Source organism: Acinetobacter sp. 243_ASPC, assembly GCF_001054715.1.
Classification (GTDB): Bacteria; Pseudomonadota; Gammaproteobacteria; order Pseudomonadales; family Moraxellaceae; genus Acinetobacter; species Acinetobacter soli.
Genome location: NZ_JVOR01000105.1, coordinates 1 through 57,671 on the forward strand (window position 1 = coordinate 1; position 57,671 = coordinate 57,671).

The window sequence follows — 57,671 nt, forward strand, 5'->3', positions numbered from 1 at the left end:
GACATCAATCAATCCCGCATTCAATAAGACATAAAAAAAGGGCAGATGCCCTTTTTTTAATGCTTAAATTTTAAAAGCAAATTTAACCCACCAAATGTCCATATTGCACATAAAGAAAGATTAAAACAGCTAAAGCAACAAGTGGTGCTACGATTTTTGACCACGTTGGCACAACATCATGCACGACTTCGTTTACATCATGTTTGTCCGTGTCGTGGTGAGCAGTATGAACCATTTGATTGAATTCCTTCATTGTTTCGTCTAATGATACATCTTCTTCAATACTAGGTTTAGAGCCTATCAATTCTGTTAGTTGGTTTGTTGACCAAACCCAATCATCGGCTTGCCCAGAAAGATGGTCAATTTGTCCGATCATCAGCTCATTTAAGCCTATTTTACCTAAATGACCCGTTTGCTCTAACTGTTTAAGCTCTGAAAGCTGTAATGCTAGAATTTCGCTGAGACTACTCTCAAGCTGTTGTTTAGACAATGTCGATTGGTTTTTAGGAGATGTTGTAAGATGCCTTGCAATCTCTTGAATATAAAGCGGGTTTTGATCCTGTATTTCAGTATAGAGCTTGTCACTATCCTTGCGCCACAATTGAATTAGCTTACCCAGTACCAATGCGTTCAATTCAAAAATTTGTTGTTGACGCGTTTGAACTGTACTGCCATTAAGTAAATTTGGGGATTGAAGCAAACTTTGTTCAGCAAAATAATGCACTAAATCAAACGCCATCTTACACTCCGTGATGATCTAATCTAAAAGTCTTAAATTTGGTTTCTTCTTGCTTGTTTCTGGTTCAGTTTTTTCTTGCTCTTCCGATTCTAGAGCATTTTCTGGCATCTGGATATTTGAATATTCACTAGGATCAAAGAAAAGTCCTTGTCCATTTTCACGTGCATATATGCCAACGACCGCGTAGATCGGTACATAAATGTCACGTGAAACGCCACCAAAACGTGCCGAAAAGGTGATGGCATCATTGGTCATCTGAAACTGATGCACGGCATGTGGTGCAATATTTAATACGATTTGTCCATCTTGAATGAATTGTTCTGGAACAGAGGTGTAAGGCTGTGTCGTATCGACCAAGAGATAGGGTGTCAGCTGGTTATCGCAGATCCATTCATAAATTGCACGAGCCATATATGGGCGAGTTGGACTTAACGGTATTTCAGTTTCAGACATTGTGTACTCATCTATAGGTTAATTAAATTACTATAACGACTTTTTTCCTGCGCAGTCATCGATTTAACAAAAGCAGGACGACTAAAAACACGATTACAATACAACGTAATCGGGCGACTGCTGGTTTTAGGCAGCTCTACCCCCATGAGAGATAAGCGTATAAACATTGGCGCAAGCATGCAATCAAGAATGCTAAATGTTTCAGACATAAAGTAGGGGAAATGTTGAAAGAGTGGCACTAGCGATAGCAGCGTATTGCGTAATTCTTTTTGTGCCTTCTGCTGTTGTTCAGGCTGCAATGTATCTGAATGGCGTAGCATGATGTCTGCGAGCTTAAACCAGTCATTTTCAAAACGCCAGATATATTGTCTTTGTTCTGCCCGTGCTGCTGGAGAATCGGCATAGAGCTTGTTTTGACGATATCGATCGTCGATGTATTCTGCAATAATCGAAGCTGAAAACAACTTTAAGTTATTTTCTAGCAGCATTGGCAGTTGATTGTAAGGGTTTAGACTGGCCAGATCTTCATCTTCATAATCAACGAAAACCGGATGATATTTGATTTGTTTCTCGGCCAATAAGAAGCGGATCCAGTGTGACCTGAAATCATCTGCATGACTGTACAATGTGATTCCTTGGACAGATGGATTTTCAACTGGCATAGCTTAAGATACTAAAAATTCTAAAGGTTGTAGGATACTAAACTTGGGTCTAAAAAGATAATGGCACGCGTATTAGTTATTTATTTTATAGCATAAAGCCTTCATTATTTTAACCCAAACTCTAATGATAGATGCTGCAAATAATCATAAAAAAACCTCGGAAATCCGAGGTTTTTTGTCCAATTCGTAAACGAATTAACGTTTAGAGAATTGAGGACGTTTACGAGCTTTACGTAAACCAAGTTTCTTACGTTCAACTTCACGAGCATCACGAGTAACGAAACCAGCTTGACGTAGAACAGGTTTTAAAGTTTCGTCAGCAGCGATAAGCGCACGAGTAATACCGTGACGGATCGCGCCAGCTTGACCACCAATACCACCACCTTTAACAGTGATGTAAAGGTCAAACTTTTCAGTAACTTCTAAAAGTTCTAAAGGTTGACGAACAACCATACGAGCAGTTTCACGACCGAAATATTGCTCTAAAGTACGGTTGTTAATAACGAGTTTGCCTGTACCAGCTGACAAGAAAACACGTGCAGTTGCGGTCTTACGGCGACCTGTACCATAATTAGTAGCCATGTGCTGTATCCCTTAGATGTCCAAAACTTGTGGCTGTTGAGCAGCATGCGGATGCTCAGTACCAGCGTACACTTTCATTTTTTTGATCATTGCATAACCAAGAGGACCTTTTGGCAACATGCCTTTAACTGCTTTTTCAAGAACAGCTTCAGGCTTGTGAGCGATTAACTTTTCGAAGTTAGTCTCACGGATACCACCAGGGAAACCAGTATGGCGATAGTATTTCTTATCAAGTGATTTTTTACCAGTCACTTGAACTTGTTCAGCATTAATCACAACGATGTAATCGCCAGTGTCAACGTGAGGAGTATAAGAAGTTTTATGCTTACCGCGTAAACGACGAGCGATTTCAGTCGCAAGGCGACCTAAAGTTTTGCCAGAAGCATCAACAACATACCAGTCGTGTTGAACTTCAGCTGGCTTAGCGCTGAGAGTTTTCATTAAACCACTACCTATTATAGTTGGTTTGGACTATGGAATCTGTCCAAACAAAAGGAGTGCAAATTCTATATGAATTTGGGTGGAATCACAATCAAAAAGTTCGCCAAAACCGAGAATTTCAGACTGTTTGCATACAAAATTGATCAAATGGCAGTTTAAGAAAAGTGATGTAGATGTAATCTTTCGCTTTCATTTTTTTAATTACACAGCCATGCATTGATATTTAATACAAATCCACTCAAATGGCTGTGTTGTCTGAGGCATCCATAGGTATACTCAGAGCTTAGCGGAGGATAAATACCATGATGCCCTTATATGTAACCTCAGGAGAGCCGGCAGGCATTGGCCCAGATATTTGCTTGAGTTTGAGTCGCCATCGGTTTGAACGACCTGTTGTGGTCTTGGCAGATCGATCGCTATTACAATCTCGCGCAACACAGCTCGGATATGAGGTTGAGTTACTAGATTATACAGGTCAGCCTGATGCTGCGATGTCTGGACAGCTTTATGTGGAACATGTTCCGTTATTTAAACCTGTTCAAGCCGGACAGCTTGACTCTGCTAATGCAGCGTATGTGATTGAACAATTGACGCGCTCAGCCCGTTACGCAATCGAGCAAAAGAGTGTCGGCGTTGCAACAGCTCCCGTACAAAAATCGGTCATTAACGATGCCGGTATTGCATTTAGTGGTCATACTGAGTTTTATCAAGAAATGGCAGGGGTTCCACGCGTGGTCATGATGCTGGCAACGCATAGTTTGCGTGTTGCGCTGGCGACTACACATCTGGCTTTACGAGATGTTCCCGATGCCATTACTCAAACGCGCTTGATTCAGGTGATTGATATCTTGCTACACGATCTTCGTCGTAAATTTAAAATTGCCACACCACGAATTTTAGTCTGTGGTTTGAACCCTCATGCGGGTGAAGATGGTTATTTAGGCCGTGAAGAGATTGAAATTATCAATCCGGTTTTACAAGCCTACCGAGATCGAGGGATCGATTTAAGTTTGAGTCTGCCTGCCGATACTTTATTTACACCCGAACATTTAAAAGATGCAGATGCCGTGCTGGCGATGTATCACGATCAGGGATTGCCTGTGTTAAAATCACAAGGCTTTGGTGAAGCAGTGAACATTACACTCGGTTTGCCTTTTATTCGCACATCGGTTGATCATGGAACCGCGCTGTCTCTGGCCGGAACCGGATTGGCAAAAAGTACAAGTTTACATGTGGCGGTTGAGCTGGCTTTGGCGCTGGCACGTCAATAATCGAATTACGTTGGAAGTCTTTATGTATCAAATTAATGCCCTAAACCCCAAAGAAGAAGGGCATAAAGCTCGGAAACGTTTTGGTCAGAACTTCTTACACGACCAACGGGTTATTGCAAAAATCGTCCGTTCAGTCAATCCGCGCCCAGGTGATAATGTTGTCGAGATTGGGCCTGGTCTGGCAGCACTGACTTCACCTTTGATCGGTGAGTGTGACGCCCTCACAGTGGTCGAACTCGACCGCGACTTGGCGGCGGGCTTGCCTGAACGTGTTCCACATCCAGAACGCTTAACGATCGTTGAAGCCGACGCACTCAAATATGATTTTAGTCAGTTAGCGACGCAAGAACGTCCACTTCGTGTGGTGGGTAACTTGCCGTATAACATCTCGACGCCTTTGTTGTTTCATCTGTTGGAATTTGGCGACAAAGTCAAAGATATGCATTTTATGCTACAAAAAGAAGTCGTTGATCGTATCACTGCTGAGCCTAATACCAAAGAATATGGTCGTTTATCGGTCATGATTCAGTATTTCTGTCAGCCTACGTTTTTATTTGAAGTGCCTGCTGGCGCATTTAACCCACCTCCAAAAGTCACCAGTGCGGTATTTCGTTTAGTGCCGTATAAAGAAAAACCGATTGTGGCCAAAGATGAAAAAGCATTGTCTCGTTTGGTTTCTCATGTATTTACGCAACGTCGTAAAACCTTGCGAAATAGCCTGAAGGGTATGCTTGCAGACGACGCTTTTGATAAGGCGGGTATCGATCCGATGGCACGCCCAGAAACTTTAACGCTGGCACAATTTGTGGCATTGTCTGATCAAATGGTGCCGTAAGTATGACCACGCGCTATAACTATGTGATTGGTGATGTTCAGGGATGCTTTGAAGCGCTCAAAGCATTGCTCAAAGAAATTCAATTTGACCCAGATTTAGATAAACTTTGGTTTGCAGGCGACTTGGTAGCGCGTGGGGAAAACTCAGTCGGTGTACTGCGTTTTGTTAAGAAACTGGCCGAGCGTGGATGTGCCGAAACGGTTTTGGGAAATCATGATTTAACCTTGATTGCCTGCGCTCGTGGACACAAAAAAGTAAAAGCCAGAGACAATACCCAGCAAGTGCTTGATGCGATTGATGGCGATGAGCTCATAGATTGGTTGCGTCGCCAGCCACTGTGTCTGTTTCCCGATCGGCAGACAGTGATTACCCATGCTGGAATTCCGTGTATCTGGACGGCTGAACAGGCATTTGACCTTGCATGTGAAGTGGAAACCTATATCGGACATAATGATCTGACCCAACTCGATGCCTTTTTATCTGAAATGTATGGTGAAGCGCCTACATTATGGTCAGATCAATTGACAGGTATGGACAGACTGCGTGCGATTACCAACTACTTAACCCGTATGCGTTTGACCGATGTGCATGGGCGTCTGGAATTTAGTTTTAAAGATGAACTGACAGAACCTATGCCCAAAGGCTTTTTGCCGTGGTTTGATTTTGACTGTCCAGCGGCACATACACACCAGATCTTTTTTGGTCATTGGGCGGCCTTGCAAGGCATGACCATTAACGAACGTATTCAAAACGTAGATGGTGGCTGTGTATGGGGGCGTCGACTCATCGCATACCGATTGGAAGATCAACGGGCTTTTAGTGTTCAAAACCCGCTTGCAGAAGATTGGTAATCAAGTATTGAACCGCAGTGACAATCACTGCGGTCATTAATATAGTTAAGATGAATGTATTTAAGACTGTAGCGAGAGGACCAAGGTTGGTAGCCAAAGGGCAGTAAATACGCCATTGAGTGCCATGCCAAAAGCGGCATAGCGCCCAGCAACAGGGCCTCGCTGCCATGCTTGAGCGGTGCCAATGGCATGTGCTGCAAGACCAAGTGCCAGCCCAGAAGCACGTTCATCATGAATATGTTTTAAAATCCATGGCGAGAAAGCAGCTCCAATCACCCCCGATAAAATCACAATTAAGGTAACCAGTGTCAGTGGTGCATGTAGAAGCGTCGCAATGTTCAGTGCAATCGGTGTCGTTACGGCACGGGTCATAAAGGCCAAAATCGTCGGATGCGACATATGTAGTAAATAAGCCAGACTCACAGGCAGGGCCACAGCACTAAAGCTGGCAAAGCATAAAATACCGATCAGTGATTTGAGTGGCAGATCATCGTAGCGCATGGCCGCCAACGGGATGGCCAATGCAACGGTGACATAGCCAAGCAAATGACTAAATAGCCCGTTTACGCTGTTCATATATTGCTCATAGGGCAGTCCAACCAATGCCAATAATGCAACCACAATAAACATTCCAAATACCAAGACCGGAATTTGAGGTACGCGCTTATTTAAGGGCTTGGCACATACATAGGCAATCAGGGTAATGATAAAGCCGTAAAGAATGGTGAACATGTATTGACGATCTCCTTACAGCCAATGTTTAGCCATTTTGGCATAAACCCAGAGCGGTAATAATGTACTGACGACTAACACAGCTAAAAATAACGGAATTTCACTGCCCATGTGGACCAGCATCATGAGAGAGCCGGCACAGATGGGTAAAAAAGCGAATCCGCTTTCTTTCATAATTTTATTGTTGGTATCGACCAGCCGCGGAGGTACTTTTTTGAATTTACGCCAGATCAGTAAAACAGCAAGTAGCCCGATTAATCCCACTAAATTGCCCAGCTCGGGATGACCGAAATGTCCCATTCCCCATACCGAGCCTTCTCGAAACAAGATAATTAAGCCGAGCGTGCCGAACCATGCCAGCCAGTCAATCTGTTTTACCCAATCCATGTCACTGTTCTTTTTTGTCTTAATAACCCAAGTTTTAACCGATCTAGCGTTTGATTTCAAACTCTTCGAGTGGTCGTTTGAAGCGCGTTGCCTGTTCACCCAGCACATCGTCTAGTGAAATATGCGCTTGGCGAATCAACTGTTCGAGTTTTTGCGGAGCAATCATGACCTGCAAATGTAAATGTCCTTCGTCATCGAAGGCTTCCGATCGAATCACATTCAGATTGTACAGTTGCGTTCGTAACTTGCCATGCGTGGGTTTGAGTGTAAGCTCAAACATCTGATGTTGACCCATCAGGCATTCTTTGACTGCATTGTGTAGTAAATCGATGCCTTGACCAGAATGCGCAGAGACGTAAACCCGCTCTGGCTCATGCGGACGCGCATAAATCAGTTTAGGTTCCTCACCGCTGACATCAATTTTATTATAAACACGTAACACAGGAGCCTGTGCACCTATTTCTTTGAGTACACCTTCAACGGCCTCAATTTGTTCGAGCATGTCAGGGCTGCTACTATCGATCACATGCAGCAATAGCGTTGCCTCTAAAGTTTCTTCAAGTGTGGCTTTAAAAGATTCAATCAGATCGTGCTGCAAATTCCGCACAAAGCCAACGGTATCTGCCAACACCACGGTACCGATTCCATCCCAATCTAACCGTCGGAGCGTCGGATCGAGCGTGGCAAATAATTGATCGGCTGCATATACGTCGCTACTGGCCAAATGATTAAACAGAGTAGATTTGCCCGCATTGGTGTAGCCCACCAAAGAGACCGTCGGAATGGCTGCTTTTTGACGCGCGGCACGGCCTTGCAACCGGGTTTGCTGTACTTTTTCCAGTTTGTCTTTGAGTTGGGTAATTCGAATACGGATCAGGCGACGGTCTGTTTCGAGCTGCGTTTCGCCGGGACCACGTAAGCCGATACCACCTTTTTGTTGTTCAAAACCAGCAGACCAGCCACGTACTAAACGGGTCGAGAGATGTTTAAGCTGAGCCAATTCAACTTGCAGCTTACCTTCATGCGTACGTGCACGCTGTGCAAAAATATCTAGAATCAGCCCCGTGCGATCGATCACTCGGCATTTCATGATTTTTTCTAAATTTCGTTCTTGCGCAGGCGTGAGCGCGTGATCAAAAATCACCAGATTGGCCTCTAGCTCGTGTACTCGCTCGGCAATCTCTTCGGCTTTTCCGGAGCCAATAAACAGCTTCGGATCGGGTTTGACGCGCTGCGCAAAAACATGATCTAGTTGTTCTGCACCTGCAGACGATGCGAGTAACGCAAACTCATCGGCATCGAGATCGTCGAGGATATTGACGCTCACACTGACCAAGATGACGCGTTCTTTTTGATGCAGCTCCACAGATTCCACAGGCGCTTTAACTCATATAAATGGAAAAAGACTATTCTAGAATAATCCTTGAGATGTGGCGAATGAAATTGCATTTAGGCCTTTTAACCAGAGCATTTAAATCAGGCTATGAAATGCTTTTACCGCTAAAATAATCGCACCCGCATATAAAATGGTCCATCCAGCGATCATCTGTAAGATTGGGCCAGCATGAGTGTTGTGGTGATGCTGTTGCTGTTGAAGAGTATTCATATTGCTCTCCTTGTAATCTTAATTATCGATAAAAATATAATAGTTAATTGCTAAAAAGAATTGAAATTGAATTTATTTATGCTGACGTTCGGTTTTTATCATCAATACAAAATTTACCAGATCGGTATAGAATGTACCCAACCTGAATGCATCATGATCTTTATGACAGAACACACTGCTGACACACAATCATCATTAAACCCACTGACTCGCCTAGCGTTATATAGCAAAAAATTTGCGCTGGGTTTGGGCGTTGTTGGAGAAGGATTTTATCTGGTATATCGCCATGGTTTGTACAAGCATCCAAATGATCCCGCCAACACACGTTATGTGCAATATTTTTGTCGGCGCTTATGTAAGGTCTTTAATCTCGATGTGCGCGTGCATGGTGAAATCCCGCGTGAGCCGGCTTTATGGGTCAGTAATCATATCTCGTGGTTAGATATTGCAGTCTTGGGTTCTGGTGCGCGCGTCTTTTTTCTGTCTAAAGCAGAAGTGGAAAAGTGGCCGATACTCGGTCAACTCGCCAAAGGCGGTGGCACTTTGTTTATCAAACGTGGTTCGGGAGATTCGATTCGAATTCGCGAGCAAATTAGCGCATTTTTGAAAAAAGATATTCCGGTGCTGTTTTTTCCCGAGGCAACCACCACCGATGGTAAAACCATTAAACGCGTGCATGGCCGTATATTAGGTGCTGCACTTGAAGCACAAAAGCCAGTACAGATTTGTCTGATTTGCTATGTTAATCAGCACGGCGAGCTCGATACGGTGGCACCATTTATTGGTGATATGTCTTTTGTTGAACATGTGAAACGTGTATTGGAAATGCCAAAAGTCGTAGCACATTTGATGGCATTGCCTGCCATTTCGGTAGAAGGGCATACACTTAAAAGCCTGACCGATGAAGTTCAGCACAAAATGCACGAAGGCCTTGAAGAATTACATCGGCTAACATTGAAGCAGACGCCGCTGACTACATAAAGCCTTCGATCGGTAACCAAGAGACCAGCTTAACCCCCGCCTTTTGCCACCATTTCATACGAGGTTCCTTGGTATATACCTTGGTACCCGTCGGAGTTTGGCGATACCAATTGATTTTATGGTTGGCATCGAGCACCAATTTATAGGCATATTTGGTCAGTTGCTGATCCATGGTTTGATGTACTGCTTGTGCCAGTGGCGGGCTATTAAGTACAACACCAATTTCAGTGTTTAAGTACGATGAGCGTGGGTCGAAATTAAATGAGCCAATAAACACCTGTTTTTGATCGACTTCCATCAATTTGGCGTGCAGGCTTGAGCGGCTCAAACCTTTCATGCTGACTTTGGCCTTCTTCACCAATTCATCGGTGTATTTGTCCATGTCTTCTTTTTCAAGTGATGGCAAAAACTCGTATAATTGCACGCCGTTTTCTAATAGCTGCTGACGGTATTTGGCATAAAAAGCATGCACTACCGGCACATCATTGGCTTTAAATGAATTGGTCAGTACTCGAATTTTGATGCCTTCATTGGCCAGGTTAGTCAAACGCTTGGCGCCTTCTTTTTCAGGTACAAAGTATGCCGAAATCAAATCTAAATTTTCTTGCGGCTTTTCAATATTCTTGATCAGTTGAAAGTTCAGATGCTGTTCTTTCTTGGCCTTGGCCCGAATTTTATCTGGAGAGTCTTTCACAACAGTCGCTTTGACCCAGTCTAACTGAATATTGTTGTTGAGCCACTGGTCAAAAGCATGTGAACGAGTGGTGAGATCCAGATAGTTTTGTACACTGACCTTGCTAAAGTACTGATCGAGTTGCTGCTTTAAATCAGGATAGCGTAAACGGTGCTGATCTGAGTTGACAATATTTTGTACCGAGTAGGCGTATTTATCGTTCCAGTATTCGTCAAACGACGAGACAATATCATCCACGGCAGCGCCTACGAGCAATACGTCGACATCAGAAAACTGGTAATTGTCGCTCACGTTATAATATTGATTGGTCATGTTGCGCCCGCCAATCAGTGCCACCTGATTATCGGCGATAAAGCTCTTGTTATGCATGCGTCGATTGATACGCTTTAAATCTAGCACCATATCCATGGCGCGGTATTGACGAAAGCGGTAGGGATTAAACAGTTTTACGTTGATATTTTGGTGCTGCGACAGCGCCAGTAATACGCCTTCCATTTTTTTAGCATTGTTATCATCAATGAGTAAGCGTACTTTGACGCCACGATCGGCAGCACGAATTAAAGCATGTAACGCCAATGCACCAATTTTATCGTTATCCCAAATATAGTATTGTAGATCGAGAGACTTTTCAGCCTTGTCAATGAGTCTCAAGCGCGCAGCCAATGCCTCTAAGGGCTCGTACAGTACATGATAGCCTGTCAGATCTGGATTCTGCTGCTTAAGCGGCGTAATAATTTTTGAGAGTGTGGTGTCTGACGTATCTACTTGATTGGCATACTGAGCCACTTCTGGGCCTGGTTTGGGCAGTGTGCTACATCCACTCACTCCAAGCACACCAATGAAGGCGCAGGCAACCATAGCACGCGGTATTGCGTAACCGTGTGTCATGGATTTGAAACCTTGTACAGGAGTTTTAGATGATTTCGCCATAATACGTACAAACAAAAATCTGGGCTAGAGTATAATTATTCCATATCTAAAGATAAATAAATGAAATAAAGATGTCTGAGCACGATCTTATTTCCTTTGAGAGCAGGTATGTCGAATTCTAGTTCAATCATTTTTTACTTCTATATATGTTTTGTGCTGTTAGCAGTTTGGGCTATTGCACAGGCTTGGTTGAGTCAATCACGTACCGAGACTATTCATCCCTTTAAAGCATTCGTTCATTTATTGGTGTTTTATCTGTCTTATCTCTTATATCCCTTGGCGCTGTTTAGTGCTTACGCGGGATGGACCGGATACTACAGTTCTCAGCAGGCAATTTTTATATGTGTCTTGAGCCTTGTGTTGATTTACGCCCGTTTTATCGAGCCGCATTTTATTCATGTACATCACCATCAATATCGTCTTAATCCCGAGCAACCTTTTCATACACCGGTTAAGGTGGCACTGATTGCCGATTTGCATATTGGACTATTTTCTGGGCATGAGCGTCAGTTGCGTACACTGGTGAAAAAGCTCAATCAGTTACAGCCAGACTTAGTGGTGGTCGCTGGCGACTGGACTTACGAACCTGAAAACACATTGGTAGAGGAGCTGAAAATACTCAGTGAAATTCAGGCACCCGTTTATTCGGTACCGGGCAATCATGATGAACAGTATCCTGGTCCTCCGATTCAGCAATTGCTGAAAAATGCGCTTGAAAGTAATAATGTGATAGATATTGAAGGAAAAATTATCGATTTTGACGAGTTTCGTTTGATTGGCATCGGTGATTTATGGGCCGGCAAAACCGATATGCGTGCCATGCCAGATTTGCCACAGGATAAACCGTGGTTAATTCTTTCGCATAATCCGGATACCGTCGATATGGTGCCAGCCTTGCCTACACGTCCTTTAATGCTTTCTGGGCATACCCACGGTGGTCAAATTGAATTGCCTTGGGTTACCAGCTACATTATGAAAAAAGTTTCGATTTTAGGCCACAAAAAGGGCCTATATACACACGAACATGCCGATGTTTTTGTGACAGTTGGCACCGGGATGGTGGGGATTCCGTTTCGTTTTCGGGTACCTCCAACCATCGATATGATTGAGTTAATTTAATGACTAAACACTCCTCAATTAAGTGATCCAGAATAGAATGGCGATAATAATCAGTCCAATGCAAAACAGCAAAACAAGCTTAGACATGTCTTTTTTCTTGGTCTGATCTTCAATGCCATGCATCTGATTGGGCATGACAGGCCGAGATGCGAATGTATTGGGATGACGACTGGTATTGTTGCTTTCTAACAAAGAAGATGAACCTTCCACCTCATTTCGACGTTTGATCAAATCAATAAAACATGCATCTAAACTCGGGTAGGTGCGCCTATAAAATTGCTGCATGATTTGATTCCAATGAGGGTGCTGTTCATCAATCCGCTGTTTTTGACCATTTGAATCAATAACATGCATGGTGCGTTTAGCATAGTCGACCTGTATTCTTTCATAGCTTAACGGTGAAGATGATGGTGGAAAATCTGACTCTAGCCACGTATCTGTATGATCTGGATCTTGTTCGATCAGATCCATTGCTTGTTTGGCATCTTGCAAGGAGTAACCACCGTGATCAACCAGATATTTGATGGCTTTGATCTTGTCGCCGTTTTCAATGAGTCCGATCAGTTCATCTAACTGGGTTTCATTGAGCCTAGAGTCCAAGGCGATAATGGATGTTGTTGAGGGCGAAGAGGATAAAATTTCAGGCTGCTGTTCGATTTGATCTGCCAGCATTTTTGCTTGCTGCAAGGAGCAGTGTGTGTGATCCACTATGTATTTCACGGCAGCAACTTTCTGGCCGTGCTGGATCAACTTTGAAACATCTTGGCGTTGTTTTGGAGTGAGGATCTGCATATTATTCTGATCATTATTGATGCGTTGATCTTATTGTTTAAAAGAATCATTTGGGAAAACAGTGGCTTTTTGTAGCGGTATAAAAAAAACCAGCCTAAGCTGGTTTCTTAGAACGATAAACACTTAAATCTGATTATTGACATCTTGGTCTTTGGTTTCACGAATCAGTAAAAAGGCAAGCAGAGACAGCAAAGATGCGGCAGACATATACCAACCAACTGCCTGTAAGCCATAACCTTCTGCAAGTTTTGTTGCAATGAGTGGTGCAAACGATGCACCAAAAATACCTGCAAGGTTAAAGGTGAGGGCAGAACCGGTATAACGAACGGATGTTGGGAATAATTCTGACAATACTGTACCAATCGGCCCGTAGGTCAGCCCCATAATTGAAAGACCTATGCACAAAAACAGGAACACAAAAAAAGTACTGCCCGATTCAAGCAACGGCGCAAACAATAGACCAAACACTGCTGCTGCCAAACAAATGCCAACCGATGTTTTTTTACGGCCAAATTTTTCGGCCATAACAGCAGAAATTGGAATAAACGCAGCAAAGCAAAGTGTTGCAATCAGTTGAAGCTCTAAAAATTCGCCTCGTGCATAGCCAAGTTTATTGGTGCCCCAATTCAAAGCAAATACGGTGGTTAAGTAAAACACCACAAAGGTACAAATGGCTGCAATAGTACCTAAAACCAGCTTAGAGAAATGTTTGGTAATCACTTCTTTAAAAGGAATGTTGACTTCTTTTTGCTTGTCGAGCACTTTTTGGAATGCGGGTGTTTCGTGTAGTTTCAAACGAATATACAAACCCACAAGCACCAAGACTGCACTGGCAATAAAGGGAATACGCCAGCCCCACTGCATAAAGGCAGCGTCCGACATAAAGGCGCCCAAGGCCAAAAATGAGCCCGTGGCCAAAATAAAGCCGATTGGTGCGCCAAGCTGCGGGAACATGCCATACCATGCCCGTTTGCCTTCTGGTGCATTTTCGGTTGCCAGTAAGACTGCGCCACTCCACTCACCACCTAAACCCAGCCCTTGGCCTAAACGACACAGTGCCAGCAACAACGGTGCCACAATCCCAATTTGGGCATAGGTTGGCAGCAGGCCGATACAGACCGTAGAAATCCCCATCGTTAAGAGAGCAGCTACGAGCGTTGCCTTACGTCCAATTCGGTCGCCCAAATGACCGAACAAAGCCGCACCGATTGGGCGGGCAATAAAGGCAATTGCAAAGGTGGCCAGCGATTGCACGATGGCTGCACTGCCACTACTTGCTGGAAAGAACAAATGCGGAAAAATGATGACCGCGGCCGTAGCGTAGATATAAAAATCAAAAAATTCGATGGTGGTGCCCACAAGACTGGCGAATAAAACGCGAGTTTTAGAATTTGTGGCAATTTCAGGATTTGCTGTAGTAGTGGTTGACGACATAAATAACCTTACACTTCTTAAAATAAATTCGTTTTTTTGGAAGCGTAATTTTTTAAAAAAGCGATAATTTCTTAAAAAAGTAGCGACAGTTTGCTGCTGATAACGCAAGAAATCAGGGTCACTGAAATTTCAGGCTTTATCGGCTAAATCACGTACCAGTAGATCGCAAAGAAGTGTGATCCTGCACCTAACAGTACAAAAAGATGCCAGATGGCATGGGTATATCTTACCTTTTTTAAGGCATAAAACAATGCTCCAATCGTATAAGCCGCGCCACCAAAAATCAGTAAATTCAAGGCATCTGAACCAAGAAACTTGCGCATATCATCGACGACCAGTACAGCCAGCCAGCCCATCACCAAATAGGCTGCCAGCGAGATCTTTTGAAAACGATGAATAAACACCAGCTTAAACAAAGTACCGATCAAGGCAATGATCCAAAGTGCAATTAGAAGATAGGTGGCTTTGGCTGTTGGAATCGCAATACTCAAAAAGGGCGTGTAGGTGCCCGCGATCAGATAATAAATGGCTGTATGATCGAGCTTTTTGTACCAGTGACGTTTTTCTTGGGTTTTAGCAAAGTGATACAGCGTGGAGCTACTAAACAGCAACACCAAGCTTAAGGCATAGACCAGCAGCCCGATCCATTGCGCTAAGGGTAAGCTGCTACCTTTGATGAGTAAAAAAACTGCTCCGATCACCGCGAGGCCTGCACCGAGTGCATGACTCCATGCATTGAGCTGTTCTTCAAGCGGATCGTAATCTTGCACAGGAGATTGAGCCATTCATTATTCTTTCTATTAAAAATACACTTGTATAGTAATTCAATTTTGTTTTTAAAGTAAGTCGATTTAAACTATGTTGCTTAACATACAAGGTTTTTGATTATGTCCGTTCAGGCTTCCGAAATATCATCGCAACAACAGTTCCTTGAACTCATTCAAGAATCGATTGAAAATCAAGAATTTGATCGTTTGATCTTGAGTCAGTACAAAGGTGATGAGCCTGAGCTGGAAAAAATTACGTGTCGTGTTGTGGAATTGCAACAACAAGTTAAACTCAATGTGCTTTACCATTACACCACCAAAGATGTGACCAAAAACTACCCGCTAGATGAAGCACTTGATTGTATCGAATCTTATTTGGCAGCGTGTAAGCAGGCGAATCTGTTTAGCTCGCGCTTAGATGCACAACTGAAAAAAAATAAAAAGAAAGCCATGCTCACCGTACAACAGCGTCAGCCAAACCGTACTCAACCTGCCACGACACTACAGCATAATCGAGAAAAACAGCGTTATATCGATGCCAGTGCGCCGTTTTTACAGGGGCTCGGTATTAGTGACAGTCATGGCAAAATCATTCCGGCGATGGCCAGAAAATGGAAACAGATTAATAAATTTATTGAAATTTTTTCTCATGCCTATGAGCAAATTTCGCTGAAAGACAACACCATCAAGATTGTCGATTTTGGTTCAGGCAAGGGCTATCTAACGTTTGCTTTATATGATTATTTGCAACAGCAAACCCAGACTCAGCCACAGATTACAGGCGTTGAGTTACGTTCGGCTTTGGTCGAGTTTTGTGAACAGCTTGCACTAAAATCAGGATTTGATCATCTTGATTTTTTTGAAGGTGATGTACGAACCTATCAACCTGAACGCTTAGATGTCATGATCGCGCTGCATGCCTGTGATATTGCCACAGATTTTGCCATTCATACCGGTATTCGGCTCAATGCCTCGATGATCATGTGCGCACCTTGCTGTCATAAGGAAATCCGGCCGCAATTACAAAGCCCGAAAGTGCTTAAGCCGATGCTACAATTTGGTATCCATGCGGGTCAGCAGGCCGAAATGCTCACCGATACCTTACGTGCCTTGTTGCTCAAGGCGCATGGCTATGACGTTAAGGTCTTTGAATTTGTTTCACTTGAGCATACCAGTAAAAACAAAATGATTTTGGCCACCAAGCGTGAACAGAATGAGCAGCCAGATGCACACATCTTGGAACAGATTCAGGCATTAAAACAGATGTATGGTATAGAGAAACAAACCTTAGAGTTGCTATTAAACGATCAGATCGCGATTGAAAATGTAGGATGTAAATGTTAAATGACTGAAAACGTTACATCAAACTTGCAACTTGATCTTCAAATCGGAGATTGGCGCAGCCTCAAACAGGATGCCAAATATATTCGGACACTGGTATTTATTGAGGAGCAACACATTCCTGAACAAGAGGAATGGGATGATCAAGATCAGGTTTCGCAGCATTTTGTGATGTATCACGATGGTCAGCCAATTGCCACAGCGCGCTTGCTTCCAGATCGTAGTATTGGGCGCGTGGCGGTTTTAAAAACGTATCGCGGTATGAAGATTGGACACCAGCTTATGCAGGCCACGATTGATTATGCAAGGCAGCATAACTTGCCTGATTTAAAACTTTCTGCGCAGGTCTATGCAACAGGTTTTTACACACGTTTGGGCTTCGTTCAACGCGGTGAAACTTATGACGATTGCGGAATCGAACATATTGAGATGTTTTTATCTTTAATTACATAGACATTAAGTAGCGCTTGGGTGTGGTGGTTCCTTGGGGAAATCAGGAATTAAGTATCCATGATCTATTGTCCAATCGGTTAGTCGGTTAGTACTTTGGAAAGATCAGAACGAATTGATCTGATCTCAACCGAGTTAAGCCAACCCTTTATTTAAGCGATTGCCATGCTTCCATGGCGGCGTAGCCAGTTTCTTGACCCACCCGATAAGTATATTCGAGTTTTTTACGATCTTTACACAGTCGACTGGCCAAGCCTTTTTTGTTGGGAACACACACCTCCAAAATACGCTGCTCATTTGGCTGACGTAAAAAGCTCACTGAGTCGTTATAGCGTAAACAACGCGCTTGGAGACTTGAGGCAAAACCATGGTGGTGTTTGAGCATATACTTGGCCAAGAACTGATCGCCCTTACTGCTGGTTTTGGCATAATGTTGCGGCCGTGTACGAATCACCATGAGTGCATTGACATTGTGTTGTTGCGCGGCCCATTGAACTGGTAGGGCATCGGCCACACCGCCATCAAAATACGGTTCACCCATAATGTCGACAGGCTGTCGGGTGAGCACAGGAATGGTACTTGAAGCACGAAGGGCGCTGAGCAGATTGTCCTTTCCTGCACGTAGATATTCGGCACGACCACTTCGTGCATGCGTCAGCACCATATAAAAGTCGGGATTTTGGGCAAAGAGTGCCTGCTGATCGAGTGGGCGTTCTGCTTCACCCACCTGCCACATCCATTCAAGATCGATTAAATCGCCGCCCTTTAAAAAGCGTTTATAGCTGATAAATTCTGGACGCAAAGAATGATCGATATAAAACTGAAGCGTGCGACCGTGTTGACCAGCCAAATAGTTGGCCAGATTGGTCGAGCCTGATGACACACCGACATACAGATCAAAGGGATTAAACTGTTTTTCTAAAAAGGCATCGAGTACACCTGCGGTAAAGGCACCGCGCATACCGCCGCCTTCAACGATAAGTGCTTGACGTTGGGGAGTAGACACAATAAAAACTCAAAAATTAGGGTTGTTGCGAAGCGGGAGCATGGGTATTTTGGGGTGCAACAGGCGCAACTGACGCATGGGAAGTGTCGTGCTTTTGGCGTTGCTGACTAGGCATGTAATCGGGTTCGCTGCTCATGGCGAAATATAAAAAAGTGAAAAAAATGGTGGTAATTACCCCCACAATCATAACGAATTTCCAGCCTAATCCGGTAGATTCCGCATCATTAGAATGATTTGTTCGGTTCATACTTAGCCGTCCACATGCAGAGCATAATGAAAACAGCGTTATAGCATATTTTGCTGATGTGAACTGTGTTAAATCATCATACTTCAGCCATACAAGTACGCCTTATCTATACAGACAAGGCGTACTGCGTATAACCGATTATTACTGAATGGGCTGATTGGTAGCCGCTTTTTCTTTCAACAGCGCAGGTGGTGTGAAGCGTGCTCCATAACGCGCCTCTAATTGTTGCGCACGTTCTAAAGCCTGTGCGGTTCCGTGCTGATTTAAAAACTGAATAGCACCGCCTGTCCATGCAGCAAAGCCAATACCAAAAATTGACCCCACATTGGCATCGATTACCGATTCAAGGACGCCTTCTTCGTAGCAACGTAAGGTGTCGAGTGCCTGAACAAACAAGAAACGATCAATCATGTCTTGTTCAGAAAGGGAATGCGGTTTTTGCCAGCGGGAAAGTCCCGGCCACAAAAACTTTTTATCATTTTCAGGATATTCATAAAATCCTGCACCAGCCGCCTTACCTTTGCGGTCGAGCTCATGAATCATGCAATGAATCAGATCATCAACTGGAGATTCAGGTAAGGTTTTTCCTTCAGCTTGCAAGGCACGACGGGTTTCTTGGGTAATGTGTTCTGTCAGCGTAAGTGATACTTCGTCTTGTATGGCCAGCGGACCAACAGGCATACCTGCTTTGAGGGCTGCCATTTCAATCTGTGCTGGATGTACGCCCTCGGCCAGTAAACGCATTCCTTCATTGATAAATGTGCCAAAAACCCGACTGGTAAAAAAGCCACGACTGTCGTTGACTACAATTGGAATTTTACCAATCTGCTGGACAAAATCGTAGGCTTTGGCCAGCGTTTCAGCAGATGTGCGTTGGCCTTTGATAATTTCGACCAATTGCATTTTATCGACCGGGCTAAAAAAATGTAGGCCGATAAATTTTTCTGGATCTTGACTGGCTTGGGCCAAGCCACTGATTGGCAGTGTAGAGGTGTTCGATGCAAAGATACCCTCTTGAGCCAAATAAGGTTCTGCCTCTTGAGTCACCTGTGCCTTAAGTGTTTGGTTTTCAAAGACTGCTTCAATGATCAGATCACAGTCGTGTAAATCTGCCGCAGTTGCGGTTGGCACAATTAAAGCAAGAATCTGATCGCGTTTTTCTGTGGTCAGGCGTCCTTGTTGAACGCGCTTATCTAAAAGCTTGTGCGAGTAAGCTTTGCCTTTTTCAGCATTTTCAAGAGAGATGTCTTTAAGGACAACAGTAATGCCTTTTGTGGCTGTAGCGTATGCAATGCCGGCTCCCATCATGCCTGCACCTAAGACGCCTACTTTTTTGGCCTGCCACTTGGCGATGTCTGCGGGCCGACTTGCACCAGATTTGATGGCATTTAACCCATGCCAGAAAGTACCAATCATGTTTTTGGATATTTGCCCGGTGGCCAGTTGAGTGAAGTAGCGCGACTCAATGCGAAGGGCGGTATCGACATCGACCTGAGCACCTTCAACTGCTGCTGCCATAATCGCTTCCGGTGTTGGATAGCATCCCTTGGTTTTGTCGCGGAGCATGGCAGGGGCAATCGCTAAGATCTGAGCCACAGCAGGGGTTTTGGGATCTCCGCCGGGAATCTTGTAGCCTTTTACATCAAACGGTTGCTGACTTTTCGTGTTGGCTTTGACCCACGTCATGGCTTTTTCTAACAGCGCTGATTCATTTTCAGCAGTATCGTGTACGAGGCCAAGAGATTTTGCTTGCTCGACACCAAATTGTTTGCCTTCCATCAAGTAAGGAAATGCAGTTTGTAAGCCCAACAGCCTCACCATGCGAACAATCCCTCCACCACCGGGAAGTAAGCCCAAAGTCACTTCAGGCAAACCAAATTTGGTTTTTGGGTCGGTGAGCGCAATTCGGTAGTGACAGCCGAGTGCTATTTCCCAGCCGCCGCCGAGTGCGGTGCCATTTAACGCCGCTACAACAGGCACGCCTAGCGTTTCAATAGTGCGTAAATTTGATTTCAGTGCTTCAATCATTTGAAAAAAGTCGCTGGCCTGTTCGGGCTGAACCTGAATCAGTTCGTCTAGATCACCGCCAGCAAAAAAGGTTTTCTTGGCCGAGCGAAAGATAATGCCTTTCAGATCCGTTTCGGCTTTGAGCTTTTGAGTGATTTCATTGAGTGAATCACGAAATTCTGCATTCATGGTGTTGGCAGATTGCCCTGTAGAATCGAGTGTGAGAATCACAATCTGATCTGCATTTTTTTCGTAGTGAATTGCGCTCATGAGATTCTCCTTACACTCGTTCAATGATCGTCGCGATACCCATCCCACCGCCAACACACAAGGTGGCCAGCCCGCGTTTTTTATCTTGACGCTCTAGTTCGTCTAGCAGTGTGCCCAAAATCATGGCACCCGTTGCACCCAGTGGGTGACCCATGGCAATTGCACCACCATTCACATTCACTTTATCTTCTGGCACCTGTAGTTCATTGATAAAACGCATCACTACAGCCGCAAAGGCTTCATTAACTTCAAATAGGTCGATATCGTCAATAGTTAAGCCGGCTTTTTGTAAGGCTTTGCGGGCTGCAGGCGCAGGCCCAGTCAGCATAATGGTTGGATCTGTACCGACCAGCGCGGTTGCCAGTACTTTAGCGCGTGGTTTTAACCCTTGCTCTTTGACTGCTTTTTCAGAGGCAATAAGTACAACGGCTGCACCGTCTACAATGCCGGATGAATTTCCCGCATGATGGACATGATGAATTTTTTGCGCTTCTGGATATTTTTGTAGGGCTACGGCATCGAAACCCATTTGCCCCATCATTTCAAAGCTGGCATTGAGTTTGGCTAAACCTTCTAGCGTGGTTTGACCTTTGATAAATTCATCTTTTTCTAAAATCATGACGCCTGAATGATCTTTTACAGGCACGACAGATTTATCGAAATAACCTTGCGCTTGCGCCGCAGCGGCCTTTTGTTGTGAACCGACTGCAAACGCATCGACATCTGCACGAGTATATCCATCGAGAGTTGCAATTAAGTCTGCGCCAATGCCTTGTGGCACAAAAGACGATTTTAAGTTGGTTTCTGGATCGAGCGCCCACGGGCCGCCATCTGATCCCATTGGAATACGTGACATCGACTCTACACCGCCAGCCACCACAACATCCTCCCAGCCCGAGCGGACTTTTTGTGCTGCCAGATTCACAGCCTCCAAGCCTGAAGCGCAAAAGCGGTTAATTTGCACTCCAGCCACATCATCGCTCCAACCAGCGGCAATTGCAGCGGTCTTGGCAATATCGCCACCCTGATCACCCACTGGCGTTACACAGCCCAAAACAATATCATCCACTTTGGCTGTATCGAGCTGATGGCGTTGTTTAAGTTCATTGAGTAAGGTTGTGAGCAAGGTGATAGGTTTTACTTCATAAAGTGAGCCATCTTTTTTTCCTTTTCCACGTGGCGTGCGGATGGCATCGATGATGTAGGCTTCGCTCATCAGTGTTCCTTCTTTTGATCGTCAATATTGTTATGTTTTGCAGTGTAATGGATTTTACCTGCAAGACAATGACGAGAAGGTCATCTGGTCAGTGATGGTTTTTGCCAACGCCATAAAAAAACGTCTGGATTAATCCAGACGTTTGAAGAGACAGAATGCTCAGTGACTTCTTAATGATAGCCGTGCAACTGACGATACAGACCCGGTGTAACTCCGGTCCATTTTTTAAATGCACGATGGAAAGTACTGGTTTCACTAAAGCCGACTTGTTGTGCGACATCTTCAAGCGTCAAATCTGGATTGAGCAGCAAATGAATTGCAGCGTCACGACGTAACGCATCTTTAACCCCTTGATAGCTCTTGCCTTCGGCTGCCAGACGACGACGTAAGGTTTGTGGCGACAGATATAGCATCGAGGCCACATCATTGAGTGTCAGCATTTCTTCGCCAATTTGGCTCTTGAGCACCTCACGAATCCGAGAGGTGAGCGAATTGGTATTCTTAAACTTGATCAGGAGCTGTGCAGGGGCGGCCTTTAAAAACTCTTCAAGGGTTTTTTCGTCTTGGCGAATAGGCAAATCCAGATAATCCGCAGCAAACGTAATTTCGGTGCGTGGTGCATCAAACTGCATGACCGGTGCAAAAAACAGTGCATCGTATTCGTCTGCATGTGCCGGACGCGGATAGCTAAAGTGGACGCGTTCTAACGGCAGGCGACGTTCGATCAGCCATGATGCCAGACCGTGCCAGATCATCAGCATACTCTCGGTAATAAAATGATCGGGATCGAGTGTTTTGGGAATAAGAGGCACCAGACGTGCTTCGTGTTTATCGCGTTCAAGCGTCACCGACCATTCATCGCCAAAAAGTTTATAAAACTGAGACGATAGCTCAAGCGCTTGGCCGAGAGTTTTGGCATGAATAATCAGTTGGCACATAATGGCAAAGGTACCCAGACGACGCGGCTGCACATCAAAACCGACATGCTCATCTTGAGTGACCATCCACAGCATTTTGATAAAGCGTGTGTATTGTTCTGGGGAAATACGGGCTTTAGGCTGGCGTAATAATTCTGCCTCGATTCCAACGTGGGACAGTAAGGTTTCGACATCCATGCCTAGGCGTTTTACGCCTGTTAACGCCGCATTCACAAAGTGGATACTAATGGTATCGCGGTTTACGTTTAATCCTTCGGTCTCTTTGATGTTCACTTGCAGTTGGCCTAAATGACTTTAAAAAATATTGGATTGGCGATTTACAACACGGGTAAATCATTTTCTTTATGTTAAATTGCCGAAATGATCAAGGTAAATGGCTGAACATGACATTGTGTCCTTTGTTTTACATTTTTATGATGAAGTAAAATAGTCAAAAAGAGTGATAACAAGATCATGAATACCCCATTAGCTGGACTGCGCGTTCTGGATTTTTCAACGTTATTGCCCGGACCATTTGCCACCTTATATTTAGCAGATTTAGGTGCAGATGTCATACATATTGAGTCACCGACACGTCCAGATTTGGTCCGAATTATGCCACCGTATGCCAATGGGCAGGCCACAGCACACAGTTACCTAAATCGAAATAAACAATCGATTACGTTAGATTTAAAAGACCGTGCAAGTATCGAGAAAATTTACGCCAAAATTCAGGAGGTTGATATTGTCGTTGAACAATTTCGGCCCGGCGTCATGACGCGTTTGGGGTTAGATTATGCAACCTTAAGTGCGCTCAATCCGGCTTTAATTTACTGCTCAATTACCGGCTATGGGCAAACTGGAACATATCGGGATCGTGCCGGACATGACATTAACTATGTGGCGTTATCTGGTATTGCTGGATATGGGGGACGTAAGGCATCGGGGCCACCCCCAATGGGCATACAAATTGCCGATGTGGCCGGCGGCTCATTGCACGCCGTGATTGGCATTTTAACTGCCGTAATTGAACGGTCAAAAAGTGGGCTAGGTCAGCATGTCGATATTTCAATGACCGACTGTGCTGCTGGGCTAAATGCCATGAGTGCCGCAGCGACATTGGCAGCAGAGGAGCCACCGCGTGCAGAAAGTGAGGTCCTCAATGGAGGCAGCTTTTATGACTATTATGAAACCGCTGATGGACGATACTTCTCGATTGGCGGGCTAGAGCCGCAATTTATACAGGCGCTGGCGGTGGCTTTGGACTTACCGATTCTGGCGCAAAAAGCTGCATCGTTTCTCGATGACGATCGTCTCGCGGTTAAAGCGGCATTAAAAGATAAAATAAAAAGTAAAACTTGGGAGCAATGGCGAGAGATTTTTGCTTCGCTGGATGTTTGTGCCGAGCCCGTTTTATATTTAGAAGAAGCCTTAAATTCAGAATTGGCCGTTGAGCGAAATTGGTCAGTTGAGGTGCCTTTGGCATCGGATTCAGAAAAGGTCGAACGACAACTGGCCTGCCCAATTAAATTTTCACGTTCTGAGGCTCAGTATCGGTTTACCGGGCAGACTTTGGGGGCTGGTCGCTGGGATTGAAGCACCAAAAATGACCACTTGTTAGTTTTTTTTCATAAAAGTTGTAAAAAATGAAGCAAAAGTTACTTTTTTGATGGGCGATTGATTAAAATAATTCGTAACACAATCTCACACAACCACATAAAAGGTTACGTAACAATGAAATTAGGGACAACATTCGCTGTTTCTTGTCTCTCAGTGTTATCACTGAGTATCTGGACGCAACAAGCTGTAGCCGCTTCTGCGTTTGATTCATCAAGCCCATGGATGCTAGGGGACTGGAACGGCAAACGTACCGAATTACAACAAAAAGGCTATGACTTCAGCATGGGGTACACTGGGGAAGTGGCGACCGTACTGGATTCTAAAGATACTTCAAGCCACGGTACAGAATATTCAGGCCAACTGGCACTCGGCACCCACTTTGATTTACAAAAGCTTTTGGGTTGGCAAGATACCGAAGCACAAATTACCCTGACCTATCGTGATGGTCGAAACCTGACCAATACAGCGCCTGCGCTAGCAGGACAGGTGAGTTCGGTTCAGGAAGTTTGGGGGCGCGGTCAAACTTGGCGTTTGACAGATTTGTGGATCAAAAAGAAATTTTTTGATCAAGCATTGGATGTGAAGGTCGGTCGTTTTGGTGAAGCTGAAGATTTCAACAGCTTTGCCTGTGATTTTCAAAACCTTGCACTGTGTGGTTCACAAATGGGCAACTGGGCCGGCGATCAGTGGTACAATTGGCCTGTTAGCCAATGGGCGGCACGTGTAAAATACCAAGTGACCCCTGAAGTCTATGCACAAGTGGGCGTATTCGAATATAATCCTGAAAACTTAAAGCGCAGTAAAGGCTTTAACTTAAGTACAGATGGCTCACACGGCGCCTTAATTCCGGCAGAGCTTGTCTGGACACCAAAACTCGGTGCAAACCAATTGAAAGGTGAGTATCGCGCGGGCTATTATTATAGTACTGCCGATGCCAATAAACTGGACGATCAAGGTAATGCACTTGCTGAAACCGGTCACAAACAAGGTGGCTGGATCACGGCAAGACAACAAGTGACTGCTCATCAGGACAATACAGAACGCGGCTTGTCGATTTGGGCAAATGCCGCATTCTTTGATGACAAAACGAATGCAATCAGTGATGTGCAAAACATCGCGCTCAGCTACATTGGTGCCTTCGATTCGCGTCCAAAAGATGAAATTGCACTTGGTTTTGCCCGTATTCATAAAGAAATCGACGGTTTCGACAATGAATACAATGCAGAGCTTTACTACGGTATTCATGCTGCAAACTGGTTAACGATTCGACCAAACGTACAATATGTACGTCATGTCGGTGCAATCAAAGATGGAAATAATGCCTGGGTTGGCGGCATCAAATTCCAGACAGTATTTTAATTTGAAATTGTATTAACCAAATTTCTGTTGAGACGCAATATCGTTGTGACTCAGCAGAAATTCAGTCGTTATACGAAGTATATGCCCCTCATATACTTCCTATAACAGATTAAAAAAACAATTTATTCGAGGTGGTATTATGTCTCAACCATCTTCAAATTCAGGATTACGAACCTTGACCGTAGTGATAGCTGCGGTGATTGGCCTATTCCTGCTCGTTGGAGGTATCTGGCTCACTGTACTCGGTGGGTCAATTTATTACGTGATCGCGGGTCTTGCATTACTGGTTTTTGCATGGCTATTACGCAAGCGTTCAACAGCTTCATATTGGTTGTATGCCGCATTAATGCTCGGCACAACTATATGGGGTGTGTGGGAAGCTGGAACAGATTTCTGGGCTTTGGCACCACGTTTAGACATTCTGGGTGTATTGGGTCTATGGATTTTAATTCCAGCGATCAGCCGTGGCATGGACAATGCCAAATCGGGCAAAATTGCGCTATCGTCGACGCTTGCAATTGCTATCGTCGTGATGGTTTATGCCATTTTTAACGATCCGCAAGAGATCAATGGTGTGATCAAGAGTGAACAACCTAAAACTGCACAAGCAGTTGAAGGTGTTGATCCTGCCGATTGGCCTGCGTATGGTCGTACCCAAGGCGGTGTGCGCTATTCACCTTTGACTCAGATCAATGATCAAAACGTGAAAGACTTGAAAGTGGCATGGACTTTCCGTACAGGCGATCTCAAAAAAGAGGGCGATTCTGGCGAAACGACCAACCAAGTCACGCCAATCAAAATTGGCAACAACATGTATATGTGTACCACACACCAGTGGTTGATTGCACTTGATCCTGCGACAGGTAAAGAAAAATGGCGTTTTGATCCGAAACTTAAAGCGGATAAAACCTTCCAGCACTTAACCTGCCGTGGCGTGATGTACTACGATGCCAACAATACCACCGAGTTTGCAACCAGCTTAAAGGCGAAGCAACCGACCGTATCGGCTGAGTGTCCACGTAAAGTGATTTTGCCTGTAAATGACGGCCGTTTGGTTGCAGTAAATGCAGACACCGGTAAAAAATGTACAGACTTTGGTGTAAATGGTGAAATTGATTTACAAAAATCAATGCCATATGCCTATCCGGGGGGTTATAACCCAACTTCACCAGGCATTGTATCGGGTACCACCATTGTGATGGCTGGTTCTGTGACTGACAACTTCTCGACCAAAGAACCATCAGGTGTATTACGTGGTTATGACGTAAATACAGGTAAGTTGGTTTGGGCGTTTGACACAGGTTCAAAAAATCCGAACGCGATTCCTGAGCATCCTGAAGAGTTTGTCAATAACTCACCGAATGCATGGGCACCGTTGGCATACGATCCAAAACTCGATATCGTTTATGTACCAACAGGTGTCGGCACACCAGATATCTGGGGTGGCGACCGTTCTGAGTTAAAAGAGCGTTATGCAAACTCGATGTTGGCCATTAATGCAACAACAGGTCAAATTGTCTGGAATTTCCAGACCACACATCACGATTTGTGGGATATGGACGTACCGTCACAGCCATCATTGATGGATGTTAAAGTAAAATCGGGCGAAACGATTCCTGCGATTTATGTGTTGACCAAAACTGGTAACGTGTTTGTACTTGATCGTCGTAATGGTAAGCCAATTGTACCCGTGACTGAAAAACCTGTACCACAAACGGTTCAGCGTGGTCCACAAACTAAAGGTGAACGTTATTCTGCAACTCAACCTTTCTCTGAGTTGAACCTTGCGCCAAAAGACAAATTGACCGACAAACAAATGTGGGGTGCCACGATGTTTGACCAGTTAATGTGTCGTGTATCATTTAAACGCTTGAATTATGATGGCATTTATACGCCACCATCTGAAAACGGTACTTTGGTATTCCCGGGTAATCTTGGTGTATTTGAATGGGGCGGTATGTCGGTCAACCAGGATCGTCAGGTTGCAGTCATGAATCCATTGGCACTTCCATTTGTGAGCCGTTTGATCCCGATGGATCCAAACCGTCCGCAAAAAGCCAAAGGTGCCGGCACGGAGCAGGGTATTCAGCCAATGTACGGTACGCCGTATGGTGTTGAAATCAGTGCTTTCCTTTCTCCATTTGGTTTGCCGTGTAAGCAACCAGGCTGGGGTTATGTGGCAGGTGTCGATTTGAATACCCATGAAGTGGTTTGGAAAAAGCGTATCGGAACCATCCGTGACAGCTTACCAAATCTATTCCAGTTACCACCTTTGAAAATTGGTGTACCTGGTTTGGGTGGAACGATTTCAACTGCTGGAAACGTGATGTTTGTTGCCGCAACACAAGACAACTACATCCGTGCATTTAATGTTAGCAATGGTGAAAAATTATGGGAAGCGCGTTTACCAGCCGGTGGACAAGCAACGCCAATGACCTATGAAATCAACGGTAAGCAATATATCGTGATCATGGCTGGTGGTCATGGTTCATTCGGAACCAAGATGGGTGACTATCTTGTGGCCTATGCATTGCCTAACTAAAAGCTAAGATTTCAATCTGATTTGCAAAGAAAGGTGTATTCGCTTCGGCGAGTACACCTTTTTTATTTTCAATGTTGGGTGAATAAACTAACTGATTATGGGTTAAAGCTCATTAGAGTAAAATAATGATAAGAGTTCATTAAACTAAAAAAAGGCAATAAGCTTAGTATTACGATTATTTCACAAAAGGCCAGACATCTGGATCAACATAATCCGGATCGATTCGATAACCATTTTCAATGGCCTCTTTTTCGTCCATTTCTCTGGACTTTTTAGCTCGTAAAACTTCTTGTTTAAATGATTGCTCTAGCTCTTGTGGGGTCATTTTGTAAGCATCTGATATCATATTTCTTTCGGCATAGCGAATAGTTTCAAACGCATAGCGAACGATATATTGTTCTTTACCGTCTTGTGTTTTTTTAGTTTGTTTTAATCTAATGCTGACAAAAATACCATTGGCATATAGACGATATCCAATCGAGTTTCCAACGCTTTCACTTATAATTTTTTGCCACTCTTCGTAACTAAAGATATAACTAGGATCGATAACATAACCCGATTCCATTAAATATCGAAGATTATTTTCTTTTGCGATGCGCGGTGTACCTTTTATAAAATAATTTTTCCATCCAGCCTGATTGATTCGTTTCATTAATTCGACATAACCTTGGTAAGCGTGTTCGGGCGTTACAAACTCTTCTTTATTCAAACCTGAGTTAATGCGAAGTTTTTGAATCCCATCTTCTGGATTAAATGAAGTGCCTAAAACGGAAAAGACGTGATCAATCACCAAGCTATTGACACCATTTTCAATCTTGATCTTTCCTAAGTTTGGGGGAATAAAATCTAATTCTTTAAATCCTGCGCCAGAAGGGTGGCTTTCGGAACGGCTAAGCTGATGCTGAGCAAAATCTTTAAATCCTTGTGGGCCGAAATGTAAAGAATAAGGTGGTTGATTCATGGAATTTTTCTCTAGTATTTTGGGTGCTGGTTGACAAGCAGTGACAAGTAAACTGATGAGTAAGCTTACGATGAAATAAATAATTCGATTAAATCTTTCCATCATTACTGTCCTTGCCCACTTTAAAATCTGCTTGACTGTTGCCCCAGCCTGCAATGATCGTTAATTCCTTTTCTAAAAAAGAACGGCCCTTATCGTCCAACATTAGATCGTGATATTTTTCGGCTGCTTTTTCAATCCACTCCATACGGCTATCATAATTTTCAACTTTTGTATGTGGTAACGGTTCGCTATAGACCGACTCAGGTAATTCATCAATTACACCATTATGGCGCCCTTGGTAGGCTCGTTTCATGCTTTGCATATTGTATGTACTTGGCAAAATAGTTTGAGACACTCTGACGGGTTTGACGGCCTCAGCACAGTAATCGCTTGAAAGCACCAAAGTACTATCTGGCAGTCTTGTAACACGTTGAAAGATAGCTTGTTTTTCTACTTTCCAGTCATTCCAGACTAATTTTTGCAAAATGTTGAATTGCTCTTGTACAGCGATCGCCATAAGGTGATCAAAAAGGTCGTCCTTACAAAGAAAAAAACTAGATTTTCTTGTTTGTCCTTTTCTCTTAAAAATAGCTTCTATTTTTGGCAGATACCCAAATGCATCAACTATTTCTTTGGTGCACTTTAGTTGCTCAATGATCGGTAAACAGCTTGACCAAGGAATATTATGAACTTGAGATTGAATATGGGTAAATTGAGAAACATTTCTTAGTTTTTTACAACTTTGAAACGTGGCTGGCGACATGCTCCAAGCATAGTGCCAAGGTGCAATGTCCATAAATAACCATAAATTGCCTTTGGCAAAAGAGTGAATAGGATCTCGTACCAGACCAATAGGAAACCATTTATAACCCCATGTTGTTAATCCATGTTTAAAAATTGCAGCGACTGTTTTTGAAGCAAATGCGCCAAGCCCCATCCAATAGTAACGACCAATCAAATGCTTATTGCCATGTATCTCTTGCTCAAGATAAATCTTTGCATAAACGGAGGCGATTCGCCGTGCTCTCGCTTCATATCCAGGTTCTAATTTATATAAATTTTTATTTTTATCTTTTAAGTTAGAAACACGTTTTATTGCTACTTGTTGGTGGATTTCCCAGAAGGTTAAGCAATCGCATTGAAGGGTTTTGCAGCTGTTTTCTTGGGTGTTGGTATTTCCTTCCCAATTCAAAGTTCCCATTCGCTTTAATCTCCTTCGTCTTCAACTTCTAAAGAAATCCAGTTTAAATCAACACGCAAATTTTCTTCCGCCGGAGTATTAATACGTTTTGATAAGCCTTTTCGATCTGTTGTAGAGACAAAACTTTGTTCTTGACTGGAAACACGATATTCCACATCTGACATTTCTTCACCAGATGGTAAAGTTAATTTAAATTTTTCGTTGTAAGGTTCAAAAAGGCAAACCTTGAACATTCACTCCAACTTCTGAACCCTGTTGAAACAGATGCTGGCCAGCTTTAGCCTCAAACTTTGAAGGTGTAATAATGGTGATACCATTTTTATTAATGATGATTTGAGAACCACCTGCCATAGCTTTACCTATTTTTTATTAATTTATAAAAATAGCCCAATGTGGACTAATATAAGAAAAATAAATCAGTATTTTCGAGTAGAAAATGACATTTATCATCGCGATTCAATTAAATGATAGCATTATTGTTGCAGCAGACAATAACAAAGTTGTAGTCGAAAACTCAGATGAATTACGATTTCGTTCAATTCACGCGACCAAAATTCGAATGTGGGAAAATGGGATAATTACTGGAGCTGGAGAAGATATTGTCATACATAGAGCGGTTGAACTCTTTAAAAGTATTGCAAATCAAAATTTAGATAAATTACCTCTATGCTTGAATGTATCCAGAGAAATCAGAGAGTTAGAGATTGGTTCAAAGCACGATCAGGTTGAAAATACAAAATTACTTCATTCGAGTTATTCAGAAAAAGGCGCTCAGCTTTATATCACTCAAAGATTTGAATCCAGTCAACCCTATATAATGAGCACTGTAGAATCGATGGAGATTATTGTTTGGCTATTTGACCCCAATATTGAGAAAATTCGTTACGATTTACAACAACTACAACAAAATTTAAGAGACTTCACTACATTTTCCACGCAAATAGAGTGGGTGCATTATTATCTTCGCTATTTATGTCCAATTTTTAAAAAACAAAGTCGACAAGATTCATGGATGAGTCAAAGTTTTGATTTCTTTTTTCAAACAAAAGAGGATTATTTAATAGGTCATATTCCCAATACTCAAATTTCAGATTTAGATATTGAATTCAAAGAAATTACACCAGCTAGCGTATTGATATAAGACCGGTCATTTAGCTTATAGCCCGAACAAAAAGATTTACAATAAAAAGATTCATCGCAAGAGTATGCACTTAAGATGAGATGTAAAATCGCACAGCACTCTTATCAATAAAACCGTTATTAAATATCCAAAAAAAGCATTTTGTCGATGAATCAAAGCTCGTTATGCTAGACGCCTTTATAATGAATCTACTAGCCATACGCCATGTATTTATATACTGATTTCGATCAACAGTTGATTAATGAACGCGTTGCTCAGTTCCGTGATCAAACCGAACGCTACTTAGCTGGAAAGCTCACCGAAGATGAATACCGTCCATTGCGTTTGCAAAATGGTCTTTACGTACAGCGTTATGCACCGATGCTGCGTATCGCGGTGCCGTATGGCTTGATGAATTCAAAACAATTACGCAAAATTGCAGAAATTTCAAAAGAATATGACCGTGGATATGCACACGTTTCTACGCGTCAAAATATTCAGTTGAACTGGCCAGCACTTGAAAATGTACCCGATATATTGGCAGAGCTTGCTACAGTACAAATGCATGCCATTCAAACCAGTGGTAACTGTATTCGTAATACCACTACAGATCAGTATGCGGGTGTTGTTGCAGGTGAAATTGCCGATCCGCGCCCGACCTGTGAATTGATTCGTCAGTGGAGTACTTTCCATCCAGAATTTGCGTTTTTACCACGTAAATTCAAAATTGCGGTGTCTGCACTTGAAGAGAAAGATCGTGCTGCAACGTCGTTTCATGACATTGGTGTCTACATTGTCAAAAACGATGCAGGTGAGATGGGCTACAAGATTAAAGTGGGTGGTGGTTTAGGCCGTACCCCAATTATTGGAAGTGTCATTCGTGAGTTTTTGCCACGTGAAGACCTCATTGCCTATTTAGATGCTGTCCTTCGCGTATACAACTTACACGGCCGTCGTGATAACAAATATAAAGCACGTATCAAAATTTTGGTCAAAGCTTTAACACCTGCGGTATTTGCTGAGAAAGTAGAAGCCGAGTTTGCACAAATCCGCGAATCTTTAAAAATTCAGCCTGAAGTGTTAAATAAACTGGATCAGGTGTTCACACCATTTACTTATCAAGCGTTGAACGACGAAGATTTTAGTACAGTGTTTGCCGAGCATCCAAAATTCAAGCAGTGGTACAACATCAATACCAATGCCCATAAAGTCAAAGGCTATCGTATTGTAAACATTAGCTTGAAGCGTGCAGGAGTTGCGCCAGGCGATATGACCACAGAAGAAATGAATTTGATTGCGGATTTGGCAGACCAATATACCTTTGGTGAGCTACGTACCACACACGAACAAAATATTTCACTGGTCGATGTGCCTCAAAAAGATTTGTTTGCCTTGTGGCAAACGCTTGAGCAGCACAATATGGCCCGTGCGCATATTGGCTTCCTGACCGACATTATTTGCTGTCCGGGAGGGGATTTCTGTTCATTGGCAAATGCGAAATCGATTCCAATTTCAGAAGCCATTACGCGTCGTTTTGAAGATCTCGATACCATCTATAACTTGGGTGAGCTTGATCTGAATATTTCAGGCTGTATGAATGCCTGCGGTCATCACCATGTCGGTAATATTGGTATTTTAGGCGTGGATAAAAAAGGCGCAGAATTTTACCAGATCACGCTCGGCGGTAACGCAGATCACGATGCTTCGATTGGCGACATCTTGGGGCCATCATTTGCAGCCGATGCCGTACCTGATGTGGTAGAAGAAATTTTAAATACCTATCTGGATTTGCGTCAGGATCAAGAACGTTTTATCGATACCTATCGCCGTGTTGGCATTCAACCTTTTAAGGAGCGCGCATATGCTTAATCCAGCATTACAGGTGCTTGCTAAAGACGGCAGCATTGCAGATAACACCTATCAACCGATTGCCGAAGACGGTGTGATTCCGGCAGGGGATGTGGTGGTGACCACTGCACAACTGGATCAACTTACCGCGATCCAAGGTAAAAAAGCGCTGTACATCACGGTGAATGACTCACCAGAAACGCATCAATTTCCGCTGGATCAGCTCGATGCGATTTTTATTGAGTTTGCAGGTTTCAATGATGGCCGTGGTTATTCATTTGCTGCATTGTTGCGCCGTCAGGGGTATCAAGGTGAACTACGTGCAGTCGGTGATATTTTCAAAGATGTACTGAACTACTTAAAACGTTCTGGCTTTGATACGTTTGTCATTAAAGAAGGCAAAGATATTCAGGAAGCTGCTGCGGGCTTAAATGACTTTCGTCAACCGTATCAGGCTTCTACAGCCGTTCCTCAGGCCGACTATCAAACTGGGGCTTAAACCAGTTGATATTAAAAAAGCGGGCTTAAGCCCGCTTTTTTAATGGCTGACAAATGTGGCCATTTAAATCAGATCATGGTGTATGTGAGTATCACGTTCTATATCAGCTAATTTAAACCAAATGATGAGATTGATCGATTAAAAGTAAGCTCGCAATGATGATCATCAATGCACCTGAAACTTGGCTGATACGCTGTGATGCATGTGGCCGGGTTTTGAGCAGTGCATGAGAACCAAAACCCATCGCATAATAAATGACGCTACATGTTGCCAGATGAATCATCCCCAGCACTAAAATTTGGGTTGAAACAGTAAAACCAGAAGATAAATCGATAAATTGTGGTAGCAAAGCAAAAAACAATAAAAATACTTTCGGATTTAACCCGCTAATGCACAGACCTTTAACTAACCAGTGCCGTGTCTGACTCGTGGTAGTGAGTAACGCGGAAGAATGACGAAGCTCAGCGGGATTTTTGAGTAAGCCGATTCCGAGCCAGAGTAAATACAGTGCGCCTGCTGCTGTTAATACCTGAAGCAATAGAGGTGAACCATTCACAATCGCACCAATGCCTGTGGCGACAAGGAGTGTACTCAACGCATGCCCGAGCAGCAGTCCAAACACAGCAGGAATCACCACTCGTCCACGGATCCCCGCTGTGATGGCATAAGCCCAATCGGCGCCGGGAGTTAAAATAAACAACGCAGAAACACCCCAAAATGTCAGCAAGGTATTCATATTCATTGTCATCTTCCTAAATTGAGTAAGTACAAGCGGGCGTAAATGAGCGTAACGGTATGTAGAAAAGCATAGCCAGAACAGATTAGAATGTGCTGTTAAAGACTTGCTCAAAAAATGATAAAAAGGAGAGTTTCTTCTAAATGGATAAGATAGATAAGAAGATTCTTGCGGAACTTCAGCAAAATGGACGATTATCTTTGACTGAGCTGGCTGAAAAAATTGGTTTGAGCCTGTCGCCGTGCCATCGTCGTGTACGTGCACTCGAAGAATCGGGTGTGATTCGGGGGTATCGTGCCCAGCTTGAACCTGCACTGATTGGACTACAATTTNTTGCGACCATTGTGTTTGTCACGCTACGTGATGGTGACAAAGCCTCGGTGAGCGCATTTGAAGAAGCGGTGATCGAGATTCCACAAATTGTGCAGGCGCAGCGTTTGTTTGGTGATCCCGATTATATGCTGCATGTGGTAACTAAGGATTTGCTGAGTTTTCAAAAACTCTACGATGAGCGCCTTTCGGCTATGCCGAATGTACAGCGTTTAATTTCGACCATGGTCATGAAAAATGTGGTTACCGATCGTTTGTATCCTATTTAGTCAGGTAATACAGTTTTCATATGAGTTAATCGATGAATTCGCATTGATAGCTACCAAAAAACGATGTGTAATCTGCTTTAAAAAGAGAAATATCAAAGCGGTTATTAAAAATTTTACGCAAAATTTACGCCCTGTGTTTTTTGATATATAGAGAATTTACGCGTTAAATTTCCATACTAATGTCAACGTATTTAAACGATGGCATTTGCAATGTGGGAATTTATAACCGTGTTTGTGCTTGCGCTGATTTTGGCCTATCCACTCGGTCATTATCTTGCCGATGTGATGCAAGCCAAACCGATGAAAAGCGATCGTCTGTTTCGTTGGATCGAACAGCCTCTCTATCGAACACTCGGCGTTCGGCAAACTGGAATGAACTGGCGGCAATATCTGGGCGCGTTCGTAATAAGTAACGTGGTGTTGCTTGTAGTGAGTGTAGTGATCCTCATGACGCAGGCATGGCTTCCACTCAATCCAGACCATGTTCCCAATATGAAATGGGATTTGGCCTTGCATACCACCATTTCTTTTTTAACCAATACCAATCAGCAACATTATTCGGGTCAGGCACAGCTCTCTTATTTGTCACAAATGACCGTGATTGTGGGCATGCAGTTTTTATCACCGATCATTGGTTTGGCCTTGCTGACGGCTATGCTGCGTGCACTTTTCTTACAATCGGGTAAAACCCAAAGCAAAGACAAACAACATTGGCAAGAGATTAATCTTGGCAATTACTGGCTGGATTTGATACGTCCATTACTGCGCTTCTTTTTGCCTTTAGCTTTTGTTTTTTCATTGCTGCTGACATGGCAAGGTGTGCCTGCGACATTATCGGGTGGGCCGGTTGCGCAAAATCTGGATCAAAGTGTCGAAGTCAAAACACAGCATATTCCATTAGGGCCAGTCGCGCCGATGGTCGCGATCAAACAGTTGGGCAGTAATGGCGGAGGCTGGTATGGCCCAAACAGCAGTGTGCCACTTGAAAATCCAACGCCGTTCTCCAACGTGATTGAAATGCTGGCGATCTTACTGATTCCATTGTCTGTGGTGTTTATGATCGGACGCTTTGTACAGCGCCGTAAACTGATGTGGATGATTTTTGGCACCATACTGCTGATGTCGTTGGCATCTACCATGTTGTCGATGTGGACCGAAAAATTTTCACTCTTACCCAATCTGGCACAAATGGAAGGTAAAGAAGTCCGCTTTGGGGTGGAAGCTTCTGCGCTGTGGAGTAGTTTGACCACGCAAGTGAATAATGGCTCGGTCAACATGATGCACGACTCGTCTTCACCCCTAAACGGTTTGGTGCAGCTCTGTAACATGTTAATCAATGCCATTTGGGGCGGTATTGGCTGTGGCGTGTTGCAGTTCTTTATTTACCTGCTTCTTGCAGTGTTCATTGCAGGCTTAATGACGGGACGCACCCCCGAGATTTTCGGCAGAAAAATTGAAGTCACCGAAATTAAATTACTGGCTTTTGTGATCTTGCTGCAACCCGTCGTCATTTTAGGGCTTACCGCACTCGCCATTGCTTTTCCGTCATTGACGGCCAACTCCAATCCGACCTTTCACGGCATCAGCCAAGTGTTTTATGAATATGTTTCGGCTTTTGCCAATAACGGTTCTGGTTTTGAAGGTCTGGGCGACAACACGGTGTGGTGGAATTTAAGTGCAAGTGTCGCGCTATTGGCGGGCCGCTATAGCGTGCTCATTGTGCCTGTATTAATCGCGGTCAGCTTGGCCACCAAGCCTAAAGCCACAGAAGGTAAAGGCTCATTGCATATCGAGTCACCCACCTTTGCCCTCACACTGATTGGCATTGTACTGATCTTAACGGTATTGCAGTTTATGCCAGTACTGGTTTTAGGCCCAATCGCAGACTATCTGTCGGTCCATATTTAACGCTGGAGCACGCATTATGAACTCGTCTCATGCGAACAAAATGACGATCTTGAATAAAGAAATTATTCAACAAACTTTTTATAAACTGCTCCCGCAGCATGCATTTCGAAATCCGGTCATGGCGTGTGTGTGGGTCGGTACAGTGCTTACCGTCGTGGCGACACTTATGGGCAGTACCAGTCTGGGCTTTGGTTTGCTTTTGACACTGATCTTGCTGGTCACAGTACTATTTGCCAACTACGCCGAAGCAGTTGCAGAAGCCAAAGGGCGCGGGCAGGCTGCATCATTGCGTCAAGCACGTGAAAATCTGATGGCGAATAAACTCACCGATCTTGATTTATCTCAGACACCTGAGCTGATATCGGCCAATCTACTTAAAAAAGAGGATTTGGTACTGATCAAAGCGGGCGAGATTATACCCGCCGATGGTGAGATTGTGGGCGGCTTTGCCACTATTAATGAGTCGGCGGTGACGGGTGAATCTGCGCCTGTACTGCGTGAAGCCAATACCGACCGCTCTGGTGTGATTGCGGGCACGAAAGTGCTGACCGATCAGATTGTCGTGCGTGTGAGCAATGAAGCGGGCCATAGCTTTCTCGATAAAATGATCGCACTGGTTGAAGGAGCAAACCGTCAGAAAACGCCGAACGAAATTGCATTGGGAATTTTATTAAATATCATGACCATCACCTTTATTGTGGTGGTGGTGACCTTGCCTTTTATTGGCTCAATGGTAGGCATCAAGATCAGTGTAGTTTTACTGGTGGCTTTATTGGTCTGCCTTATTCCGACCACCATTGGCGGTTTGTTACCTGCAATCGGGATTGCCGGCATGAACCGTGCTCTAAAAGCCAATGTATTGGCTAAATCGGGTAAAGCGGTTGAAGTCGCTGGTGATATTGATGTGTTACTGCTAGATAAAACAGGCACGATTACTTATGGCGATCGGCAGGCCACGGCGTTTTATCCGCTCACTGGTATCGGGATGAGTGAGCTGCGTCAGGCAGCCATGATGACCTCTTTTGCCGACCCGACACCAGAAGGGAAGTCGGTGGTGAGTTTAGCCAGAGAAATGGGCGAAACTGTACAAGAACCCGAACAGGCAGCGTTTATTCAGTTTAGTGCAGCAACTCGTTTATCCGGTGTCGATCTGGCCGATGGTCATCAAATTCGTAAGGGCGCGCTTGATGCAATTTTAGGATTCACCGAGCAAGATATTCGCAACAATATCGAGCTAAAAACCCGCGTAGAGCAAGTGGCATCTAAGGGTGCTACGCCGCTGGTGGTTGCCGCCAATCATACGATTTTAGGTGTGATTGAATTATCGGATGTGATCAAGCAAGGTATTAAAGAGCGTTTTGCTTTACTGCGCGAAATGGGCATCAAAACCATTATGGTGACAGGTGATAACCCACTGACCGCAGCCGCGATTGCCGCAGAAGCGGGAGTCGACGACTACATTGCCGAAGCCAGACCAGAAGACAAGCTGGCCTGTATCCGAAACGAACAAGCCGAAGGAAAACTGGTGGCCATGGTTGGCGATGGTACTAACGACGCACCTGCACTGGCACAAGCCGATATTGGGCTGGCCATGAACTCGGGGACTCAGGCGGCCAAAGAAGCCGGTAACATGGTCGATCTGGATTCAGACCCAACCAAATTGCTGGATGTGGTTGAAATTGGTAAACAGCAACTGATTACCCGTGGCGCATTAACCACCTTTTCATTGGCCAACGATGTTTCTAAATACTTCGTGATTTTACCGGCCTTGTTTGCTGTTGCGGTACCGCAGCTTGATGTTTTAAACATTTTGCACTTGGGTAGCCCAAAAAGTGCCGTGATTTCGGCATTGATTTTTAATGCCTTGATTATTCCAATGTTGATTCCGCTGGCACTCCGTGGCGTCAAGTTTAAACCTGCCAGTGCATTGCAACTGCTACGCCGTAATATGCTGATCTACGGCGTGGGGGGTGTCGTGTTCCCGTTTATTGCCATCAAACTGATTGATCTTGTGGTCGCGGTGTGGATTTAGGAGCCAACGATGAATACTTTATTGAATCATTCAGATTTAAATACAACTGTTGTGGAGTCATCGACGTCGTTATGGCGAGCCAGTATCGGGCTGGTCGTGGTGGGTTTTGTGCTCTCGGGTGCTCTCTATTCGACAGCCAGTGTGTCGGTTGCACAGCTTATTTTTCCTGAACAGGCCAACGGTAGTCTGATTGAACGTGACGGCAAAATTATAGGATCGAGCTTGGTGGGGCAGCAGGTTAAAAGTGCAGCCTATTTTCAGCCACGCCCGAGTGCCAGTAATTACAGTGTCGATGGGATGTCGGGAAGTAATCTGGCAGTATCTAATCCGCAACTGCAAAAGCAGATTCGTGAGCGTAGCATTGCTTTTGCTCAAAGCAATCAGATTGGTGGTGCTCAGGTGCCAGATGATATGATCACCGCATCGGGCAGCGGAATAGATCCGGATATTTCTCCTGAAGCCGCTCAGCTACAGATTAAACGCGTTGCACAGCAACGTCGTTTGGGTGAGCAGGAGATTCATCAACTGGTGATGCAATATACCCAAACGCCGCAATTTGGACTATATGGAGAGCCGCGTGTGAATGTACTCAAGCTGAATCTGGCACTGGATCAACGCTCGACCCAACCCGCTCGATAGGACAGAACTGATGCAGATTGACCGCAATGAAAAAGCCGATGCTTGGTTGGCGCATACGCAACGTGAGCAATCTGGGCGTCTTACCATTTTTTTAGGTGCTGCACCTGGCGTGGGTAAAACCTATGCCATGCTCACGCGGGCGCATGAGCTGATGCAGCAGGGCAAACAGGTCGTTGTGGGGGTGGTAGAAACTCACGGTCGTGCCGATACAGCGCGGTTGATTGCGGGTCTAAATGTGATTCCACGTCGAGTGGTCGAGTATCAAGACCGTAAACTTGAGGAAATGGATTTAGACCAGATTCTTCACATTAAGCCTGAAATTGTGTTGGTCGATGAACTGGCCCATCGTAATGTGCCAGGCAGTCGGCATGAGTATCGCTGGCAAGATGTCAATGAAATTCTGGATGCCGGAATCAATGTTTATAGCACCCTCAATATTCAGCACTTAGAAAGCCTAAACGATGTGGTGTATCAGATTACCGGCATTCGCGTGACCGAAACTGTGCCCGATGCGTTACTCAAGCGATTGAAAGATATTCGTCTGGTCGATTTGCCTGTGCCTGAACTGCTTGAGCGCATGAAACATGGCAAAATCTATCTAGACGATATGGCACCGCATGCCTTGCAGGGCTTTTTTAAACCCGCACATTTAACTGCACTGCGTGATCTGGCGATTCAGACTGTGGCGGGGCAGGTCGAAATTGATTATCGGGAAAAATCTGTGGCGCAGGGGCGCATCGTCCCGATTCAGAATCATGTGATGCTGGCCATCGATGGTTCTGTCTTTGCTGAGGATCTGGTGCGCCGTGCTCATCGCATTGCCGAGCGACGCAATGCAACGTGGAGTGTAATTTCAATTCAAAAAAGTAAAACCTCCTCAGCGCAAAGTCTGGCCGTGAGTAAAGCATTTAATCTGGCACGTAAACTGGGTGCCGACACCTATTTACTTTACAGTCATCAAATTGCGCCAACCATTTTGCAAGCGGCCTATGATTATGGTGCCTCAAATATTTTGCTGGGAAAAAGCCCCAAAAAAACACTTCTTGAACGTATTCGCTCCGAGCATATTGCCGATCAGCTCCTCGACAAGCAGCACCCCTTTGAAATTACCTTTGTACAACCACTCAAAGCAACATCGTATTCGGCACAGGCTGCTGTGCCCGATCAAACATGGCTGCAACAGTACACCCATTTTCAAGCACGAGAACTGATCGAAAGCATTTTGATTGTATTGGCAGGATTTATTATCGCGGCCATCAGTGATCATTTTATTGGCTATACCGAGCTGGCACTGATTTTTGTGGTGACGGTGCTGGTGGTGGCCATGCGTGCCCGAATGCTCATGACCTTGCTGAGTGTTTTCGTTTGTTTTTTACTGTACAACTACTTTTTTATTGAACCCCGCTTTACCTTTAGGATTAGCGCAGAGCGTGGTGTGATTACCATCGTGATTTTTATTTTATCGGCTTTACTGGTTGGGCGTCTGGCCAATCAGTTACGCGCACAGGTACTGAGTTTAAGGGTGGCCAATAGTGTATCGCTGCAACTGCAAGAGCTTGAGCGTAAACTCTCGACGTGCGTAGATATTGCACAGGTGCTTGGTGTATCTAAACAGCATCTGGAGAGTGCACTGAAAGCCACGGCATGGTTAAGAGTGGGCGAACTTGAGGCGGGTGATCGGAGTCAGTTAAATCATAAAGACCACATTGCAGCCGACTGGACACAAAAAAATGGTCAACCCTGTGGGCGTTTTACCAATACCCTGACCCAATCTGAGTGGTGGTTTAATCCGCTCAATCTGGCGGGGGAGCATGGTGTGATTGCACTGCGCTTTCATCCCGATTTAGACGTGATCAGTTTTGAGCAGCAGCGTTTGGCCGAGCTGATGATTGAAGATATTGCACAAACGTTGGCGCGGGTTTTACTGTCATTTCAGCTCGAAAACTCACGAGTGGTAGCCGAAACCGAAAAACTGCGATCAGCGCTCTTGTCGTCGGTATCGCATGACTTACGTTCACCTTTGGCCGCCATGATTGGCTCGGCAGATACGCTAAAATATTACAGTGCGCAATTGTCAGATACAGATCGGGATAGCCTGCTCGACACCATTCACATCGAGGGCGAACGGCTTGATCGTTATATCCAAAATCTACTCGATATGACGCGTTTGGGCCATCAGGGACTGACGTTAAGCCGTGCATGGATCAGTATCGATGAGTTGATAGGCTCGGCGACCCAGCGTTTAAAACGCTATCAACCCAATATTCAGATAGACACAAACATTGCGCCGAATTTACCCGCTTTGTATGTACATCCGGCATTAATCGAACAGGCATTATTTAATGTGCTTGAAAATGCAGCCAAGTTTTCACCTGATGCTGTTCCCATTCAGGTGCAGATCAGTGCAGTCGATGAGCAGTTTCAGATTAATATCATCGATCTGGGCATCGGGATTCCCGAGCAGGAGCGTGAGCAAATTTTTGATATGTTTTATACCATGCAGCGTGGTGATCGGGGTAAAACCGGCACTGGGCTTGGGCTTGCAATCGTAAAAGCCATTATCGGGGCACATATGGGGAGCATTGAAGCAATGGCTGGGCCGTATGGTCAAGGCACCCAAATTCGAATACGATTACCTCAACACCAAGAATAACGATGATTTATGCCGCATAGCTTTAATACACAGGCCTCGATTTTGATTATCGACGATGAGCCACAAATCCGTAAATTTCTCGATATTGCCTTACGCGCGCAGGGTTATGCGGTGCATGTGGCTGAAACCGGTATGAAAGGGCTGGAAATTTTGGCCTCTCAAGGGGCCGATCTGCTGATTTTAGATTTGGGCCTACCCGACATGGATGGTGCAGAGGTATTAAAAGAAATGCGGCAATGGTCGCAAATTCCGGTCATCGTACTCTCTGCACGTCCAGACGAGCAGCAAAAAATTAAATTGCTCGATGCGGGTGCCAATGACTACGTGACCAAACCATTTAGTATTCAGGAGTTATGTGCCCGGATTCGGGTGATGTTTCGTCAGCAACCGAGTCAAAGTGAGCATAATCTGGTTTTTAATGATGGACAGCTTTTTGTCGATGTCGCGGAGCATAGCGTGAAACTGGCTGGAGACGAGGTGGTACTCACCAAAAAAGAGTTTCAGCTACTGGCCTTACTCATTCGGCATCAGGGTAAAATTGTGACCCAAAAGCAGATATTGTCGGAACTTTGGGGCATTACGCATGAAGAGGACACGCATTATTTGCGTATTTTAGTCAAAAAACTCAGAACCAAGCTAGGCGACTCAGCGCTGCAACCGCATTATATTTTTACTATTGCGGGCATTGGTTTGCGCTTTCAAAGTGATGTTGGCAGCTCTTAACGAGATGAGAGCAAGGCGTCTGACATCACAAATTCTTCACTTTCATTTCGCTAAAGTGATGCACTAAAATCGCTGTGTTGTCTCAGCAATCCCTATTCAATATCAATGGTGAACGTGTGACCCAGACCCGTGAATATCAAGATGATGAGATTTCCCGTATTATTGAAATGGCGTGGGAAGACCGCACGCCGTTTGAAGCGATTGAGCGGGAGTTTGGCTTAAATGAGTCGGCTGTGATTCGTCTGATGCGCCAGCATATGAAATCGAGCAGCTTCAAGCTATGGCGTGAGCGAGTCACTGGGCGCAAAACCAAACATTTGCAACTGCGTTCACCCGATGTGATTCGTGGCTACTGCACTCGCCAGTATAAACATCATTAAGTCTTGAGTTTAGTGCGCTGTCGATGTCTTGGCGCGCTCACGCTTGGCTTCACGTTTGCAGCGCTCTGAGCAATAGCGCACTTCGTCCCAGCAGCGCTCCCATTTTTTACGCCACGTGTAACTGCGCTGACAATATTCACAAACTTTTTCAGGAAGATGCTGTTTTTTCATAGCTTATAACTGATCCAGATGTGTAAGTAAGTGTTCTGCGTGCGCCAGTACTTTGTCCTGATCTTGCATTTTGTCTAGACCACGATAGACCATGTGCATGCGTGCATTAGAACGAAAAAATGTTTCATGGCGCTTTACAAAGTGCCAGTACAGACTGTTAAACGGACAACTGTCGTGGTCTGTTTTGGTTTTAACGTTATAGTGGCAGTGCTTGCAGTAATCAGACATCTTGTTGATATAGTTTCCCGAGGCGGCATAGGGCTTACTGGCCATCAACCCCCCATCTGCATGCATCACCATTCCCAGTGTATTCGGCAGTTCGACCCATTCATAGGCATCGGCATACACTGCCAGATACCATTCACAAATTTCTTCAGGTTTTATTCCAGTTAAAAGTGCAAAGTTGCCTGTCACCATGAGACGTTGAATATGGTGCGCATAGGCATGCTCTAGCGTATTGCTGATACACTCGGACATACAGGCCATTTTGGTTTTTCCAGTCCAGTAATAGGCAGGCAAGGCACGGGTATTATTGAGCGCATTTTCTTGAGCGTAATCGGGCATGTTCAGCCAGTAAATACCCCGAATGTATTCGCGCCAACCCAAGATTTGCCGGATAAAACCTTCTACAGCATTGAGCGGGGCTTTGCCTGCATGATAAGCCGCTTCGGCCGCTTCACAGACTTCTTCCGGCGAAAGCAACCCACAATTGAGATAGGGAGATAGCAGGCTATGAAACATAAAATCGCTTCCATAGACCATGGCATCTTGGTAATCGCCAAAATCATTGAGCATGTGTTCAATAAAATGTGCCAACGCTTTTTGAGCATCACTGCGGGTGGTGGCCCAGCGAAAGTCATCTAGGCTACCCAAATGATCTTTGAATTCACGTTTGACCAGTGCAATCACATCGTCATCGATAGTATCACGCTTAAACTGCAAACGTTCAGGCAGTGGGGTTTTACCCGACCATGGCTTACGGTTGGAATGATCGTAGTTCCATTTTCCACCTTCGGGCGCATCGTGCTGCATCAGGTAACCCGTTTTTTTGCGCATCTCTCGGTAAAAGTACTCCATACGCAAGACTTTATAGCGAGCAGCCCAGTGCCGAAACTCGTTTAATCCACAAAAAAAGCGATCATCTTCTAAGCACTCAACGGGCACCTGTAGTTTTTTGGGCCATTCCTGCTCGATCTGTTGCTGTAAACGGTATTCGCCGCAGTGTGTGACCACAACCGCCTCGGCGTTTAAGCGCTTTTGCTGCTGCTCTACATAATCGAGTAGTGACCGAATGGGGCTTTTGGCTTCGTAGACGTGATACTGGATTTTCCAGCCATCTTGCTTGAGTGCCTTGGCAAAGTGGCGCATGGCACTAAACAACAGTGCAATTTTTTGTACATGATGCTGAACATAAGTGGCTTCATCGACCACTTCTGCCATCAGAATCACGTCTTGCTCACGATCCAGAGCCTTTAAGGTGGCCAGTTGCTGGCTGAGCTGGTCTCCCAAAATCAAACCAAGTCGCATGCGCAGTCCATGAACTAAATGAGTTAGTTTTAGCCTAAAAGAATGGCGATCAATTTTTTGTGAATTTGTGCAATCTTAATTTAGTTCACCGGAAAATCCAGCGTAAAACATACGCCATTTTCGCTTTGATGTACGCTTGCTCGTCCATTATGAAGCTGCATGATCGACGCGACAATGGACAGACCCAAACCACCGGAACGGCCTTGTTGATGGCGTGAAGATTCGCACTGATAAAAGCGTTCAAATACATGCGGCAAATACTGTGCCTCAATCTGAACGCCCTGCGTCAATACGGTAATCTCGACATATGTACGCGTATCTAAAACATGCTGCTGTACTTTAACTTCTATTTTACCGTGCTCAACGCCATGTAAAATCGCATTTTCAATCAGATTTGAGACAGCGCGCTGAAACAGTTGATGATCTGCCACAACTGAGTTGGCTTCAAGTTGTGCACTGATCTCGATGTGTTTTTCGCTGGCCATTAAATCGTAAAAGCTCAGTAAATCTTCTAAGGCATCCTGCACATTGAGCTGTTCTGTGTGCAGTTGGATTTGCTGTTGATCGGCCCGAGCCAGGAATAACATGCTGTCAATCATACGTTTTAAACGTGCATATTCTTCCAGATGAGACACCAACAGATCTTCATAATCATGTGAAGTACGAGATTCTGAGAGTAAAATTTCGGTTTGCCCGACCAGATTGTTTAGTGGTGTGCGAAACTCATGCGCAATATTTTCAGAGAATCGATTTAACTGCTGATACCCAGCCTCGATACGTTGCAACATATGATTGATTGCATCGGTTAAAAGTTGCACTTCACTGCTTTGATGCGCCACCTGAATCCGATGTTGTAAAGACTGAATATCGATTTGCCGGGTTTGCTCGGTCAGCTCGCGAAGCCCTCTTAAGCCAAAGCGGCACAACAGCCAGCATAGAAAACTCACCATCGCGACGCCAAGCAGCAAGTACTTGATCAGATCATCGCGAAATGAATATAAAATACCTAAGCGTTCCGACCACTGCTTGCCTGCAATGAGCTGATACGAAACACCATTTAGACTAAAATTTTTCCATGCCAGACGCGTTGCATTACCCGTCTGATGAACATTTAAAAAAGCAATCTGTTGGCTCGCTTGCAACTTTGGAATTGGGATATTCAGCGGGTTGATATCGATGAGTTTTTGTTGACCCTGAATCAGAATAAATAAGTTGTCCTGATTGCCGAGCATATTTTGATAAATTTTAGGTTTGGCTACAATTTGCTGTACGTTGTCGCTGTCTTGAATCAACACCTCCAAACGTTCAATACGTGAAGCTAAAGCCTGATCTTGCTCGCGCACCAAAATACGGTCTATACCCAAATAGGTCAGCACGCCCACCAGACACAAAATGAGTGCACATGCCGTGGTGACCAGTAAGGTAAGCCTAAATTCGAGTGAGCGAACGTTCATTTTAAGGAGTCTCTTCTGAAAGCTTATAACCCAAACCACGAATGGTATGAATCAGTTTGAGGTTGCTGGCATCGTCGACCTTACTGCGTAAGCGGCGGATGGCAACGTCAATAAAATTGGTATCGGTATCGAAATTGATATGCCAGACCTCAGAGGCAATTTGCCGGCGAGACACGATTTGGTTGGCGTGCTGCAACATAAAGCGCAGCAGTTCAAACTCTTTTTTGCTCAGATCAATCGTTTGATCTGCCCGATACGCTTTGTGCTGTAATAAATCCAGACTGAGGTCGGCTAATTTCAGCACATTCTCGGGCTGTATGTTTTGCCGACGCAGCAAACTGCGAACCCGCGCCAGTAACTCAACATACGAAAAAGGTTTGGCCAGATAATCGTCTGCACCAAGTTCTAAGCCTTTCACGCGGTCGGGAATCTGGTCTTTAGCGGTCAAAAAAATCACCGGCACTTGCGAAAACTGACGCAAGATTGTCAAGACCGACCAGCCATCTAGATCGGGCAGCATCACATCCAGAATCACCAAATGAAAAGACGCTTGTCTCAATCGCTCCAAAGCTTCGAGTCCAGTATGTACACATTCGGCCTGATATCCCGATTCGACAAATCCCTGAACCAGATAGCGTGCGATTTTGACTTCATCTTCTACGACAAGAATACGCATCATGCGACGTTCCATTTCTAAAATGACAAGACTGTAATCCAACTGTCATGTTGCAGCTGAAGGGAATCTCTAGAATAACCACAGTATAGAGAGGGCGAATCAATGAAAAAAGTGATTGCAGGGCTGACATTGGCCTTAAGTATGAGTTCTTACAGTTTTGCAGAGAATGTACAACTGGCAAAACAATATAATCTGGATTTAAACACCGCAGAAAAATTGGCCAGCAATGCCGAACAAGCCTGCCAGCAAATAAACAAACATCTGGCTGTGGTCGTGCTAGACCGTGGTGGGCAGCCGCTGATAATCAAGCGCCATGAAACCGTGGGGCCACATAATGCGCTGGCTGCACAGAAAAAAGCTTTTACGGCACTGTCGACCAAAACCCCGACCACAGTATTTAGTCAAAATGCCCGACAAAATATTGAATCACAAAATCTCACGTCATTTTCAGAATTATTGCTGCTTGGAGGTGGTTTTCCGGTGCTTTATCAAAATGAAGTGGTCGGTGCGATTGGTATAGCCGGCTCTGGTGGTTCAAAGAATGATGACTGGTGTGCCGAACAGGCCATCAAAATGACTTTTAAGTAAAATCGAGGAGTAATTTGAAATGATCAAACAATGTGTATTTGCCGCCGGTATGACCTTAAGTGCATGGGCAATGGCAGCAGACAATCCTTTAAGCGTGCATGTACTGAACTTACAAACCGGTTTGCCATCGTCCGATGTTGCGGTGGTGCTTGAGCAAAACCAAAAAGGGCAGTGGGTTAAGCTCAATGAAAAAGTGACCAATGAAAACGGACGTATTCCGGCTTTATATCCAGATAATAAAAAACTGGAGCAGGGCGTATACCGTGTGACCTTTAAAACTGGAGATTGGTTTAAGAAACATAACGAAAGCAGCTTCTTTCCAGAAGTACCCGTCATTTTTAATGTAGATGGTGCGGTGAAGCATTACCATATTCCACTACTACTTAGCCCGTATGGTTACTCGACGTACCGTGGTAACTAAGTACTGAAAGATTAAATCAAATCTCGGGTAGCACACCATAAACTCGGCGTGTTGCTCGAGTTTTTAGCTATTCAATTGATTACATTTGATCTTGTAATATGAAGCTTACACATCTCTGTGGAGGTACTGAACTACCTGTAGTAGAGTTTGATCAATTTTAAGATCATCAGTGAATAAACCAGACCATGTTAGAGACTTCTCGATTGATTCTTAGACCATGGCAAGAATCCGATATTGTGCCGTTTATACAGATGGGCCTTGATCCTGATGTCATGCATTATTTTCCGTCTACCTTAAGCCCCGATCAGAGCCGTGACTTTATCAAAAGCATCAGATTGAAGTTTGATGAGCATCCATCATGGGGACTATGGGCAGTGGAGCTTAAACAGACTCAATCTTTTATTGGATATATTGGTTTAAATGCTCAGCCCTCACAATTTGATTTTTCACCCTGTGTAGAAATCAGTTGGAGACTTGCGAAACCCGCTTGGAGACAGGGATATGCCTTTGAAGGAGCAAAAGCCGTCTTAGAATATGCGTTTGAGCAGTTAAAGCTTGAGCGAGTGGTTGCCTTTACAGCGGCTGTCAATATGCCTTCAGAAGCATTAATGAAAAAGTTAAACATGACAAAAGTTAAAGCATTTGATCATCCCAAATTAGCAGCAGAGCATTTGCTTGCACGGCATGTGCTTTATGAGATTCGCGCTGAGGATTTTTCTAATTTAATTTAGGATTGTATCCAAATGTTAAACTTAATGAAATATTAGATCGTATAAGATTTTGATAAATAATAAAACTAAGTAAAGAGTTTGAAATGCGTTTTACTGCAACTGGTTCAAATATTCCAAATGAACTTATAGATGCTCAAAAGCGTGGAGAGTTGCTATTTTTTTGTGGTGCAGGAGTGTCTGTTTCAGTCAATAAGCAGTTTGATAGAACTTTCAGTGCTCTGTTTTAATCTTAAATTGATGGCTGTATTCAAGGATGAATTGATATTTCACTCGGGCAGGCTTGCAAAGCGGCGTGAAAGCAGTGCTTTCACTTTAAGATATCCCGCTCTTCTTCAGTTTGCTTAAGCTGACTTTTAAGGCGTAGGATTTCTTTCTTTGCTTCAAGCAGTTCATGTTCATCATGATTGTTGTGTAATGGATGTACAGCTTTAATCCATTTATAGATGCTGTGTTGTGATACACCTAAACGTTCTGCCACAACAGTGACAGAATATCCACGTTCAGTAATTCATTTAACAGTTTCATCTTTATATTCTGGGGTATAGCGTTGTCCACTCATAATGTTCTCTCCTATGCAAAAAGAATAGACGATATTTGTCTAGGAGAGTGGTGGCAGTCCAATATCTAATTGAAAAGGTGTCTACAAAATCGGTGGCTATTTAGTCATCAGTAAATAAGACCATGTTAGAAACTTCTCGATTGATTCTTAGACCATGGCAAGAATCCGATATTCTATTACTTTTGACTTAATAATTTAGAAACTGCAATTTGAACCTGTTGTAAATCTCTATTGTCGCCTGATTTCTCATTGACGGCAGTCGCTAGATATTGATTCAAAACGGCCAACGATTTTTGATCTATCGTACTTAGCTGAACTGATCCATTTTCTTTAAGATTAAACGTAATAGAATGATTCAAATCTTCTTTTGTGCTTTGAGACATATTACTTTGAAGAAGACTTTGTAAATGATTCGAGTCTGTATCGGTAATGGCTAATTTAAAGAGGCTGTTCATGTAACTAAGACTTGCTTGAGAATTATTGTTGGCTGCTCTAACAACATCTTGGATAATATTAGAATCGCTGGCTTTACTATAATTGTAGAGCAAAGTTATAGCCATATCGCTTAAATTCTGGGCCTCATTTCTACTATTAATTGATCTTAGATCAGTACTTAAAGTATCAATAACATTCTGATTAGCTGAAATTTTTGAATCTATATCTATTGAATTTAATATTTCTAGTAGATCATGACGAGCATTTGCGCTTTTTTCACCTAACTTTGCAATATCGCTATATGTACTTGTAATATCTGGAATTAAATTCGGATTTTTTAAGTACATCAAATGATCTTTGATAATAGCCTTAAATGCGTTATCTTCGCCGCGCCAATTATATTCTTTAAATAGTTCCCATAGTATTCTTGATTTTTCATCGTTAGTTAAGTTATTATTATTCATAATGTTAATATCTACTAATTTAGAAAAATCACTTAAATACTTTTGAATATTTTCCGAATTTCTAGTTAATATGGCATGTGTATCTTCCTGACGAAATGGAGCTTTATCAATAAAGTCTGTAAGGGACTGAATATACGATTTGATATTGTTATTGATATCGGAATTATTTGAATTTTGTTTTTGTTTCAATTTATTATTACTTAATCTCCCATTTTGCTGAAGTTCAGCAATTGAGTAATTCTTGGTGGGTTTAAAATATAAATATAAGGAAATAAGACTCGCTAGACACAGCACAACAACAATTATTAACTTTTTCAAAATTAACTCCAGTATCATCTACTCAATATAGATGATACTTTTTCAATTAAATATAAAGATTTATTTAAACAAAAGGACGGTATACATAGATAGCTTTTGCATCCATATCACCCAAACCTTTATTCGTTACGTTATTAGATTGATACGTCAATTTTACATTGTTGTATTTCATTTTATCTGTAACATCATACCAAGATTCTGGATTCACGGCGGTTACAACTGCAGTATGATCTACAGAATTATTTGAGCCACCTGCGACGTAATCAAAATCTAAATATACGATATCTCCTACTTTGATTTTTGATATATCAAGAGAAGTTAGACTTCCATTAACTAATGCTGTTTTTGTAGCTAAATTTAACCTCACACCACTTGATTGTAAGTTAGTACTATTCGCCGAATAGGAAAACATTGATTGAGCACCACGCCAAGCGATAGTCTGACAAGCATTACTCACACTGTTGCATTTATAAAAAATACTTGTGTTTTGAGTTGCTTTAACAGCTGATGATTGAGAGATTAGGTTTTGATTTAACGTTTTCGAATTGGTGCTTCCAAGCAATCCGCCAGATATTGATTGATTGGCAAAATTGGTGCAGTTTCCCCCAACGCCTGAAACATTTATAAATGGGTTACCATTTGAAGAGTAAGCAATATTGTAATTATTTACTGCATAACTAACTGCGATAGATGGTACATAAGCTGCATTAGCCAAACTACTAATGAGGAGCAAAGTACAAATTTTTAAAATATATAATTTTTTTATGAGATATCTCTAATTTTAATATTGAGCGGGCATTATACATATTATCAAATTAAATCCAAAGAAAATATATTATAATTATCTCTTTTATTATTTGTTAATCATTGAATTTAAAAATATTAGATGTTAAAAAGTATTATAAAAATTATGACTGCTATCGGGAAAATTAAAAAAAGGCTGTGTATATATTCTAATTTTGGCCTTATACCATAATGATATGCCTTCAAGTTCAACAGATATAAAGATGAACATAATGATCAAGATATGATGATTTTAAGCGCATCAAAATTAAAGAATAATAACTAAAGCTATATCAGCAGCTTCTAATCGCTACTGTTATCACGGATGATGAAATGCAATGGTCAATAGAAAATGGTCGTGATGCTTTATTAAAGAAACTAATGGATGCACGGATAGGGCAGATCAGTGACCGACAAAGACCATCAATTATGATGGTAGATTTTGTACTGTGCACTTTTATAGTCAAATCTTACTATAGCGTACAGTCAGTTTAATCATTTACTACTTAATTGATTGTAAATAATCCTCAAGTACTCATTATCTCTATGTGCCATATTCACTGTGTAATGGTACGCCCTGCGGGACTCGAACCCACGTCGGTCGCTTAGGAGGCAACTGCTCTATCCAGTTAAGCTAAGGGCGCATCGAGATGTGAGTATAAACAAAAAAAGTTATTACCGAGGTAATAACTTTTTTAATTTCATCTATTTTGCAGCTTAAGTGTTATCTTTTTTGGTCAGCAAATGAAACAGACCAAACATCAACACAATCCAGACCGGAATCATAATCACCGATTCTTTAAAGCCCTGTTGCCACATGATAAACAGCACCAGCGCAATAAAAATCAGCACCAAATAGTTACTCACCGGCGCCCATAGGGCTGGGAACGTTACATTCAGTTTGAGCTTTTTCACCGCAGCTTTAAACTTCAAATGCGTCAAGCTGATCATGGCCCAGTTAAGTACCAAAGCACCTACCACCACGTACATCAAATGACCCAGTGCATCTTCTGGTACAAAGTAATTTAAAAGTACGCAGCCAAAAATCAACAATGCAGAGAACAATACCGCAGGAATAGGAACACCCTGTTTATTCACTTTAGTAAAGATTTTTGGCGCATTACCTTGTTGTGCCAGACCAAACAGCATGCGGCTGTTGGCAAACATACCGCTGTTATAAACCGATAGTGCAGCAGTTAAAATAATAAAGTTCAGCAGATGTGCAGCCCAACCAATACCCAACTGACTAAAAATCATCACAAATGGACTTTTGTCCAGACCACCCAAATCCAGTTGATTCCAAGGCACCAAAGATAACAAGATGGTGAGTGAGCCCACATAAAACACTAAAATACGAAAAACCACCTGATTAATCGCTTTAGGAATGGTTTTTTGAGGGTTTTCAGCTTCAGCTGCTGCCATCCCGATCAGTTCGATACCGCCAAAGGCAAACATCAAAAAGGCCAGCATATAAAACAGGCCTTCAAAACCGTTTGGAAAGAAACCACCATGTGTCCATAAGTTGCTAAACGATGCGGTCGAGCTTGAATCGGCGGTAAAGAGCAGATACAGACCAAACACAATCATGGAAATGACGGCGGTGACCTTGATAATCGCCAACCAAAACTCTGATTCTCCGTAAAATTTTACATTGGTCAGGTTTACGAGTGTAATGACCACAAAGAAAAACAATACCGAAACCCATGCAGGAATATGAGGCCACCAGTAATTGATATACTTCGCAACCGCTGTCAATTCAGTCATCGCGACTAAAATATACAGCACCCAGTAGTTCCAGCCAGCCAAAAAGCCCGGAAATTTACCCCAATATTTGTACGCAAAGTGACTGAACGAACCTGCTACAGGCTCATGGACAATCATTTCCCCTAATTGACGCATGATTAAAAAAGCGATGAGTCCACCGATTGCATACCCAAGAATGATCGATGGCCCAGCGGATTGAATGACTTGTGCAGATCCTAAAAATAAACCAGTCCCAATTGCGCCGCCCATGGCAATTAATTGGATATGACGGTTTTTTAAGCCCCGCTGAAGTTTTGAAGAATCGTTGTTCAAAGGACTTCACCCGACCAGAAATAAGCGTTTTATTCTAAAGGATAGATAGAATTTAGCCTAGTCGAGTGCAGCACAAAGCCGTGCTAAATCATTGAACTTCTTGGTTCACAAATTTTATACAGTTTGCTAGCGATTAAAACTTGGTAAAGATTCTCATCCCATAAGAATATCGTGATGTAAATGAATAAATAAGTGAGAAATCAGTCCTATCATGGTAAATTAGGCAGCATGTCATGAGCGGTCTGTTCAGACCTTTTTTCGCTCCCATTCAAGATTCGAGGCAATTGTGACATCGATTTCCCCTGTGAATAGCAACATCTTATCTACAGCTCAAGAACGAATTCAGCAAGATTTGCAGATGGCACTCGATGCCTTTGCACTGCCAGAGCCACTCAAGTCGGCGGTGCATCATGCCGTTATGCTGGGTGGCAAGCGGGTGCGTCCAGCATTGTGCTATGCCGTGGCTGCATTGGCAGAGAATCCCAATTATGCGGCAGCACGCCGCGCTGCGGTGGCGGTTGAACTGATTCATTGTTATTCACTCGCACATGATGATTTGCCTTGCATGGACAACGATTTGCTACGCCGCGGACAACCGACGTGTCATGTGGCATTTGGCGAAGATACTGCATTGCTGGCGGGTGATATCTTGCAATCAATGGCATTTGAGGTGTTGGGCAGTCGTTTGTTTGATCAGCAAAATAGCGTCGATGCCTCGATTGTACTCAGACAAATGCAAATTCTGGCCACCTCTAGCTCTAAGATGGTTTGTGGACAGGTGCTCGATTTACAGGCCGAAGGCAAAAGTATCGATCAGGCGGCACTTGAAAATATTCACCGCAATAAAACGGGCGCACTGATTCAAGCTGCCATTCTGATGGCCGCCGTGACCTTATTTAAAGGAACAGATCCCGCATTGGTGCAATTACGTCAGTTTGGTCAAAGTTTAGGGCTGGCGTTTCAGGTACAAGACGATATTCTCGATATTATCTCCAGTACCGAAACCCTAGGTAAAACCGCAGGTAAAGACCAGCAAGTACAAAAGTCGACTTACCCTGCGCTTATGGGGCTTGAAGCGGCACAGGCTTATGCCATAAGCTTGCACGATCAGGCACTGGCTGCACTGACGCATTTCTCAGGTGCAGCAACGGACCTTGAACAAATCACCCAGTTTTTATTGCGCAGAAAAAACTAAGCTCACTTGAATAAAAAAAAAGCGATTTGCTTAAAGTGCACATCGCTTTTTTTATGTTAATTCAAAGAGATCTAGTTGGGCTGACGTCCCATTACACCCCGAATGGTACTAAGTACATCGGCAGGAATCACCACGGTTTTGGCATTGTTGGATTTTGCCATTTCTTGCATGGACTTGATGTACTGTTCACCAAGCAAATACGCAACTGGAATTTCCTGTTCGCCTACCGCAGAGGTGATCATTTCAATGGCTTTTTGTGAGGCCTCAGCCAAAACCACTTGCGCTTCGGCATCTCGACGCGATGCTTCAAGACGACCATCGGCTTCTAAAATCGCTGCCTGCTTTTCGCCGTCGGCACGGGTCACGGTCGCACGGCGCTGACGCTCGGCAGCAGCCTGCGCTTCCATCGCGGCTTGCATGGTGGTCGATGGCTGGATATCCTGAATCTCGACCGTTTTTAAGGTAATGCCCCAGTCTGAAATATCATCGGAAATGGCGGCTTTCAATTTGGCCTTGATATGATCACGAGATGACAGGGCATCGTCTAGATCCATCTCGCCCACGATTGAGCGTAACGACGTTTGCACCAGATTTTGAATGGCCCAAGTATAGTTTTCAATTCCATACACCGCTTTTTCCGGTGTGGTCAAATTGATATACGCGACCGCATTCATAAGTAGCACGGCATTGTCACGTGTAATCACTTCTTGCGAAGGAATATCAAGCACAATATCTTTAGTCGTGACTTTGTATGCGATTTCATCGACATACGGAATCACGAAGTTTAATCCTGGATTTAAAGTGGAGTGATATTTTCCTAAGCGCTGTACAATCCATTTATAGCCTTGCGGCACAATGCGTACACCCTTAAAAATCGTCACGCCAACAAAGACAAGAAAGGCTAAGCCAATAATTAAACCCACTGACATAAGTGTGTCCTCATTTATTGTTTATTAGGGTTATGGGGTTGAACAACCAGATTATTGCCCATGATGTCGACCACGCACACGCGATCGCCTACGCTCACCGGAGCCAAACTGCGACAGTTCCATTCATCGGTTCCCATCACAGGCAAGGAAAAACGTACCAGTACCTGTTCATGCGACATACCCACACGAATCACCATGCCCACCTGACCAATCGTGGCTTCGCGGGATAAGCCTGCCTTGGTTTTATCGATGGACAATGGCTTGATAAATTTGAACCATAAAAAGGTACACAGTATCGATAAAATTACCCAAGTGATCAGCTGTGTGGGAATGCCCATCATTGGAAACAACCAGAGTAAAACACTCACCATGATGGCGGCAACACCGAACCAAAGAGCGGCAAAAGCGGTAAAAACAAGTTCCGAAAGCATTAACACAATGCCCAGAACAAACCAGTGCCAAGGTTCTAATACAAATTCCATAGCAATGCTCAAAATGTTGTTATAAAAAAGGTGCAATCGAAATACACGATTGCACCTTCACTGTAGCAGAACTTGGCAGGGCTGAGTAAAAAATGACTTTAGAATTTGGCCCGAGGTGGTGGCTGAAGGGCAGCAGGTGATTTTTTAAATTGATCAATCGCGCTTTGAATAGCACGAATTTTAAGTTGTGCTGCTTTTTCACCTTCCAAAATAGCATCATTACTGGCTTTTAAATCCAGTGCGCCAAGATGACCGACTTTAGGCTGAATCACCACAGTGGCCTGCTTTAACTCTTCATTAATGCTTTGCTGACCCATGATGTTGATGGTTTGATCGAGCAACCCCAACATGCTGCTGGCCTGAGTACCTGCCGGACGCGCAGAAATATCGACCGCAATCACAATATCGGCGCCCATATCACGTGCTGTTTTGACCGGAATTGGGCTTACCAAACCGCCGTCGACATACTGTACCTTGCCAATGGTTGTTGGAACAAAAACATTCGGAATACTACATGAGGCACGAACCGCCTGACCGGCATTGCCTTTAATAAAATCGGCTTTTTTGCCGTTGTCTAAACGTGTTGCAACTGCGGCAAAGCGAATTGGAAATTGCTCAATTGGCTTGTTACTTACCTGAGTATTGACGTAATTTTGCAGTTTCTGACCCAGCACAAAGCCCTGACGATTCAGGGTTAAGTCACGGATATCAGATTCTTGTAACTTGAGCGCAATCGATTGCATCTGGTAGCCAGTTTTTCCGCTGGCATAAATACTCCCCACAAAACTGCCCGCACTGGTGCCCGTGACAATTTTCGGTTTGATACCATGCGATTCGAGTACTTTGATCACACCAATATGGGCAAAGCCTTTGGCACCACCACCGCCCAGTGCAAGCGCAATGACGGGTTCACGAGGCTGAATCGAGCTGGTTTGAGGAGGTGTTTTAGCAATTTTGTCACATCCAAAGAGCGTAAAGCTCAGTGCTGTAACCAAGGCGAAATGTGCAACTTTCATGAACAATTAAACGTGTTGGATGACCATCAGATTGCGCACATCAGACCAGATTCACTGCTTTATTTCTAGTCATTTTTTACAAGATTTTGTAAAGGACGCGACAGGCGATCTGGTCGCTTCGCTGATACCTTGCCCTCAAAACGTTGCATGATGGCGGTTAGGTCTTGCTGATAATCACCTGTTGGGGAAAAAGCACCTAAGCAATAAATGGTTTTATGATCAAAATCGAAAGAGAAAATTACAATAGGGATATG

At 43.8% G+C, this 57,671-nt stretch carries 56 protein-coding genes, 1 tRNA gene and 4 pseudogenes (1 of these 61 running past the window's edge); 26 read left to right on the forward strand and 35 right to left on the reverse strand.

Going from position 1 to position 57,671, the window contains the following annotated elements:
- Positions 1 to 82: 82 nt before the first annotated feature.
- The 5 genes from ADA42_RS14080 to rplM all read right to left on the reverse strand — a co-directional run bounded on the left by ADA42_RS14080 (position 83) and on the right by rplM (position 2,877).
- Positions 83 to 739 (reverse strand): hypothetical protein, encoded by a 657-nt coding sequence (locus ADA42_RS14080; protein ID WP_048765826.1) that lies wholly within the window; start codon positions 737 to 739, stop codon positions 83 to 85.
- 18 nt (positions 740 to 757) lie between these two features.
- Positions 758 to 1,192 carry a ClpXP protease specificity-enhancing factor gene (locus ADA42_RS14085; protein WP_048765828.1) on the reverse strand — a complete coding sequence of 145 codons (435 nt, stop codon included), beginning with the start codon at positions 1,190 to 1,192 and terminating at the stop codon, positions 758 to 760.
- Between the two features lie 11 nt (positions 1,193 to 1,203).
- Positions 1,204 to 1,854, reverse strand: coding sequence for a glutathione S-transferase N-terminal domain-containing protein (locus tag ADA42_RS14090; protein ID WP_004941276.1), 651 nt, complete (start codon positions 1,852 to 1,854; stop codon positions 1,204 to 1,206).
- 195 nt (positions 1,855 to 2,049) lie between these two features.
- The gene (gene rpsI, locus ADA42_RS14095) at positions 2,050 to 2,436 is read right to left on the reverse strand and encodes a 30S ribosomal protein S9 (protein WP_002048725.1); all 387 of its coding nucleotides are present in this window, start codon (positions 2,434 to 2,436) and stop codon (positions 2,050 to 2,052) included.
- A gap of 12 nt (positions 2,437 to 2,448) precedes the next feature.
- Positions 2,449 to 2,877, reverse strand: a complete 429-nt coding sequence (gene rplM, locus ADA42_RS14100) for a 50S ribosomal protein L13 (protein WP_002117832.1) — start codon at positions 2,875 to 2,877, stop codon at positions 2,449 to 2,451.
- A gap of 302 nt (positions 2,878 to 3,179) precedes the next feature.
- On the opposite strand from rplM, the gene pdxA reads away from it, so the two are divergent.
- From pdxA to ADA42_RS14115, 3 genes are read left to right on the forward strand one after another with little or no spacing between them, the layout of a single operon-like run.
- Positions 3,180 to 4,148: a 4-hydroxythreonine-4-phosphate dehydrogenase PdxA gene (pdxA, locus tag ADA42_RS14105; RefSeq protein WP_025094418.1), complete on the forward strand. Its 969-nt coding sequence runs from the start codon at positions 3,180 to 3,182 to the stop codon at positions 4,146 to 4,148.
- 22 nt (positions 4,149 to 4,170) lie between these two features.
- Positions 4,171 to 4,983, forward strand: coding sequence for a 16S rRNA (adenine(1518)-N(6)/adenine(1519)-N(6))-dimethyltransferase RsmA (rsmA, locus tag ADA42_RS14110; protein WP_004941269.1), 813 nt, complete (start codon positions 4,171 to 4,173; stop codon positions 4,981 to 4,983).
- A 2-nt stretch (positions 4,984 to 4,985) separates the two neighbouring features.
- Positions 4,986 to 5,834, forward strand: a complete 849-nt coding sequence (locus ADA42_RS14115) for a symmetrical bis(5'-nucleosyl)-tetraphosphatase (RefSeq protein WP_048765833.1) — start codon at positions 4,986 to 4,988, stop codon at positions 5,832 to 5,834.
- Positions 5,835 to 5,894: 60 nt separating this feature from the next.
- On the opposite strand, the gene ADA42_RS14120 is transcribed toward ADA42_RS14115, so the two are convergent.
- The 4 genes from ADA42_RS14120 to ADA42_RS18890 all read right to left on the reverse strand — a co-directional run bounded on the left by ADA42_RS14120 (position 5,895) and on the right by ADA42_RS18890 (position 8,559).
- Positions 5,895 to 6,566 carry an LrgB family protein gene (locus ADA42_RS14120; protein WP_004941264.1) on the reverse strand — a complete coding sequence of 224 codons (672 nt, stop codon included), beginning with the start codon at positions 6,564 to 6,566 and terminating at the stop codon, positions 5,895 to 5,897.
- Between the two features lie 15 nt (positions 6,567 to 6,581).
- Complete coding sequence (locus ADA42_RS14125; protein WP_004941262.1) at positions 6,582 to 6,953, reverse strand: hypothetical protein; 372 nt, start codon at positions 6,951 to 6,953, stop codon at positions 6,582 to 6,584.
- A 43-nt stretch (positions 6,954 to 6,996) separates the two neighbouring features.
- Entirely contained in the window at positions 6,997 to 8,328 is a 1,332-nt protein-coding gene (hflX, locus tag ADA42_RS14130) for a ribosome rescue GTPase HflX (protein ID WP_004943478.1), read from the reverse strand.
- Positions 8,329 to 8,424: 96 nt separating this feature from the next.
- Positions 8,425 to 8,559, reverse strand: coding sequence for a hypothetical protein (locus ADA42_RS18890; protein WP_004941256.1), 135 nt, complete (start codon positions 8,557 to 8,559; stop codon positions 8,425 to 8,427).
- A 162-nt stretch (positions 8,560 to 8,721) separates the two neighbouring features.
- Between ADA42_RS18890 and ADA42_RS14135 the strand changes: the two genes are divergently transcribed.
- Complete coding sequence (locus ADA42_RS14135; RefSeq protein ID WP_025094414.1) at positions 8,722 to 9,540, forward strand: lysophospholipid acyltransferase family protein; 819 nt, start codon at positions 8,722 to 8,724, stop codon at positions 9,538 to 9,540.
- Here the strand turns inward: ADA42_RS14135 and ADA42_RS14140 are convergent.
- Positions 9,533 to 11,092: a phospholipase D family protein gene (locus tag ADA42_RS14140; protein WP_373431920.1), complete on the reverse strand. Its 1,560-nt coding sequence runs from the start codon at positions 11,090 to 11,092 to the stop codon at positions 9,533 to 9,535. The genes ADA42_RS14135 and ADA42_RS14140 overlap by 8 nt on opposite strands.
- Before the next feature lie 180 nt (positions 11,093 to 11,272).
- Between ADA42_RS14140 and ADA42_RS14145 the strand changes: the two genes are divergently transcribed.
- On the forward strand, positions 11,273 to 12,283 hold the full coding sequence (locus ADA42_RS14145) for a metallophosphoesterase (RefSeq protein WP_025094412.1): 1,011 nt from the start codon (positions 11,273 to 11,275) through the stop codon (positions 12,281 to 12,283).
- An 18-nt stretch (positions 12,284 to 12,301) separates the two neighbouring features.
- Here the strand turns inward: ADA42_RS14145 and ADA42_RS14150 are convergent, their stop codons facing one another.
- The 3 genes from ADA42_RS14150 to trhA form a co-directional block, all read right to left on the reverse strand.
- Positions 12,302 to 13,075, reverse strand: coding sequence for a hypothetical protein (locus ADA42_RS14150; RefSeq protein WP_048765836.1), 774 nt, complete (start codon positions 13,073 to 13,075; stop codon positions 12,302 to 12,304).
- A 123-nt stretch (positions 13,076 to 13,198) separates the two neighbouring features.
- Complete coding sequence (locus ADA42_RS14155) at positions 13,199 to 14,509, reverse strand: MFS transporter (protein ID WP_004941241.1); 1,311 nt, start codon at positions 14,507 to 14,509, stop codon at positions 13,199 to 13,201.
- A 143-nt stretch (positions 14,510 to 14,652) separates the two neighbouring features.
- Entirely contained in the window at positions 14,653 to 15,294 is a 642-nt protein-coding gene (trhA, locus tag ADA42_RS14160; RefSeq protein WP_004941239.1) for a PAQR family membrane homeostasis protein TrhA, read from the reverse strand.
- Positions 15,295 to 15,396: 102 nt separating this feature from the next.
- On the opposite strand from trhA, the gene ADA42_RS14165 reads away from it, so the two are divergent.
- Entirely contained in the window at positions 15,397 to 16,620 is a 1,224-nt protein-coding gene (locus ADA42_RS14165; RefSeq protein WP_048765838.1) for a class I SAM-dependent methyltransferase, read from the forward strand.
- Positions 16,621 to 17,070, forward strand: coding sequence for a GNAT family N-acetyltransferase (locus ADA42_RS14170; protein WP_048765839.1), 450 nt, complete (start codon positions 16,621 to 16,623; stop codon positions 17,068 to 17,070). It abuts the gene before it with no gap.
- Positions 17,071 to 17,215: 145 nt separating this feature from the next.
- On the opposite strand, the gene ADA42_RS14175 is transcribed toward ADA42_RS14170, so the two are convergent.
- From ADA42_RS14175 to ADA42_RS14195, 5 genes are all read right to left on the reverse strand, one after another.
- Complete coding sequence (locus tag ADA42_RS14175) at positions 17,216 to 18,073, reverse strand: patatin-like phospholipase family protein (protein ID WP_048765841.1); 858 nt, start codon at positions 18,071 to 18,073, stop codon at positions 17,216 to 17,218.
- A gap of 16 nt (positions 18,074 to 18,089) precedes the next feature.
- A complete protein-coding gene (locus tag ADA42_RS14180; RefSeq protein ID WP_004941230.1) occupies positions 18,090 to 18,320 on the reverse strand; it encodes a hypothetical protein in 231 nt (76 codons plus the stop codon).
- Positions 18,321 to 18,461: 141 nt separating this feature from the next.
- Complete coding sequence (locus tag ADA42_RS14185) at positions 18,462 to 20,597, reverse strand: 3-hydroxyacyl-CoA dehydrogenase NAD-binding domain-containing protein (protein WP_048765843.1); 2,136 nt, start codon at positions 20,595 to 20,597, stop codon at positions 18,462 to 18,464.
- A gap of 10 nt (positions 20,598 to 20,607) precedes the next feature.
- A complete protein-coding gene (locus ADA42_RS14190; RefSeq protein ID WP_048765845.1) occupies positions 20,608 to 21,813 on the reverse strand; it encodes an acetyl-CoA C-acetyltransferase in 1,206 nt (401 codons plus the stop codon).
- A gap of 170 nt (positions 21,814 to 21,983) precedes the next feature.
- Positions 21,984 to 23,024 (reverse strand): AraC family transcriptional regulator, encoded by a 1,041-nt coding sequence (locus ADA42_RS14195; protein WP_004941225.1) that lies wholly within the window; start codon positions 23,022 to 23,024, stop codon positions 21,984 to 21,986.
- A gap of 180 nt (positions 23,025 to 23,204) precedes the next feature.
- Here ADA42_RS14195 and ADA42_RS14200 point away from each other — a divergent pair, with 180 nt between their 5' ends.
- The 3 genes from ADA42_RS14200 (at position 23,205) to ADA42_RS14210 (ending at position 28,251) form a co-directional block, all read left to right on the forward strand.
- Entirely contained in the window at positions 23,205 to 24,326 is a 1,122-nt protein-coding gene (locus ADA42_RS14200) for a CaiB/BaiF CoA transferase family protein (protein ID WP_048765846.1), read from the forward strand.
- A 138-nt stretch (positions 24,327 to 24,464) separates the two neighbouring features.
- Positions 24,465 to 25,709, forward strand: a complete 1,245-nt coding sequence (locus tag ADA42_RS14205) for a carbohydrate porin (RefSeq protein ID WP_048765848.1) — start codon at positions 24,465 to 24,467, stop codon at positions 25,707 to 25,709.
- A 139-nt stretch (positions 25,710 to 25,848) separates the two neighbouring features.
- Entirely contained in the window at positions 25,849 to 28,251 is a 2,403-nt protein-coding gene (locus tag ADA42_RS14210; protein ID WP_048765850.1) for a glucose/quinate/shikimate family membrane-bound PQQ-dependent dehydrogenase, read from the forward strand.
- A 175-nt stretch (positions 28,252 to 28,426) separates the two neighbouring features.
- On the opposite strand, the gene ADA42_RS14215 is transcribed toward ADA42_RS14210, so the two are convergent.
- The 3 genes and pseudogenes from ADA42_RS14215 to ADA42_RS18805 all read right to left on the reverse strand — a co-directional run bounded on the left by ADA42_RS14215 (position 28,427) and on the right by ADA42_RS18805 (position 30,806).
- Positions 28,427 to 29,317: a hypothetical protein gene (locus ADA42_RS14215; RefSeq protein WP_152682188.1), complete on the reverse strand. Its 891-nt coding sequence runs from the start codon at positions 29,315 to 29,317 to the stop codon at positions 28,427 to 28,429.
- Positions 29,301 to 30,455 carry a DUF2515 family protein gene (locus tag ADA42_RS14220; protein ID WP_048765853.1) on the reverse strand — a complete coding sequence of 385 codons (1,155 nt, stop codon included), beginning with the start codon at positions 30,453 to 30,455 and terminating at the stop codon, positions 29,301 to 29,303. The genes ADA42_RS14215 and ADA42_RS14220 overlap by 17 nt, the downstream gene beginning before the upstream one ends.
- A 5-nt stretch (positions 30,456 to 30,460) precedes the next feature.
- A pseudogene (locus ADA42_RS18805) lies at positions 30,461 to 30,806 on the reverse strand (hypothetical protein).
- 85 nt (positions 30,807 to 30,891) lie between these two features.
- Between ADA42_RS18805 and ADA42_RS14230 the strand changes: the two are divergent.
- The 3 genes from ADA42_RS14230 (at position 30,892) to ADA42_RS14240 (ending at position 33,922) form a co-directional block, all read left to right on the forward strand.
- Positions 30,892 to 31,596 (forward strand): hypothetical protein, encoded by a 705-nt coding sequence (locus ADA42_RS14230; RefSeq protein ID WP_048765859.1) that lies wholly within the window; start codon positions 30,892 to 30,894, stop codon positions 31,594 to 31,596.
- A 204-nt stretch (positions 31,597 to 31,800) separates the two neighbouring features.
- Entirely contained in the window at positions 31,801 to 33,444 is a 1,644-nt protein-coding gene (locus ADA42_RS14235) for a nitrite/sulfite reductase (RefSeq protein WP_004943422.1), read from the forward strand.
- Positions 33,437 to 33,922 (forward strand): DUF934 domain-containing protein, encoded by a 486-nt coding sequence (locus ADA42_RS14240; RefSeq protein ID WP_004941198.1) that lies wholly within the window; start codon positions 33,437 to 33,439, stop codon positions 33,920 to 33,922. Before ADA42_RS14235 ends, ADA42_RS14240 begins: the two co-directional genes overlap by 8 nt.
- Before the next feature lie 112 nt (positions 33,923 to 34,034).
- On the opposite strand, the gene ADA42_RS14245 is transcribed toward ADA42_RS14240, so the two are convergent.
- Positions 34,035 to 34,664: a LysE family translocator gene (locus ADA42_RS14245; RefSeq protein WP_048765861.1), complete on the reverse strand. Its 630-nt coding sequence runs from the start codon at positions 34,662 to 34,664 to the stop codon at positions 34,035 to 34,037.
- A gap of 137 nt (positions 34,665 to 34,801) precedes the next feature.
- On the opposite strand from ADA42_RS14245, the gene ADA42_RS14250 reads away from it, so the two are divergent.
- The 8 genes and pseudogenes from ADA42_RS14250 to ADA42_RS14280 all read left to right on the forward strand — a co-directional run bounded on the left by ADA42_RS14250 (position 34,802) and on the right by ADA42_RS14280 (position 43,592).
- Positions 34,802 to 35,257, forward strand: a complete 456-nt coding sequence (locus tag ADA42_RS14250) for an Lrp/AsnC family transcriptional regulator (protein WP_048765863.1) — start codon at positions 34,802 to 34,804, stop codon at positions 35,255 to 35,257.
- A 210-nt stretch (positions 35,258 to 35,467) separates the two neighbouring features.
- On the forward strand, positions 35,468 to 37,165 hold the full coding sequence (kdpA, locus tag ADA42_RS14255; protein ID WP_193786304.1) for a potassium-transporting ATPase subunit KdpA: 1,698 nt from the start codon (positions 35,468 to 35,470) through the stop codon (positions 37,163 to 37,165).
- Positions 37,166 to 37,181: 16 nt separating this feature from the next.
- Positions 37,182 to 39,197, forward strand: a complete 2,016-nt coding sequence (gene kdpB, locus ADA42_RS14260) for a potassium-transporting ATPase subunit KdpB (protein ID WP_048765869.1) — start codon at positions 37,182 to 37,184, stop codon at positions 39,195 to 39,197.
- Between the two features lie 9 nt (positions 39,198 to 39,206).
- Positions 39,207 to 39,836 carry a potassium-transporting ATPase subunit KdpC gene (gene kdpC, locus ADA42_RS14265; protein ID WP_048765870.1) on the forward strand — a complete coding sequence of 210 codons (630 nt, stop codon included), beginning with the start codon at positions 39,207 to 39,209 and terminating at the stop codon, positions 39,834 to 39,836.
- 10 nt (positions 39,837 to 39,846) lie between these two features.
- Positions 39,847 to 40,972: pseudogene (locus ADA42_RS18990) on the forward strand (histidine kinase); the annotation flags it as partial.
- A gap of 56 nt (positions 40,973 to 41,028) precedes the next feature.
- Positions 41,029 to 42,489: pseudogene (locus ADA42_RS18995) on the forward strand (sensor histidine kinase); the annotation flags it as partial.
- Positions 42,490 to 42,498: 9 nt separating this feature from the next.
- Positions 42,499 to 43,212, forward strand: a complete 714-nt coding sequence (locus ADA42_RS14275; protein ID WP_048765875.1) for a response regulator — start codon at positions 42,499 to 42,501, stop codon at positions 43,210 to 43,212.
- A 116-nt stretch (positions 43,213 to 43,328) separates the two neighbouring features.
- Entirely contained in the window at positions 43,329 to 43,592 is a 264-nt protein-coding gene (locus ADA42_RS14280) for a TIGR03643 family protein (protein WP_004941177.1), read from the forward strand.
- 9 nt (positions 43,593 to 43,601) lie between these two features.
- Here ADA42_RS14280 and ADA42_RS17905 read toward each other — a convergent pair whose 3' ends face one another.
- From ADA42_RS17905 to ADA42_RS14295, 4 genes are all read right to left on the reverse strand, one after another.
- Positions 43,602 to 43,763, reverse strand: coding sequence for a DUF2256 domain-containing protein (locus ADA42_RS17905; RefSeq protein WP_011182656.1), 162 nt, complete (start codon positions 43,761 to 43,763; stop codon positions 43,602 to 43,604).
- Between the two features lie 3 nt (positions 43,764 to 43,766).
- A complete protein-coding gene (locus ADA42_RS14285) occupies positions 43,767 to 45,290 on the reverse strand; it encodes a cryptochrome/photolyase family protein (protein WP_048765877.1) in 1,524 nt (507 codons plus the stop codon).
- An 80-nt stretch (positions 45,291 to 45,370) separates the two neighbouring features.
- Positions 45,371 to 46,744 (reverse strand): heavy metal sensor histidine kinase, encoded by a 1,374-nt coding sequence (locus ADA42_RS14290; RefSeq protein WP_048765880.1) that lies wholly within the window; start codon positions 46,742 to 46,744, stop codon positions 45,371 to 45,373.
- A gap of 1 nt (position 46,745) precedes the next feature.
- On the reverse strand, positions 46,746 to 47,420 hold the full coding sequence (locus tag ADA42_RS14295) for a heavy metal response regulator transcription factor (protein ID WP_048765937.1): 675 nt from the start codon (positions 47,418 to 47,420) through the stop codon (positions 46,746 to 46,748).
- Between the two features lie 102 nt (positions 47,421 to 47,522).
- Between ADA42_RS14295 and ADA42_RS14300 the strand changes: the two genes are divergently transcribed.
- The 4 genes from ADA42_RS14300 (at position 47,523) to ADA42_RS18610 (ending at position 49,387) form a co-directional block, all read left to right on the forward strand.
- Positions 47,523 to 48,008, forward strand: coding sequence for a GlcG/HbpS family heme-binding protein (locus ADA42_RS14300; protein ID WP_004943392.1), 486 nt, complete (start codon positions 47,523 to 47,525; stop codon positions 48,006 to 48,008).
- Between the two features lie 19 nt (positions 48,009 to 48,027).
- Positions 48,028 to 48,429 carry a hydroxyisourate hydrolase gene (gene uraH, locus ADA42_RS14305; protein WP_004941162.1) on the forward strand — a complete coding sequence of 134 codons (402 nt, stop codon included), beginning with the start codon at positions 48,028 to 48,030 and terminating at the stop codon, positions 48,427 to 48,429.
- Positions 48,430 to 48,614: 185 nt separating this feature from the next.
- Positions 48,615 to 49,160, forward strand: coding sequence for a GNAT family N-acetyltransferase (locus tag ADA42_RS14310; RefSeq protein WP_048765881.1), 546 nt, complete (start codon positions 48,615 to 48,617; stop codon positions 49,158 to 49,160).
- 83 nt (positions 49,161 to 49,243) lie between these two features.
- Entirely contained in the window at positions 49,244 to 49,387 is a 144-nt protein-coding gene (locus tag ADA42_RS18610) for a hypothetical protein (protein WP_004941155.1), read from the forward strand.
- Here ADA42_RS18610 and ADA42_RS19000 read toward each other — a convergent pair.
- From ADA42_RS19000 to ADA42_RS14335, 5 genes and pseudogenes are all read right to left on the reverse strand, one after another.
- Positions 49,380 to 49,668 (reverse strand): annotated as a pseudogene (locus ADA42_RS19000) (transposase); the annotation flags it as partial. The gene ADA42_RS18610 and the pseudogene ADA42_RS19000 overlap by 8 nt on opposite strands.
- A gap of 227 nt (positions 49,669 to 49,895) precedes the next feature.
- The gene (locus ADA42_RS14320; RefSeq protein ID WP_233746964.1) at positions 49,896 to 50,936 is read right to left on the reverse strand and encodes a hypothetical protein; all 1,041 of its coding nucleotides are present in this window, start codon (positions 50,934 to 50,936) and stop codon (positions 49,896 to 49,898) included.
- 64 nt (positions 50,937 to 51,000) lie between these two features.
- Complete coding sequence (locus ADA42_RS18125) at positions 51,001 to 51,651, reverse strand: amidase domain-containing protein (RefSeq protein WP_161798554.1); 651 nt, start codon at positions 51,649 to 51,651, stop codon at positions 51,001 to 51,003.
- 636 nt (positions 51,652 to 52,287) lie between these two features.
- Positions 52,288 to 52,363 (reverse strand) — tRNA-Arg (locus ADA42_RS14330).
- Positions 52,364 to 52,436: 73 nt separating this feature from the next.
- Positions 52,437 to 53,795 carry an amino acid permease gene (locus tag ADA42_RS14335; RefSeq protein WP_034440327.1) on the reverse strand — a complete coding sequence of 453 codons (1,359 nt, stop codon included), beginning with the start codon at positions 53,793 to 53,795 and terminating at the stop codon, positions 52,437 to 52,439.
- A gap of 286 nt (positions 53,796 to 54,081) precedes the next feature.
- Between ADA42_RS14335 and ADA42_RS14340 the strand changes: the two genes are divergently transcribed.
- Positions 54,082 to 54,990, forward strand: a complete 909-nt coding sequence (locus ADA42_RS14340) for a polyprenyl synthetase family protein (protein ID WP_048765888.1) — start codon at positions 54,082 to 54,084, stop codon at positions 54,988 to 54,990.
- A 71-nt stretch (positions 54,991 to 55,061) separates the two neighbouring features.
- Here ADA42_RS14340 and ADA42_RS14345 read toward each other — a convergent pair whose 3' ends face one another.
- The 4 genes from ADA42_RS14345 to ADA42_RS14360 all read right to left on the reverse strand — a co-directional run.
- The gene (locus tag ADA42_RS14345; protein WP_004941142.1) at positions 55,062 to 55,919 is read right to left on the reverse strand and encodes an SPFH domain-containing protein; all 858 of its coding nucleotides are present in this window, start codon (positions 55,917 to 55,919) and stop codon (positions 55,062 to 55,064) included.
- A 14-nt stretch (positions 55,920 to 55,933) separates the two neighbouring features.
- The gene (locus ADA42_RS14350) at positions 55,934 to 56,401 is read right to left on the reverse strand and encodes an NfeD family protein (protein WP_004941138.1); all 468 of its coding nucleotides are present in this window, start codon (positions 56,399 to 56,401) and stop codon (positions 55,934 to 55,936) included.
- Between the two features lie 98 nt (positions 56,402 to 56,499).
- Complete coding sequence (locus ADA42_RS14355; protein WP_004941135.1) at positions 56,500 to 57,417, reverse strand: patatin-like phospholipase family protein; 918 nt, start codon at positions 57,415 to 57,417, stop codon at positions 56,500 to 56,502.
- 65 nt (positions 57,418 to 57,482) lie between these two features.
- Positions 57,483 to 57,671 carry the final stretch of a 1-acyl-sn-glycerol-3-phosphate acyltransferase gene (locus ADA42_RS14360; RefSeq protein WP_025094387.1) on the reverse strand. 438 nt of this gene lie beyond the right edge of the window, so only the last 189 of its 627 coding nucleotides appear in the window; its start codon lies off the right edge, out of view; the stop codon is at positions 57,483 to 57,485.

Excerpts from the sequence above, each read along its gene's own strand:
- rsmA (WP_004941269.1), top strand. The coding sequence starts at position 4,171 with ATGTATCAAATTAATGCCCTAAACCCCAAAGAAGAAGGGCATAAAGCT.
- ADA42_RS14135 (WP_025094414.1), top strand. The coding sequence starts at position 8,722 with ATGACAGAACACACTGCTGACACACAATCATCATTAAACCCACTGACT.
- ADA42_RS14240 (WP_004941198.1), top strand. The coding sequence starts at position 33,437 with ATGCTTAATCCAGCATTACAGGTGCTTGCTAAAGACGGCAGCATTGCA.
- ADA42_RS14165 (WP_048765838.1), top strand. The coding sequence starts at position 15,397 with ATGTCCGTTCAGGCTTCCGAAATATCATCGCAACAACAGTTCCTTGAA.
- ADA42_RS14235 (WP_004943422.1), top strand. The coding sequence starts at position 31,801 with ATGTATTTATATACTGATTTCGATCAACAGTTGATTAATGAACGCGTT.
- ADA42_RS14080 (WP_048765826.1), bottom strand. The coding sequence starts at position 739 with ATGGCGTTTGATTTAGTGCATTATTTTGCTGAACAAAGTTTGCTTCAA.
- ADA42_RS14145 (WP_025094412.1), top strand. The coding sequence starts at position 11,273 with ATGTCGAATTCTAGTTCAATCATTTTTTACTTCTATATATGTTTTGTG.
- ADA42_RS14345 (WP_004941142.1), bottom strand. The coding sequence starts at position 55,919 with ATGTCAGTGGGTTTAATTATTGGCTTAGCCTTTCTTGTCTTTGTTGGC.
- ADA42_RS14215 (WP_152682188.1), bottom strand. The coding sequence starts at position 29,317 with ATGATGGAAAGATTTAATCGAATTATTTATTTCATCGTAAGCTTACTC.
- ADA42_RS14295 (WP_048765937.1), bottom strand. The coding sequence starts at position 47,420 with ATGCGTATTCTTGTCGTAGAAGATGAAGTCAAAATCGCACGCTATCTG.
- ADA42_RS14200 (WP_048765846.1), top strand. The coding sequence starts at position 23,205 with ATGAATACCCCATTAGCTGGACTGCGCGTTCTGGATTTTTCAACGTTA.
- ADA42_RS17905 (WP_011182656.1), bottom strand. The coding sequence starts at position 43,763 with ATGAAAAAACAGCATCTTCCTGAAAAAGTTTGTGAATATTGTCAGCGC.
- ADA42_RS14290 (WP_048765880.1), bottom strand. The coding sequence starts at position 46,744 with ATGAACGTTCGCTCACTCGAATTTAGGCTTACCTTACTGGTCACCACG.
- uraH (WP_004941162.1), top strand. The coding sequence starts at position 48,028 with ATGATCAAACAATGTGTATTTGCCGCCGGTATGACCTTAAGTGCATGG.
- ADA42_RS14245 (WP_048765861.1), bottom strand. The coding sequence starts at position 34,664 with ATGAATATGAATACCTTGCTGACATTTTGGGGTGTTTCTGCGTTGTTT.
- ADA42_RS14230 (WP_048765859.1), top strand. The coding sequence starts at position 30,892 with ATGACATTTATCATCGCGATTCAATTAAATGATAGCATTATTGTTGCA.
- ADA42_RS14350 (WP_004941138.1), bottom strand. The coding sequence starts at position 56,401 with ATGGAATTTGTATTAGAACCTTGGCACTGGTTTGTTCTGGGCATTGTG.
- ADA42_RS18610 (WP_004941155.1), top strand. The coding sequence starts at position 49,244 with ATGCGTTTTACTGCAACTGGTTCAAATATTCCAAATGAACTTATAGAT.
- ADA42_RS14205 (WP_048765848.1), top strand. The coding sequence starts at position 24,465 with ATGAAATTAGGGACAACATTCGCTGTTTCTTGTCTCTCAGTGTTATCA.
- ADA42_RS14180 (WP_004941230.1), bottom strand. The coding sequence starts at position 18,320 with ATGAACCGAACAAATCATTCTAATGATGCGGAATCTACCGGATTAGGC.
- ADA42_RS14190 (WP_048765845.1), bottom strand. The coding sequence starts at position 21,813 with ATGAGCGAAGCCTACATCATCGATGCCATCCGCACGCCACGTGGAAAA.
- pdxA (WP_025094418.1), top strand. The coding sequence starts at position 3,180 with ATGATGCCCTTATATGTAACCTCAGGAGAGCCGGCAGGCATTGGCCCA.
- ADA42_RS18890 (WP_004941256.1), bottom strand. The coding sequence starts at position 8,559 with ATGAATACTCTTCAACAGCAACAGCATCACCACAACACTCATGCTGGC.
- ADA42_RS14140 (WP_373431920.1), bottom strand. The coding sequence starts at position 11,092 with ATGGTTGCCTGCGCCTTCATTGGTGTGCTTGGAGTGAGTGGATGTAGC.
- ADA42_RS14275 (WP_048765875.1), top strand. The coding sequence starts at position 42,499 with ATGCCGCATAGCTTTAATACACAGGCCTCGATTTTGATTATCGACGAT.
- ADA42_RS14085 (WP_048765828.1), bottom strand. The coding sequence starts at position 1,192 with ATGTCTGAAACTGAAATACCGTTAAGTCCAACTCGCCCATATATGGCT.
- ADA42_RS14155 (WP_004941241.1), bottom strand. The coding sequence starts at position 14,509 with ATGTCGTCAACCACTACTACAGCAAATCCTGAAATTGCCACAAATTCT.
- kdpA (WP_193786304.1), top strand. The coding sequence starts at position 35,468 with ATGTGGGAATTTATAACCGTGTTTGTGCTTGCGCTGATTTTGGCCTAT.
- ADA42_RS14300 (WP_004943392.1), top strand. The coding sequence starts at position 47,523 with ATGAAAAAAGTGATTGCAGGGCTGACATTGGCCTTAAGTATGAGTTCT.
- ADA42_RS14310 (WP_048765881.1), top strand. The coding sequence starts at position 48,615 with ATGTTAGAGACTTCTCGATTGATTCTTAGACCATGGCAAGAATCCGAT.
- kdpC (WP_048765870.1), top strand. The coding sequence starts at position 39,207 with ATGAATACTTTATTGAATCATTCAGATTTAAATACAACTGTTGTGGAG.
- rpsI (WP_002048725.1), bottom strand. The coding sequence starts at position 2,436 with ATGGCTACTAATTATGGTACAGGTCGCCGTAAGACCGCAACTGCACGT.
- trhA (WP_004941239.1), bottom strand. The coding sequence starts at position 15,294 with ATGGCTCAATCTCCTGTGCAAGATTACGATCCGCTTGAAGAACAGCTC.
- kdpB (WP_048765869.1), top strand. The coding sequence starts at position 37,182 with ATGAACTCGTCTCATGCGAACAAAATGACGATCTTGAATAAAGAAATT.
- ADA42_RS14210 (WP_048765850.1), top strand. The coding sequence starts at position 25,849 with ATGTCTCAACCATCTTCAAATTCAGGATTACGAACCTTGACCGTAGTG.
- ADA42_RS14170 (WP_048765839.1), top strand. The coding sequence starts at position 16,621 with ATGACTGAAAACGTTACATCAAACTTGCAACTTGATCTTCAAATCGGA.
- ADA42_RS14220 (WP_048765853.1), bottom strand. The coding sequence starts at position 30,455 with ATGGGAACTTTGAATTGGGAAGGAAATACCAACACCCAAGAAAACAGC.
- ADA42_RS14120 (WP_004941264.1), bottom strand. The coding sequence starts at position 6,566 with ATGTTCACCATTCTTTACGGCTTTATCATTACCCTGATTGCCTATGTA.
- ADA42_RS14185 (WP_048765843.1), bottom strand. The coding sequence starts at position 20,597 with ATGAGCGCAATTCACTACGAAAAAAATGCAGATCAGATTGTGATTCTC.
- rplM (WP_002117832.1), bottom strand. The coding sequence starts at position 2,877 with ATGAAAACTCTCAGCGCTAAGCCAGCTGAAGTTCAACACGACTGGTAT.
- ADA42_RS14115 (WP_048765833.1), top strand. The coding sequence starts at position 4,986 with ATGACCACGCGCTATAACTATGTGATTGGTGATGTTCAGGGATGCTTT.
- ADA42_RS14090 (WP_004941276.1), bottom strand. The coding sequence starts at position 1,854 with ATGCCAGTTGAAAATCCATCTGTCCAAGGAATCACATTGTACAGTCAT.
- ADA42_RS14285 (WP_048765877.1), bottom strand. The coding sequence starts at position 45,290 with ATGCGACTTGGTTTGATTTTGGGAGACCAGCTCAGCCAGCAACTGGCC.
- ADA42_RS14125 (WP_004941262.1), bottom strand. The coding sequence starts at position 6,953 with ATGGATTGGGTAAAACAGATTGACTGGCTGGCATGGTTCGGCACGCTC.
- ADA42_RS14150 (WP_048765836.1), bottom strand. The coding sequence starts at position 13,075 with ATGCAGATCCTCACTCCAAAACAACGCCAAGATGTTTCAAAGTTGATC.
- ADA42_RS14355 (WP_004941135.1), bottom strand. The coding sequence starts at position 57,417 with ATGAAAGTTGCACATTTCGCCTTGGTTACAGCACTGAGCTTTACGCTC.